This is a genomic window from Cupriavidus sp. FW305-3-2-15-C-LB2, assembly GCF_058787575.1.
Map to the genome: position 1 here is coordinate 1 of NZ_JBYSZW010000023.1, position 56,997 is coordinate 56,997.

Annotated in this window: 51 protein-coding genes and 1 pseudogene (1 of these 52 only partly in view); 38 read left to right on the forward strand and 14 right to left on the reverse strand. The window is 60.4% G+C overall.

Annotated elements, in window-relative coordinates; translation table 11 throughout:
* The first annotated feature begins 175 nt into the window (after positions 1-175).
* The 6 genes from flhB to AC3WRR_RS17910 all read left to right on the forward strand — a co-directional run bounded on the left by flhB (position 176) and on the right by AC3WRR_RS17910 (position 7,794).
* Positions 176-1,318, forward strand: a complete 1,143-nt coding sequence (gene flhB, locus AC3WRR_RS17885) for a flagellar biosynthesis protein FlhB (RefSeq protein WP_011616441.1) — start codon at positions 176-178, stop codon at positions 1,316-1,318.
* Entirely contained in the window at positions 1,315-3,396 is a 2,082-nt protein-coding gene (gene flhA / locus AC3WRR_RS17890) for a flagellar biosynthesis protein FlhA (RefSeq protein ID WP_492297615.1), read from the forward strand. Before flhB ends, flhA begins: the two co-directional genes overlap by 4 nt.
* Positions 3,397-3,406: 10 nt before the next feature.
* Complete coding sequence (flhF, locus tag AC3WRR_RS17895) at positions 3,407-5,737, forward strand: flagellar biosynthesis GTPase FlhF (protein ID WP_454751358.1); 2,331 nt, start codon at positions 3,407-3,409, stop codon at positions 5,735-5,737.
* 11 nt (positions 5,738-5,748) lie between these two features.
* Positions 5,749-6,543 (forward strand): MinD/ParA family ATP-binding protein, encoded by a 795-nt coding sequence (locus tag AC3WRR_RS17900; RefSeq protein WP_454751381.1) that lies wholly within the window; start codon positions 5,749-5,751, stop codon positions 6,541-6,543.
* Positions 6,544-6,640: 97 nt separating this feature from the next.
* Positions 6,641-7,357 (forward strand): RNA polymerase sigma factor FliA, encoded by a 717-nt coding sequence (locus AC3WRR_RS17905; RefSeq protein WP_010812673.1) that lies wholly within the window; start codon positions 6,641-6,643, stop codon positions 7,355-7,357.
* Positions 7,357-7,794, forward strand: coding sequence for a flagellar protein FlhE (locus AC3WRR_RS17910; RefSeq protein WP_492297617.1), 438 nt, complete (start codon positions 7,357-7,359; stop codon positions 7,792-7,794). The genes AC3WRR_RS17905 and AC3WRR_RS17910 overlap by 1 nt, the downstream gene beginning before the upstream one ends.
* A gap of 68 nt (positions 7,795-7,862) precedes the next feature.
* Here the strand turns inward: AC3WRR_RS17910 and AC3WRR_RS17915 are convergent.
* The 3 genes and pseudogenes from AC3WRR_RS17915 to flgA all read right to left on the reverse strand — a co-directional run bounded on the left by AC3WRR_RS17915 (position 7,863) and on the right by flgA (position 9,590).
* A pseudogene (locus AC3WRR_RS17915) lies at positions 7,863-8,323 on the reverse strand (flagellar protein FlgN).
* 5 nt (positions 8,324-8,328) lie between these two features.
* Entirely contained in the window at positions 8,329-8,637 is a 309-nt protein-coding gene (flgM, locus tag AC3WRR_RS17920; RefSeq protein ID WP_010812670.1) for a flagellar biosynthesis anti-sigma factor FlgM, read from the reverse strand.
* Positions 8,638-8,798: 161 nt separating this feature from the next.
* Positions 8,799-9,590, reverse strand: a complete 792-nt coding sequence (flgA, locus tag AC3WRR_RS17925; protein ID WP_011616445.1) for a flagellar basal body P-ring formation chaperone FlgA — start codon at positions 9,588-9,590, stop codon at positions 8,799-8,801.
* Positions 9,591-9,835: 245 nt separating this feature from the next.
* Between flgA and flgB the strand changes: the two genes are divergently transcribed.
* The 12 genes from flgB (at position 9,836) to AC3WRR_RS17985 (ending at position 22,991) form a co-directional block, all read left to right on the forward strand.
* On the forward strand, positions 9,836-10,243 hold the full coding sequence (gene flgB / locus AC3WRR_RS17930) for a flagellar basal body rod protein FlgB (RefSeq protein ID WP_010812668.1): 408 nt from the start codon (positions 9,836-9,838) through the stop codon (positions 10,241-10,243).
* A 24-nt stretch (positions 10,244-10,267) separates the two neighbouring features.
* The gene (gene flgC / locus AC3WRR_RS17935; RefSeq protein WP_010812667.1) at positions 10,268-10,675 is read left to right on the forward strand and encodes a flagellar basal body rod protein FlgC; all 408 of its coding nucleotides are present in this window, start codon (positions 10,268-10,270) and stop codon (positions 10,673-10,675) included.
* 55 nt (positions 10,676-10,730) lie between these two features.
* Positions 10,731-11,396, forward strand: a complete 666-nt coding sequence (gene flgD, locus AC3WRR_RS17940; RefSeq protein WP_010812666.1) for a flagellar hook assembly protein FlgD — start codon at positions 10,731-10,733, stop codon at positions 11,394-11,396.
* Between the two features lie 65 nt (positions 11,397-11,461).
* Positions 11,462-12,688, forward strand: coding sequence for a flagellar hook protein FlgE (flgE, locus tag AC3WRR_RS17945; protein WP_010812665.1), 1,227 nt, complete (start codon positions 11,462-11,464; stop codon positions 12,686-12,688).
* A gap of 26 nt (positions 12,689-12,714) precedes the next feature.
* Positions 12,715-13,458, forward strand: coding sequence for a flagellar basal body rod protein FlgF (locus tag AC3WRR_RS17950; RefSeq protein ID WP_010812664.1), 744 nt, complete (start codon positions 12,715-12,717; stop codon positions 13,456-13,458).
* A gap of 54 nt (positions 13,459-13,512) precedes the next feature.
* Entirely contained in the window at positions 13,513-14,298 is a 786-nt protein-coding gene (flgG, locus tag AC3WRR_RS17955) for a flagellar basal-body rod protein FlgG (RefSeq protein ID WP_010812663.1), read from the forward strand.
* Between the two features lie 11 nt (positions 14,299-14,309).
* Positions 14,310-15,008 carry a flagellar basal body L-ring protein FlgH gene (gene flgH / locus AC3WRR_RS17960; RefSeq protein WP_492297620.1) on the forward strand — a complete coding sequence of 233 codons (699 nt, stop codon included), beginning with the start codon at positions 14,310-14,312 and terminating at the stop codon, positions 15,006-15,008.
* Positions 14,992-16,161, forward strand: a complete 1,170-nt coding sequence (locus AC3WRR_RS17965; RefSeq protein WP_492297622.1) for a flagellar basal body P-ring protein FlgI — start codon at positions 14,992-14,994, stop codon at positions 16,159-16,161. The genes flgH and AC3WRR_RS17965 overlap by 17 nt, the downstream gene beginning before the upstream one ends.
* A 2-nt stretch (positions 16,162-16,163) precedes the next feature.
* The gene (gene flgJ / locus AC3WRR_RS17970; RefSeq protein ID WP_492297624.1) at positions 16,164-17,207 is read left to right on the forward strand and encodes a flagellar assembly peptidoglycan hydrolase FlgJ; all 1,044 of its coding nucleotides are present in this window, start codon (positions 16,164-16,166) and stop codon (positions 17,205-17,207) included.
* Positions 17,208-17,343: 136 nt separating this feature from the next.
* Positions 17,344-19,263, forward strand: coding sequence for a flagellar hook-associated protein FlgK (flgK, locus tag AC3WRR_RS17975; protein ID WP_011616450.1), 1,920 nt, complete (start codon positions 17,344-17,346; stop codon positions 19,261-19,263).
* Between the two features lie 46 nt (positions 19,264-19,309).
* Positions 19,310-20,539 (forward strand): flagellar hook-associated protein FlgL, encoded by a 1,230-nt coding sequence (flgL, locus tag AC3WRR_RS17980; RefSeq protein ID WP_454751355.1) that lies wholly within the window; start codon positions 19,310-19,312, stop codon positions 20,537-20,539.
* Positions 20,540-22,298: 1,759 nt separating this feature from the next.
* The gene (locus AC3WRR_RS17985; protein ID WP_492297626.1) at positions 22,299-22,991 is read left to right on the forward strand and encodes a DUF429 domain-containing protein; all 693 of its coding nucleotides are present in this window, start codon (positions 22,299-22,301) and stop codon (positions 22,989-22,991) included.
* A 127-nt stretch (positions 22,992-23,118) separates the two neighbouring features.
* On the opposite strand, the gene AC3WRR_RS17990 is transcribed toward AC3WRR_RS17985, so the two are convergent.
* Positions 23,119-23,319 (reverse strand): hypothetical protein, encoded by a 201-nt coding sequence (locus tag AC3WRR_RS17990; RefSeq protein WP_492297628.1) that lies wholly within the window; start codon positions 23,317-23,319, stop codon positions 23,119-23,121.
* 113 nt (positions 23,320-23,432) lie between these two features.
* On the opposite strand from AC3WRR_RS17990, the gene AC3WRR_RS17995 reads away from it, so the two are divergent.
* Positions 23,433-24,722 (forward strand): J domain-containing protein, encoded by a 1,290-nt coding sequence (locus tag AC3WRR_RS17995; protein ID WP_492297629.1) that lies wholly within the window; start codon positions 23,433-23,435, stop codon positions 24,720-24,722.
* A gap of 168 nt (positions 24,723-24,890) precedes the next feature.
* Positions 24,891-25,829: a hypothetical protein gene (locus tag AC3WRR_RS18000; protein ID WP_492297631.1), complete on the forward strand. Its 939-nt coding sequence runs from the start codon at positions 24,891-24,893 to the stop codon at positions 25,827-25,829.
* Between the two features lie 13 nt (positions 25,830-25,842).
* Here AC3WRR_RS18000 and AC3WRR_RS18005 read toward each other — a convergent pair whose 3' ends face one another.
* Genes AC3WRR_RS18005 through AC3WRR_RS18015 form a run of 3 tightly spaced genes read right to left on the reverse strand, consistent with a single transcriptional unit; the run spans position 25,843 to position 29,227 of the window.
* Positions 25,843-27,789 carry a helix-hairpin-helix domain-containing protein gene (locus AC3WRR_RS18005; protein WP_492297632.1) on the reverse strand — a complete coding sequence of 649 codons (1,947 nt, stop codon included), beginning with the start codon at positions 27,787-27,789 and terminating at the stop codon, positions 25,843-25,845.
* Positions 27,789-28,553, reverse strand: coding sequence for a PP2C family serine/threonine-protein phosphatase (locus AC3WRR_RS18010; protein WP_492297634.1), 765 nt, complete (start codon positions 28,551-28,553; stop codon positions 27,789-27,791). Before AC3WRR_RS18010 ends, AC3WRR_RS18005 begins: the two co-directional genes overlap by 1 nt.
* Positions 28,553-29,227 carry a vWA domain-containing protein gene (locus AC3WRR_RS18015; RefSeq protein WP_492297636.1) on the reverse strand — a complete coding sequence of 225 codons (675 nt, stop codon included), beginning with the start codon at positions 29,225-29,227 and terminating at the stop codon, positions 28,553-28,555. The genes AC3WRR_RS18010 and AC3WRR_RS18015 overlap by 1 nt, the downstream gene beginning before the upstream one ends.
* A 316-nt stretch (positions 29,228-29,543) precedes the next feature.
* On the opposite strand from AC3WRR_RS18015, the gene AC3WRR_RS18020 reads away from it, so the two are divergent.
* The 3 genes from AC3WRR_RS18020 to AC3WRR_RS18030 all read left to right on the forward strand — a co-directional run bounded on the left by AC3WRR_RS18020 (position 29,544) and on the right by AC3WRR_RS18030 (position 32,513).
* Positions 29,544-30,263: a hypothetical protein gene (locus AC3WRR_RS18020; protein ID WP_492297638.1), complete on the forward strand. Its 720-nt coding sequence runs from the start codon at positions 29,544-29,546 to the stop codon at positions 30,261-30,263.
* 24 nt (positions 30,264-30,287) lie between these two features.
* Positions 30,288-30,872, forward strand: coding sequence for a hypothetical protein (locus tag AC3WRR_RS18025; RefSeq protein WP_492297640.1), 585 nt, complete (start codon positions 30,288-30,290; stop codon positions 30,870-30,872).
* Positions 30,873-31,175: 303 nt separating this feature from the next.
* Positions 31,176-32,513 carry a PDDEXK-like family protein gene (locus AC3WRR_RS18030; RefSeq protein WP_492297642.1) on the forward strand — a complete coding sequence of 446 codons (1,338 nt, stop codon included), beginning with the start codon at positions 31,176-31,178 and terminating at the stop codon, positions 32,511-32,513.
* Between the two features lie 145 nt (positions 32,514-32,658).
* On the opposite strand, the gene AC3WRR_RS18035 is transcribed toward AC3WRR_RS18030, so the two are convergent.
* Positions 32,659-32,865: an H-NS family nucleoid-associated regulatory protein gene (locus AC3WRR_RS18035; RefSeq protein WP_492297644.1), complete on the reverse strand. Its 207-nt coding sequence runs from the start codon at positions 32,863-32,865 to the stop codon at positions 32,659-32,661.
* 352 nt (positions 32,866-33,217) lie between these two features.
* On the opposite strand from AC3WRR_RS18035, the gene AC3WRR_RS18040 reads away from it, so the two are divergent.
* The 4 genes from AC3WRR_RS18040 to AC3WRR_RS18055 all read left to right on the forward strand — a co-directional run bounded on the left by AC3WRR_RS18040 (position 33,218) and on the right by AC3WRR_RS18055 (position 36,962).
* A complete protein-coding gene (locus AC3WRR_RS18040) occupies positions 33,218-34,204 on the forward strand; it encodes an ATP-binding protein (protein ID WP_492297647.1) in 987 nt (328 codons plus the stop codon).
* 824 nt (positions 34,205-35,028) lie between these two features.
* Positions 35,029-35,307 (forward strand): YHYH domain-containing protein, encoded by a 279-nt coding sequence (locus AC3WRR_RS18045; protein WP_492297649.1) that lies wholly within the window; start codon positions 35,029-35,031, stop codon positions 35,305-35,307.
* A 437-nt stretch (positions 35,308-35,744) separates the two neighbouring features.
* On the forward strand, positions 35,745-36,194 hold the full coding sequence (locus AC3WRR_RS18050) for a hypothetical protein (protein ID WP_492297651.1): 450 nt from the start codon (positions 35,745-35,747) through the stop codon (positions 36,192-36,194).
* Positions 36,195-36,605: 411 nt separating this feature from the next.
* A complete protein-coding gene (locus AC3WRR_RS18055) occupies positions 36,606-36,962 on the forward strand; it encodes a hypothetical protein (protein WP_492297653.1) in 357 nt (118 codons plus the stop codon).
* 1,807 nt (positions 36,963-38,769) lie between these two features.
* On the opposite strand, the gene AC3WRR_RS18060 is transcribed toward AC3WRR_RS18055, so the two are convergent.
* From AC3WRR_RS18060 to AC3WRR_RS18080, 5 genes are all read right to left on the reverse strand, one after another.
* Entirely contained in the window at positions 38,770-39,279 is a 510-nt protein-coding gene (locus AC3WRR_RS18060; protein WP_492297655.1) for a GAF domain-containing protein, read from the reverse strand.
* A gap of 53 nt (positions 39,280-39,332) precedes the next feature.
* On the reverse strand, positions 39,333-39,926 hold the full coding sequence (locus tag AC3WRR_RS18065; RefSeq protein ID WP_492297657.1) for a hypothetical protein: 594 nt from the start codon (positions 39,924-39,926) through the stop codon (positions 39,333-39,335).
* 117 nt (positions 39,927-40,043) lie between these two features.
* Positions 40,044-40,598, reverse strand: coding sequence for an OsmC family protein (locus tag AC3WRR_RS18070; RefSeq protein WP_492297659.1), 555 nt, complete (start codon positions 40,596-40,598; stop codon positions 40,044-40,046).
* 48 nt (positions 40,599-40,646) lie between these two features.
* Entirely contained in the window at positions 40,647-41,417 is a 771-nt protein-coding gene (locus tag AC3WRR_RS18075) for a glucose 1-dehydrogenase (RefSeq protein ID WP_492297661.1), read from the reverse strand.
* 6 nt (positions 41,418-41,423) lie between these two features.
* A complete protein-coding gene (locus AC3WRR_RS18080; protein WP_492297662.1) occupies positions 41,424-42,695 on the reverse strand; it encodes a hypothetical protein in 1,272 nt (423 codons plus the stop codon).
* A 230-nt stretch (positions 42,696-42,925) separates the two neighbouring features.
* Here AC3WRR_RS18080 and AC3WRR_RS18085 point away from each other — a divergent pair, with 230 nt between their 5' ends.
* From AC3WRR_RS18085 to AC3WRR_RS18130, 10 genes are all read left to right on the forward strand, one after another.
* The gene (locus AC3WRR_RS18085; protein WP_492297664.1) at positions 42,926-44,461 is read left to right on the forward strand and encodes a sigma 54-interacting transcriptional regulator; all 1,536 of its coding nucleotides are present in this window, start codon (positions 42,926-42,928) and stop codon (positions 44,459-44,461) included.
* A gap of 154 nt (positions 44,462-44,615) precedes the next feature.
* Complete coding sequence (locus AC3WRR_RS18090; RefSeq protein WP_492297666.1) at positions 44,616-46,034, forward strand: FAD-binding oxidoreductase; 1,419 nt, start codon at positions 44,616-44,618, stop codon at positions 46,032-46,034.
* On the forward strand, positions 46,031-46,924 hold the full coding sequence (dapA, locus tag AC3WRR_RS18095) for a 4-hydroxy-tetrahydrodipicolinate synthase (protein WP_492297668.1): 894 nt from the start codon (positions 46,031-46,033) through the stop codon (positions 46,922-46,924). Before AC3WRR_RS18090 ends, dapA begins: the two co-directional genes overlap by 4 nt.
* A gap of 45 nt (positions 46,925-46,969) precedes the next feature.
* A complete protein-coding gene (locus tag AC3WRR_RS18100; protein ID WP_492297670.1) occupies positions 46,970-47,554 on the forward strand; it encodes a TRAP transporter small permease in 585 nt (194 codons plus the stop codon).
* On the forward strand, positions 47,548-48,831 hold the full coding sequence (locus AC3WRR_RS18105; RefSeq protein ID WP_492297672.1) for a TRAP transporter large permease: 1,284 nt from the start codon (positions 47,548-47,550) through the stop codon (positions 48,829-48,831). The genes AC3WRR_RS18100 and AC3WRR_RS18105 overlap by 7 nt, the downstream gene beginning before the upstream one ends.
* Before the next feature lie 47 nt (positions 48,832-48,878).
* Positions 48,879-49,907: a TRAP transporter substrate-binding protein gene (locus tag AC3WRR_RS18110; RefSeq protein ID WP_492297674.1), complete on the forward strand. Its 1,029-nt coding sequence runs from the start codon at positions 48,879-48,881 to the stop codon at positions 49,905-49,907.
* A 19-nt stretch (positions 49,908-49,926) separates the two neighbouring features.
* Complete coding sequence (locus AC3WRR_RS18115; RefSeq protein ID WP_492297676.1) at positions 49,927-50,937, forward strand: Ldh family oxidoreductase; 1,011 nt, start codon at positions 49,927-49,929, stop codon at positions 50,935-50,937.
* Positions 50,938-50,949: 12 nt separating this feature from the next.
* Entirely contained in the window at positions 50,950-52,176 is a 1,227-nt protein-coding gene (locus AC3WRR_RS18120; protein ID WP_492297678.1) for an iron-containing alcohol dehydrogenase, read from the forward strand.
* 40 nt (positions 52,177-52,216) lie between these two features.
* Entirely contained in the window at positions 52,217-53,686 is a 1,470-nt protein-coding gene (locus AC3WRR_RS18125) for an NAD-dependent succinate-semialdehyde dehydrogenase (protein ID WP_492297680.1), read from the forward strand.
* A 101-nt stretch (positions 53,687-53,787) separates the two neighbouring features.
* On the forward strand, positions 53,788-54,414 hold the full coding sequence (locus AC3WRR_RS18130) for a hypothetical protein (RefSeq protein ID WP_492297682.1): 627 nt from the start codon (positions 53,788-53,790) through the stop codon (positions 54,412-54,414).
* A 244-nt stretch (positions 54,415-54,658) separates the two neighbouring features.
* Here AC3WRR_RS18130 and AC3WRR_RS18135 read toward each other — a convergent pair whose 3' ends face one another.
* The gene (locus AC3WRR_RS18135) at positions 54,659-55,960 is read right to left on the reverse strand and encodes a trans-sulfuration enzyme family protein (protein ID WP_492297684.1); all 1,302 of its coding nucleotides are present in this window, start codon (positions 55,958-55,960) and stop codon (positions 54,659-54,661) included.
* Between the two features lie 401 nt (positions 55,961-56,361).
* Here AC3WRR_RS18135 and AC3WRR_RS18140 point away from each other — a divergent pair, with 401 nt between their 5' ends.
* Positions 56,362-56,997, forward strand: partial view of a dihydrodipicolinate synthase family protein gene (locus AC3WRR_RS18140; RefSeq protein ID WP_492297686.1) — the 5' portion only. The gene runs 279 nt beyond the window's last position; the window shows 636 of its 915 coding nt (coding positions 1-636); it begins with the start codon at positions 56,362-56,364; its stop codon lies off the right edge, out of view.

Genomic DNA, 56,997 nt, shown 5'->3' on the forward strand with positions numbered 1-56,997 from the left:
CCCGCCCCCCCATCCACGCCTAAAGTCCTCCCAATCAGGCGCCGTTAACGCCACCAGGCCCCTGATTTCCCAAACAACACCCAATTCCCCCGCCTTTTCCCATGAATGGGAAGGCTGTCCCGCTTCGATAATCCCTGCTGACGAATAGCGGCCTGCCGCTTCGCACGGAGCATGGATGTCCGAAGAAAGCGACCTCGAGAAAACCGAACCCGCCTCACCCCGGCGCCTGGAAAAGGCGCGCGAGGAGGGGCAGGTAGTGCGTTCGCGCGAGCTCGCCACCTTCGTCATGCTGATCGCCGGCGTGACCGGCCTGTGGACGCTGGGCGGCCATCTGGGCCGCAGCCTGAACCAGGTGATGCAGGGGGCGCTGCGCTTCGAGCCGGCAACGGCGTTCGATACCTCGCGCATGCTGTCGCGCTTTGCCATGATGGTGTGGGACAGCCTGCTGGCCTTCCTGCCGCTGCTGTTCCTGTTCGGCGTTGCCGCGCTGGCGGCGCCGTTGCTGCTGGGGGGCTGGGTGTTCTCGGGCAAGTCCTTCGCGCCGCAGTTCTCGCGCCTGTCGCCGCTGGCGGGGCTGGGCCGGATGTTCTCCGCGCATTCGCTGGTGGAGCTGCTCAAGGCCGTGGCCAAGTCGCTGCTGGTTGGCAGCGTGGGCGCCTGGGTGCTGTGGCGGCGCCTGCCCGAGGCCATCGCGCTGATGAATGCGCCGGTGCAGGAAGCGCTGCTGCACATGGTCGACCTGGTCATGTATTGCTGCCTGGTGGTGTCGCTGTCGCTGCTGGTGGTGGCGGCCATCGACGTGCCGTGGCAGTACTGGGAGTTCTTCAAGAAGCTGCGCATGACCAAGGAAGAGGTCAAGCAGGAATTCAAGGAAAGCGAGGGCGACCCGCATATCAAGGGCCGCATCCGCCAGCAGCAGCGCGCCATGGCGCGCCGCCGCATGATGACCGAGGTGCCCAAGGCCGACGTGGTGGTGACCAACCCCACCCACTTTGCCGTGGCGCTGCGCTATGAGGAAGGGCGCATGGGCGCGCCGCGCGTGGTGGCCAAGGGCACCGGCGATATTGCCGCCCGCATCCGCGAGCTGGCTGCAGAGCACCGCGTGCCGCTGATGTCGGCCCCGCCGCTGGCGCGTGCGCTGCACCGCCACGTGGAGCTGGGCCAGGAAATCCCCGCCGGACTGTATACCGCCGTGGCCGAAGTGCTGGCCTGGGTCTATCAACTGAAGCACTGGCATTACTCGCAGGGCCCGCAGCCGCAGGCACCCGCGGACCTGCCGGTGCCCGATGAACTCGCCGTACCGGAAATGCGCGAATGAACGCTCTGAGCAACCTGTTCAACCTGCCCGGCCTGCGCTCCGCCGGCCAGCTCAAGGCCATGACCGGGCCGCTGCTGATCATCATGATCCTGGGGATGATGATCCTGCCGCTGCCGGCCTTCGTGCTGGACCTGCTGTTCACCTTCAATATCGCGCTGGCGATCATGGTGCTGCTGGTCAGCATGTACACGCAGAAGCCGCTGGACTTTGCCGCCTTCCCGGCGGTGCTGCTGTTCACCACGCTGCTGCGCCTGTCGCTGAACGTGGCCTCCACGCGCGTGGTGCTGCTCGAAGGCCATACCGGCCCGGACGCCGCGGGCAAGGTGGTGGAGGCCTTCGGCCACTTCCTGGTAGGAGGCAACTTCGCGGTCGGCATCGTGGTGTTCGCGATCCTGGTGGTGATCAACTTCATGGTGATCACCAAGGGTGCGGGGCGTATCGCCGAAGTCGGCGCGCGCTTCATGCTGGATTCGATGCCCGGCAAGCAGATGTCGATCGATGCCGACCTGAACGCCGGCCTGATCGACGAGGCCGCCGCCAAGAAGCGCCGCGCCGAAGTGGCGCAGGAATCCGACTTCTACGGCGCGATGGACGGCGCCAGCAAATTCGTGCGCGGCGATGCCGTGGCGGGCCTGCTGATCATGTTCATCAACGTTGCCGCCGGCATGGTGGTGGGCATGGTGCAGCACGACCTGGACTTCGGCACCGCCGTGCACAACTACACGCTGCTGACCATCGGCGACGGCCTGGTGGCGCAGATCCCGGCGCTGGTGATCTCCACGGCCGCCGGCGTGATCGTGTCGCGCGTGTCGAACGAGCAGGACGTGGGCGAGCAGCTCACCGGCCAGCTCTTTGCCAACCCGCGCGTGCTGTACCTGACCGCGGGCATCATCGGCCTGATGGGCATCATCCCGGGCATGCCGCATTTTGCTTTCCTGCTGCTGGCGGGTGTGCTGGTGTGGATGGGCCGTTATATGTCGCGCCGCGCCGCCACGCAGGAGCAAGTCAAGCAGCGCGAGGAGCGCACCCCGGCGGTGGCGCAGGAATCCACTGAAGCCAGCTGGGACGACGTCACGCTGGTCGACCCGCTCGGCATGGAAGTGGGCTACCGCCTGATCACGCTGGTGGACCGCGCGCAGGACGGCGAGCTGCTGGGCCGCATCAAGAGCATCCGCAAGAAGGTGGCGCAGGAGATCGGTTTCCTGGTGCCGGTGGTGCATATCCGCGACAACCTGGAGCTCAAGCCCAACGCCTACCGCATCACGCTCAAGGGCGTGGAGATCGGCCGCGGCGAAGCCATGCCGGGGCAGTGGATGGCGATCAACCCCGGGCAGGTCAGCGGCACGCTGCCGGGCGCGGCCACGCGCGATCCCGCCTTCGGCCTGCCGGCGGTGTGGATCGACGCGGGCATCAAGGAGCAGGCGCAATCCTACGGTTATACCGTGGTCGATGCCAGCACCGTGGTGGCCACGCACCTGAACCACCTGATCCACATGCACGCCGCCGAGCTGCTGGGCCGCCAGGAAGTGCAGGCGCTGCTGGACCGCATCGCCAAGGACTCGCCCAAGCTGACCGAAGACCTGGTGCCGAAGGCCATTTCGCTGACCGCGCTGCAGAAGATCCTGCAGAACCTGCTGGACGAAGGCGTTCCCATCCGCGACATGCGCACCATCCTGGATGTGGTGGCCGAGCATGCGCCCAGGATCAGCGACCCGAACGAGCTGACCGCGATGGTGCGCGTGGCGCTGGGCCGCGCGATCACGCAGCAGCTGTTCCCGAACAACGCCGACCTGCAGGTGATCGGCCTGGATGCCGGCCTGGAGCGCGTGCTGTCGCAGGCGCTGACCAATGGCGGCGGGATCGAGCCGGGCCTGGCCGATGCGTTGCTGCAGCAGACCCAGGGCGCGGTCACGCGCCAGGAGCAGCTGGGCATGGACCCGGTGCTGCTGGTGCCGTCGCAGCTGCGCCCGCTGATGGCGCGCTTCCTGCGGCGCACCATGCCGCAGCTGAGGGTGCTGTCGCATGCCGAGGTGCCGGACAACCGCAATATCCGCATCACCGCCATGATCGGCGCGTGAGGAGTCATAGATGAGCGTAGCCAAGTTTGTCGCGGCCAACGGCCGCGAAGCCATGCGCCAGGTGCGCGAAGCCATGGGCCCGGACGCCGTGGTGCTGTCCAACCGCACCGTCGAGGGCGGCGTGGAGATCGTCGCCATGCGCGATGCGGATCTGGGCAGCGTGCAGGCCACGGCGCAGGTCTACGTGCCGCCCGCGCCGGTGGCCGAGCCCACCGCCATCGGCGACCTGCGCGGTGAGCTGCAATCGATGCGCGCAATGCTGGAGCGCCAGCTGGCCGGGATCAGCCCTGCCCAAAGCGCGGTTCCAAGCGCGGCAGCGCACGGCGTGGCCGCCAGCGACCCGCTGCGCGAATCCCTGTTTGAATGGATGGTCGGCGCCGGCTTCTCCGGGCAGCTGGCGCGCACGCTGCTGGCGCGGCTGCCGCTGGGCTACGACCGCCCCGCGGCCATGGGCTGGATCCGCACCGAACTGGCCAGCAAGCTGCCGGTGCTGGGCGATGAGGACAGCCTGTTCGCGCAAGGCGGCGTGCTGGCGCTGGTGGGTCCCACCGGCGTAGGCAAGACCACCACCACGGCCAAGCTGGCGGCGCGCTTCGTGCTGCGCCACGGCGCCGACAAGCTGGCGCTGCTGACCACCGACAGCTTCCGTATCGGCGCGCACGAACAGCTGCGCATCTACGGCGACATCCTGGGCGTGCCGGTGCATGCGGTAAAGGATGCCGCCGACCTGCGCTTCGCGCTGGCGGCGATGAAGGACAAGCACCTGGTGATCATCGACACCGTCGGCATGAGCCAGCGCGACCGCAGCCTGTCGGAACAGATCGCGATGCTGGCCGGCGTGCCGGCGCCGGTGCAGCGCGTGCTGCTGCTCAACGGCGCCAGCCACGGCGATACCCTCAATGAAGTGGTGCATGCCTACCGTCATGACGCCGCGCCGGATGGGGGCGGCATCGACGGCTGCATCATCAGCAAGCTGGATGAGGCCACCCACCTGGGCTCGGTGCTGGACGTGGTGATCCGCCACCGCCTGCCGGTGTTCTACGCCTCCACCGGCCAGCGCGTGCCCGAGCACCTTGAGCTGGCCAACAGCACCGCGCTGGTGGAGCGCGCCTTCCTGACGCCGCGCCGCGGTTCGGTATTTGCCGATGCGGACGCCGCACGCCGGCGCAGCGCCGGCACCGATGACGAGGCCCCCGCGCGTGGCGGTGCCGACGAGGTGCTGCGCTCGCTGACCGACAGCGCCGACGCGCTGAGCCAGTGCGTGGCGGAACTCAATGGCGCGGGCCTGGGTCTGGACCTGGCGCGCTCGCTGTGGCAACAGCGCAGCGCCGGCGCCCCGGCCCTGCGCGCGATGTCGCAGCAGGTGCGCGAAGCGGTCTGCCGCGACGTGACCCGCCAGTGCGAGCAGTACGTGCTGGCCAGCGCCGCCACGCTGCAAGTGGCCGTGCCCGGCCGCCGCACGCCGCAGCCGATGCAGCACACGCTGTGGCTCGCCGACCGCGACGGCATGCCGCTGGCCGCCACCGTGACCCCGACCGGCCGTGCCGGCCAGCCGTTGGGCGAGGCCGAGTCCGATGCCGCCAGCCTGCGCGCCGCCATGAGCGCCGCGCGCAAGGTGGTCAACCTGATCGATGCCGTACCGACCGCCGCCACGCTGGCACGCTGGCAGCAGGCCGGCGAGCGCTGGGTGGCCAGCGCGCGCAAGACCGCGCGCGTGGTCAGCGCCGGCGCCGCCTGGAAGCTCGATGCGCTGGCCGACACGCTGACCTTCCACGCCGTGGGCGAGGACACCGTGCGCGAGCGTGAAGCCGTGCGCTGGCTGGCCAGCGCCGAAGTGCGCGTGCCGGACAGCCCGGTGCGCGGCAAGGGCACGCCCGAAGGCGGCATCGATGCCTGCCTGGTGGTGGCCCGCCTGGCCGACCGCGCCACCGGCGAACTGCTGGATACCCGTTACCTGCTGTGCGACCCGGCGCTGGCGCAAGATGCCGCGCAGGTGGCGCGCTGGGCCTTGTGGACCGACGCAGCCGATGCGCGCCTGCGCACGCTGCGCCACGCCATCGACCACTTCGCCCAGGACGCCGAAAGCGGCCACGCCGCCGGCGCCGCGCTGGCCGCACTGCAGCTGGGCCTGTCGGTGCTGCGCCTGGAACACGCGCCGACCGCGGCCGCGCCCGCCTTCCTCGCGCGCCTGGCTGGCCGCACGGTGCGCCAGGGCGTGCCGGTGCCGGGCACGGTGCTCAATGAAGGCATGGGCCGCATGCTGGCATTGCTCGACGTGCTGGAAAACTATCCGGGCCGCGGCACCGCCGTGCCCGCTGAAGCGATGGAGGTGTTGCAGTGAGCGCCCTCGCCATGGACCAGGCCGAGAGCCTGCGCCGGATGCTGGCGCCGCGCACGACGCGCCGTATCGCCGTGGTCGCCAGCGAACGCGGTGCCGGCGCCACCACCGTGGCGCTGGGCTTGTCGCACGCGCTGGCCATGCAGGGCGAACGCGTGCTGCTGGTCGACGAAGACGCCGCCGCGGCGTGCGCCACGCGGCTGTCCGGCGCCAGGCCCGCCGGCACCCTGGCCGATGTCAGCGCAGGCCGCCTGTCGCTGGAAGCTGCTGCAGGCACCGGTCCCGGTGGCGTGCTGGCGGTGCTGCCGGCTGGCCGGCCTGTGCCGGGCTGCGCCTTGCCGGCTGCTGCCGCGAGCGGTTTTCGCAGCGTGCTGGTGGATGCCGGCGTCGATGCCGACGGCGCGCTGTCGCCGCTCGCGGGCGGCGCGCACAACGTGCTGATCGTGATGCGGCCTGAACTGGCGTCGATCACCGCCGCCTACGCCTGCATCAAGCGCCTGCACCACCTGTATGCCTGGCGCCAGTTCCACCTGATCGTCAACATGGCGGCGAGCGAGGCTACGGTGCAGGCGATCCTGCGCAACCTCGCGCGCACGGCCAGCCAGTACCTGGGCGTTGAGGCGTTGTGCGCGGGCTGGCTGCCATCCGACCCGCTGGTGGCGCGCGGCGTGCAACTGGGGCGCTGCGTGGTCGAGGCGTTTCCGGCGGCGCCGGCCACCACCGCGCTGCGCCGCACCGCCGGCAGCATCGGTGCCTGGCCGCTGCGCGCGGACACGTCCGCGCCCGCGCCCGCAGCCGCAATGGCCTGAGCCTGCCAGCCATGCCATCCAACCGAACCAGACCCTGAGCCAGCCCCCGCCGCACGTTGCGGCGGTCCAGCAATCCAGCATTCACGAGAATTGCACCATGTACACGATCCAGGGAAAGCTCGAACAGGCCGATGTGGTCAAGGCGCATGCACAGCTGGTGCGCCGCATCGCCCTGCAACTGGCCGCCAGGCTGCCTGCCAGCGTGCAGATCGACGACCTGATCCAGGCCGGCATGATCGGCCTGCTGGATGCCGCCAAGCGTTATGAAGACACCCACGGCGCGCGCTTCGAGACCTACGCCAGCCAGCGCATCCGCGGCGCCATGCTTGACGAGGTGCGCGCCAACGACTGGCAGTCGCGCAGCCTGCGCCAGTTCACCCGGCGCATCGAGCGCACGCAGCGCGGGCTGGAGCAGAAGCTCGGGCGCGCGCCGCTCGACTCCGAAGTGGCCGAGGCCATGGAGATGGCGCTGGACGAATACCAGCTGCTGCTCAATGAGGTCTATGGCTGCCAGCTGCTGCACTACGAGGATTTCGAGCGCTCCGGCGAAGAAGACTTCCTGGACCGGCACCTTGGCGGCAGCGATGACGGCAACCCGCTGACCGTGCTGATGGAAAGCGGCATGCGCGAGGCGCTGATCCGCGCCATCGACCGGCTGCCGGAGCGCGAGAAGCTGGTGCTGTCGCTGTGCTATGACCAGGAGCTGAACCTGCGCGAGATCGGCGCGGTGCTCGATGTGACCGAGTCGCGCGTGTGCCAGATCCGCGGCCAGGCGATCACGCGGCTGCGCAACCAGCTGCGCGGCTTGCTGTGATGCAGGCGCTGGGCCGCGCCGCGCGCGGCGCTTGCTGGCTGCTGGCTGCCGCATCGGCCTGCGCCTGGGCCGCCATCGAGGGCGGCACCCGCCACGCCTGGACCGGATCGGTCAACGGGCCGGCACTCCACGGCCGCGGACAGCGCGCGGTGTCGCCGCCGATCCTGCCCACCGGCGTCTTGCCGCAGTCAGAAGGGGTCATCACGTCGGTGCGCTGGCGCTACAGCTTCGCCAAGACCCCACCGCTGGAACTGCAAGCCTATCTCTGCAATGCCCAGCGCTGCGTGCTGCTGCCGCAGGCGGAAGGCAAGACCGATGCGTTCTTCGGGGATGATGCCACCAAGGGCTTTGTGTTTGCGTTCCGGGTGCCGGGGCATGGCAGCCTGGTGCCGGTGCTGCAGGGGCGCAGCAATGAGGTGGTGGTGGGGTTTAGGTAGGAGTGAATGTTCCGTTCTTTCGTCACTTCTGAATAAGTGACGAAAGAACGGAACATCTGGCGATCGCCTCAACCCGCCGCCAGACTCACCCCACCAGCCCCGGCAGCCGCCTTCCCATCCTTCCCATACAACCCCGCATCCCCGCCGCCATGCTGGCGCAGCGCCTGGATGGCTTCGCGGGTGAAGTCGAGGTGGGCGTTGACGACGGCGCCGTTCAGGGCGTTGCCGTGGGGCGCGGGGGGGGCGGGAAGATCAGCTGGCGCCTGGCGTCGGCCACGGCCGGGTCGACCTGGCGGCCGAGCAGCTGGCCTTCGGGGCCGGCGCGCAGGCCAAGCGCGCCCATCTGGGCTTCGCGGGCCTTGAGCTGGCGGGACAGGGCCTGGCCCAGTTCAACCTTGCGCGTCAGCAGTCCGCTCAGGGACTGGAAGTCGCCCCGCTTGAGGGCGTCGCGCTCTTCGGCGAGGAGTTGGCCGAAGGCCTGGATGCCTTCGGTTTCGCGCTGCAGGGACTGGATCAGGCTCTGGTTCATTTGGGCTAGCGGGGTTCGGCCTGGCCAAGCTCGCGCAGGGTCGCGAGCAGGCCGTCGGCAATCTTGCCCGGGTCGATCCTGATCCGGCCCTCGGCGATGGCCTGGCGGATCTCTTCGACCTTGGCGGTGTCGATATCGTCGTCCGTGGGCTGCGTCAGGCGGGCGCTGATGTCGCGCACCTGGGCGGCCAGCGGGCTGACGCTCAGGCCGGCGGACGGCGCCGCGGCGCTGGCCGGCGCGGCCTGGGGCCGGGCGGCGGCAGCGTCCGCGGGGGCGTCGGCGGGCCGGGACGAGGCGGTGTGGTTGATCTTCACGGGGCGTTCCTTGCTGGTTTCCTATGGCATTACGGTAGCGCCGGCGAATTCTTTAGGGCGCTCGCCCCGATTTCGCCGCGCAGCGATGTCGGCGGCATTTTCGCATGCCGCCCGCCACGGGTTTGCAGTCTTTTGGCCACGATCAAGGCACTTTCGGCGGGCTACTGCAGCACCACGGTGTCGCCGCTGCGCACCAGCCCGTTGACCACCTGGCCGCTGCGCAGGCGCACCTGCACGGTGTTGCCAGTGGCGGCATCGGCCAGCACCTTGCCTTCGCTGGTGATCTGGAAGGCATCGCCTTCCACGGCCACGGTGACGGTCTGGCCCTGGCGCACGGCGATGGCCTTGCGCAGCAGGTCAGACCGTATCGGCGAGCCGGCGGCAATACGGTTGGCGGTGACCGCGCCGGCAAGCTGCGCCGGGTCGGTGATCACCGCGCGCGGCAGCGTGCCCAGGTCGCCCTGGCGGACTTCGATATCGGCCTGGCCGACCGGCTCGCCCGGGCCCAGCGCGCGCGCGGCGACGTAGTAATCGGTCAGCACCGACACGCGCGCCTGCATGTAGCGCACCCACGGCCGCTCGCCGCCGCAGCGCACGCCGACGGAGACGCGGCCCCAAGGCGACGTGCCGGCGGGCAGGAACGGGTCGGGCGCAAGGCAATCCGGCGCGCGCCCACCCGAAGGCGGCGCCACCTGCACGCTGACCTTGCCCGGCAGGCCGGCGGTCTGCTGCAGCAGGAAGCGTTCCACGGCAACGCGCGCGGGGTCTTCGGCAAAGGGGCTGGCAGCGGGGTTGGCAGCATAGGCAGCCTGCTGCTGGCCGTGCGCGGCCGCCGCCTGCATGGCGACGGGCATGACCTGCGCCGGCGCGGCACCGGCGGCGGCGGGCCCAAGCAGGCAGGCCGCCAGCAGGGCTTGCGCCAGGCTGCGGGCGTTGCGGCGATTCTGTTTCATCTGGACTTCCCGGCAAGATCGGCACGGCATGCACGGCATGCCTGGCGCACCGCCCCGTGACTGGCCGCGCGCCCCGTTTACATCTGTCATCGGGGTCCCATTGTAGGCAGCCCCTCGCGCGAGGGCGGGCCGAAATGCATGGATTTCCCGTCCTTATTCATCCGATTGGCGTGACAGGTCGCCGCCTAAGATGGCAACCCTGAAGAAGGTCGTTCGCTCCGTTCACGTGAGCAGGGAGATGCCAGATGATTGACAGACTCGACGCGGCACTACGTTTCCAGCAGGAAGCGCTGAGCCTGCGCAACCAGCGGCAGTCGGTGATTGCCTCCAACATCGCGCACGCGGACACGCCCGGCTACAAGGCGCGCGATTTTGATTTCTCCAGCACGCTGGCCCAAAGCGTCGAACGCGGCCATCGCAATGAGGGCATGTCGCTGTCCACCACCTCGGTGCGCCATCTGCCCGCGCAGGCCCCGGGGCGCGAGGAATTCGACCTGGCTTACCGCATCCCGCTGCAGTCCAGCGTCGACGGCAACACCGTGGAAATGGATGCCGAGCGCGTGGCCTTCGCCGACAACGCCGTGCACTTCGAGTCCGGCCTGACGGTGATGAATTCAAAGATCAAGACCATGCTGGCCGCCATCCAGCAATAGATCGAGCAGTAAGGGAGAGAGCGCATGCCGGCAATGAACATCTTCGACGTCGCGGGCTCGGCCATGGCCGCGCAGTCGCAGCGCATGAACGTGACCGCTTCCAACCTGGCCAACGCCGACAGCGTGGTCAGCCCCGACGGCCAGGCCTATCGCGCCAAGCAGGTCGTGTTCGGCATGGCGCCCACGCCGGGGCAGACGGACATCGGCGGCGTGCAGGTGCGAGGCGTGTCGGAAGACCCGTCGCCGCCGCGCATGGTGCACAACCCCACGCACCCCATGGCCAATGCCCAGGGCTACGTGGTGATGCCCAACGTCAACCCGGTGGAGGAGATGGTCAACATGATCTCGGCCTCGCGCTCCTACCAGGCCAACGTGGAAGTGCTCAATACCGCCAAGAACATGATGCTCAAGACGCTGACGATCGGCCAGTGACAAGCCTCGGCCTGTATCGGCAACGCCTCCACCAGCACGCACACAACGAACCGACATGACAACCACCTCCGCGGTAGGCAGCAACACCCAGGGCATCAACGACGCCCTCAAGAGCGGCAGCGCCAGCGCGTCCGAGCTGCAGAACAACTTCCTGACCATGCTCGTCACGCAGATGAACAACCAGGACCCGCTCAACCCGATGGACAACGCGCAGCTGACCTCGCAGCTGGCGCAGATCAGCACGGTCAGCGGCATGCAGACCATGAACGCGACGCTGTCGCAGTTGCTGTCGCAGGTCAGCGCCAGCCGCGCCATGGACTCCGCGGCGCTGATCGGCCATACCGTGATGGTGCCGGGCAAGCAGGTGTCGGTGGCAGGCGGCGTGCCGGGCAAGTTTGGCCTGGACCTGCCGTCGACCGCGGATGCGGTCACCGTCGACGTGCTCGACAAGGACGGCAACGTGGTGCGCACCATCGACATGAAGGGGCAGACCGCGGGCGTGCACAACGTCGCATGGGACGGCAAGAACAACGCCGGCGCGGCCGTGGCCGACGGCGACTACACCTTCAAGGTGACCGCCACCGCCAACGGCACCTCGGTGCAGCCGGTGGCGCTGGTCTACGGCAAGGTCCAGAGCATCAGCGGCGACGCCAGCGGCGTGCTGGTGGACCTGGGCGACGGACAGACCGCGAACGTCGACGACGTACGCCGCATTCTCTGAAACGCAGGTGCCGGCAGCGCACAGGCGCCGGCCGGCTTCAACGACCAAGCAAAAAGGAAGCAATCATGGGTTTCGGTCAAGGGGTAAGCGGCCTGAACGCCGCCGCGTCCAATCTGGACGTGATTGGCAACAACATCGCCAACGCCAACACGGTTGGCTACAAGCAATCGGCAGCGCAGTTTGCCGATGTCTACGCAGGCACCAAGATCGGCCTGGGCGTGCGCGTGAACTCGGTGGTGCAGTCGTTCAACCAGGGCAATATCGAAGCCTCAGGGCGCTCGCTGGATGTGGCTATCACCAACGGCAACGGCTTCTTCCGCCTGACCAGCCCGGAAGGCGCGGTCTACTACTCGCGCAACGGCCAGTTCCAGCGCCAGGAAGACGGCCGCATCACCAATATGCAGGGCCTGCAGGTGACCGGCTATCCGGCGGGCGTGGCCGGCGGCGCGGGCGTGCAGCCGCAGCCGCTGGTGATCAGCAACGCGCAGATGGAGCCCCGCGCTACCAGCAACATCACCGCCAAGTTCCAGCTTGACTCACGCGCCACCGTGCCGACGCAGGCCTTCGCCAGCGCGGCCGGCTCGCCGCCGACCAGCAATATGTTCAACTACAGCACGGCGATCAACGTCTATGACTCGCTGGGCAACAAGCAGCAGCTGATGGCGTACTTCGCCAAGTCGGCGGGCGCCCCGACCGTCGCCGGTGGCACCGACTGGCGCATGTATGTGACCGACGTCAACGGCAATGCCGTCGGCGGCGCACCGGTCACACTCGCGTTCGACAACGCCGGCGCACTGCAATCGCCGGCGGCCGGCGCCATCACCCTGAGCCAGCCGGCCGCCAATGGCGCGCAGGCTATGGCGATGAAGCTGGACCTGACCGGCACCACCCAGTTCGGCGCCGACAACGACGTCAAGCAGCTCAGCCAGAACGGCTACACCTCGGGCAGCCTGCTGGGCTTCTCGGTCAATGGCGACGGCACCATCACCGGCAACTATTCCAACGAGCAGACCAAGCCGCTCGGCCAGATCGTGATGGCCGCATTCGGCAACGTCGAAGGCCTGAAGCCGGAGGGCGACAACGTGTGGTCGGCCACCGGCGCCTCCGGCCAGGCGCTGGTCGGCGTGGCCGGTGGCAGCATGGGCACGCTGCGCTCCAATGCGGTGGAAGCTTCCAACGTGGACCTGTCCGGCCAGCTGGTCAACCTGATCGTTGCGCAGCGCAACTACCAGGCCAATGCGCAGACCATCAAGGCGCAGGACACGGTCATGCAGACCCTGGTCAACCTGTGATCGCCACGCTGAGCTGAGCCGCCGCCATGGACCGCATGATCTACACCGCCCTGTCGGGCGCCAAGCAGATACTCGACCAGCAAGCGGCGGTATCGAACAACCTCGCCAACGTCTCCACGCCGGCCTTCCGCGCGCAGGTCAACCTGTACCGCGCGGTGCCGGTGGTGGGGCCGGAGGCGGGCACGCGCGCGTTTGCGCTGGCCTCGACCCCCGGTGCCGACATGCGCGCCGGCCCGCTGACCTACACCGGCCGCACGCTGGATGTGGCGCTGCAAGGCAATGGCTGGCTGGTGGTGCAGGCACCGGACGGCACTGAGGCCTACACCCGCGCCGGCGCGCTGCAGGTGGCGCAGGACGGCCAGGTGCAGACCATCTCCGGCCTGCCGGTGATGGGCGATGGCGGTCCGCTGGCGGTGCCGCCGGGCTCGCAGGTGACCATCGGCACCGACGGCACCATCACCGCGCGCGGCCCCGGCGAAGCCTCTGCCGGCCTGGCGCAGGTGGGCCGGCTGCGCGTGGTCAACCCGCCCAACGACGCCATCGCGCGCGGCGATGACGGCCTGTTCCGCCTGCGTCCCGGCGCGCAGCCGCTGGAGGCCGATCCCACCGTGCGCGTGATCTCGGGCGCGCTGGAAGGCAGCAACGTCAACCCGACCGAAGCCATGGTCGAGATGATCGCCAATGCCCGCCGCTTCGAGATGCAGATGAAGATGATCCAGGGCGCCGACGGCAACGAGCAGCGCGCCAACCAGCTGCTCTCGACCAACTGACCTGAATGACTGACCGGCACGGCGCACCGTGCCAGCACCAACGCAAGGACCACCATGATCCGCTCTCTCTGGATTGCCAAGACCGGCCTCGATGCGCAGCAGACGCAGATGGACGTGATCTCGAACAACCTGGCCAACGTGTCGACCAACGGCTTCAAGCGCGGCCGCGCGGTGTTCGAGGAACTGATGTACCAGACCATCCGCCAGCCCGGCGCGCTGTCGTCGGACCAGACCACGCTGCCGTCGGGCATGCAGCTGGGCACCGGCGTGCGCCCCGTGGCCACCGAGCGCATCCACACCCAGGGCAACCCGCAGCAGACTGGCAATGCCAAGGACGTGGCCATCCTGGGACAGGGCTTCTTCCAGGTGGCGCTGCCCGACGGCACCACCGCCTACACCCGCGACGGCTCGTTCCAGGTGGACCAGAACGGCCAGCTGGTGACCTCCAGCGGCTTCGTGATCCAGCCCGCCATCACCATCCCGGCCAATACGCTGTCGATGACCATTGCGCGCGATGGCACCGTGTCGGTGACGCAGCCCGGCTCCAGCGCCAACGTGCAGGTGGGGCAGCTGCAGCTGGCCACTTTCATGAACCCGGCCGGCCTGGAAAGCATGGGCGAGAACCTGTACGTGCAGACCGATGCCTCGGGCGCGCCCAACACCACCGTGCCGGGCCTGAACGGCGCTGGCGTGGTGCAGCAGAACTACGTGGAAGCGTCCAACGTGAACGTGGTGGAAGAGCTGGTCAGCATGATCCAGACCCAGCGCGCGTATGAGATCAACAGCAAGGCCGTGCAGGCATCCGACCAGATGCTGCAGCGCCTGTCGCAACTGGGTTGACTGGTGTGAGCATGGCCACCTTGCTTTCCCGCCTGGGCGCGCATGCGCTGGTTTGCCTGGCCGGCGTGGCAATGCTGGCCAGCGGCGGCTGCGCGCTGATGCCGCGCGAGCCGCTGGTGCAACTGCCCACCACCGCGCGCGCAGAGCCGCGGCCGATGGGGCCGGCTTCGGGCTCGATCTACCAGTCGTCCTACGCCGGCAACCCGCTGTTCGAGGACCGGCGTCCGCGCAATGTGGGCGACATCCTGACGATCCTGATCACCGAGAACGTCAACGCCAGCAAGAATTCCGGCACCAATACCAGCCGCACCGGCAACACCGCGCTGGCGTTCGATGCCATGCCGCGCGCGCTCAGCGGCCTGTTCAACAGCAGCAGCAACGCCAGCATCAACGGCGCCAACACCATGAAGGCCAGCGGCGGCGCCAGCGCGGCCAATACCTTCAACGGCACCATCACCGTGACCGTGCTGGAGGTGCTCACCAACGGCAACCTGGTGGTCTCCGGCGAAAAGCAGATGGCCATCAACCAGGGTGCCGAGTTCATCCGCTTCTCCGGCGTGGTCAATCCGCGCACGATCACCGGCGACAACGCCGTGCTGTCGACGCAGGTCGCCGATGCGCGCATCGAATACACCGCCAAGGGTATGATCGACGAAGCGCAGAACATGGGCTGGCTGCAGCGCTTCTTCCTCAATGTTTCACCGTTCTGACCGCGCCATGTCTGCTCCGATGCTCGCCCGTTTCCTGTCCCGCCTGCTGCGCCTGAGCGTGATCAGCCTGGCGCTGGGCGTGGCCTTTGGCGCCTTTGCCAGCGTCGCCAAGGCCGAGCGTCTGAAGAACCTGGCCACGTTCCAGGGCGTGCGCGAGAACCCGCTGGTGGGCTACGGCCTGGTGGTCGGCCTGGACAACACCGGCGACCAGACCATGCAGACGCCGTTCACCACGCAGAGCCTGACCAACATGCTCTCGCAGCTGGGGATCACGCTGCCGGCCGGCAAGAACATGCAGCTCAAGAACGTGGCGGCGGTGATGGTGACCGCCTCGCTGCCTGCGTTCGCGCAGCCCGGCAGCCAGCTGGACATCGTGGTGTCGTCGATGGGCAATGCCAAGAGCCTGCGCGGCGGCACGCTGCTGATGACGCCGCTCAAGGGTGCCGATGGCCAGGTCTATGCCATCGCCCAGGGCAATATGCTGGTGGGTGGCGCGGGCGCGTCGGCCAACGGCAGCAAGGTGCAGATCAACCAGCTGGCGGTGGGGCGCATCGCCAATGGCGCGATCGTTGAGCGCGCGGTGGCGCCGTTCCAGCCGGATGGCGGCGTGCTCAACCTGGAACTGAAGGACACCGATTTCGGCACCGCCGAGCGCGTGGTGGAAGCCATCAACCGCTCCATGGGCGGCGGCGTTGCCGCGGCGCTGGACGGGCGCGTGGTGCAGGTGCGAGCGCCGGCCTCGGCGGCCGCGCGCGTGGGCTTCCTGGCCCGCATCGAGAACATCGACGTGATCCCGGCCAAGGCCGCGGCCAAGGTGATCCTGAACGCCCGCACCGGTTCCATTGTGATGAACCAGGCGGTCACGGTGGAAGACTGCGCGGTGGCGCACGGCAACCTGTCGGTGGTGATCAACACGCAACCGGTGATCAGCCAGCCCGCGCCATTTAGCGAAGGGCGGACGGTGGTGGCGCCGGTGTCGCAGATCGACATGAGGCAGCAGGGCGGCTCGCTGCAGATCGTCAAGGCGGGCGCATCGCTGGCCGCCGTGGTCAAGGGGCTGAACGCGCTGGGCGCAACCCCGGCCGACCTGCAGACCATCCTGGAAGCCATGCGCGCGGCCGGGGCGCTGCGTGCCGAGCTGGAAGTGATCTGACCATGAACACGGCACGACCCCCGCAGGCGGCGGAGCTGACGCAGCGCTTTGCGCTGGACACGCAGGGCTTCGAGGCGCTCAAGCACAGCGCGCGCGGCGGCGCCGACGCCAATACGCTGCAAGCCGTCGCCAGGCAGTTCGAGGCGGTGTTCACGCAGATGGTGCTCAAGAGCATGCGCGATGCCACCCCGCAGGACGGCCTCTTCGACAACGAGCAGAGCAAGCTCTATATGTCGATGATGGACCAGCAGCTTGCGCAGCAGATGTCGTCGCGCGGGATCGGCCTGGCCGATGTGATGGTGCGCCAGCTGGCGCGCGCCACCGGCACGCCGATGCCGGCCGGCATGAGCGCCATGAGCCCGGCCGAGTCAGGCAAGGCGGCCGATGCCGAGATGGCAAGACTGCTCGACAGCCGCGGCGCCGGGGCGATCCCGGCCGACGCCGGCGAGCAGGCCGACCTGCCGGCGATCGGCACCATCGTGCCGGGGCCGAACTGGAATCCCACTGCCGGCCTGCGCCAGTACCAGCCGCAGTGGTACGCGGACCGTGGCCAGGGCGAGGACAGGCTGGGACGGTTGCCGGACGACGCGCCGTCCCACGTCAGCGCCTTTGTCGCCCGCATGGCCGGGCCCGCGGAAGCGGCCGCGCGCGCCAGCGGCGTGCCGGCGCGGCTGATCGTAGGCCAGGCCGCGCTGGAATCCGGCTGGGGCCAGCGCGAGATCACGCACGCCGACGGCTCCACCACCTTCAACGTCTTCGGCATCAAGGCCGGGGCCAGCTGGAAGGGGCGCGTGGCCGAGATCACCACCACGGAATATGTCGACGGGCAGCCGCAGAAGGTGCGGGCGAAGTTTCGCGCCTATGGCTCGTATGACGAGGCCTGTGCCGACTATGCCCGCCTGCTGACGAACAACCCGCGCTACGCGGGCGTGGTCAGCGCGGCGTCGGCTGAAGAGGCGGCGCATGGCTTGCAGCGCGCGGGCTATGCCACCGATCCGGCGTACGGGCACAAGCTGGTGAAGATCATGAAGAAGGTCGCAGCCTGAGGGCAGGGGGAAGCCAGCGGATCTGGCGAAGATCACTTCCACACCTAAAGTCCCGCCCCCACCCAGCCGATAACTTCCACATCCACCACCGCCGGCCCTCGCCGCGGTAGTCCCATCAATCCGGGGTCAGAGCACAATGTCTCTCTTCAGTATTGGTCTTTCCGGCCTGAACACCGCGCAGAACGCGCTGACGACGACCGGCCACAATTTTGCCAATTCGGCGACCGAAGGCTATTCGCGCCAGAACACCATCGTGGCCTCGGCCGGCGGCCAGTACACCAGCCAGGGTTTCTATGGCTTCGGCTCCAACACCACCACGGTGATCCGCGTCTATGACGAGTTCCTGACCGGCCAGCTGCGCGGCGCCACCTCGGCCAGCGCATCGCTGGCGGCGTACTCGGACCAGATCGCCCAGATCGACAACCTGCTCGCCGACCAGAAGGGCGGCCTGGCGCCGCTGATGCAGAAGTTCTTCGCGGCGGTGCAGGCCGTGGCCGACACCCCGGCCGATCCGGCAGCGCGCCAGGGCATGCTGTCGGCGGGGCAGGCGCTGGTGGGGCAGGTGCGCTCGGCCAGCAACTACTTCAAGCAGCTGCAATCGGGCGTCAATGAGCAGGTCGGCACCGCCGTCACGCAGGTCAACGCGTACACCAGGCAGATTGCCAACCTGAACCAGGAAATCACCCGCCTGAAGGCTGCCTCCGGCGGCCAGCCGCCCAACGATCTGCTGGACCAGCGTGACCAGGCCGTGGCCGAGCTGACCAGGCTGGTCGGCGCCAAGGTGGTGGTGCAGGACAGCGGCACCTACAACGTCTTCGTCGGCAACGGCCAGCCGCTGGTGATGGGCAATGACGCGTACGAGCTGAAGGCGGTAGCCTCGGCGGCCGATCCCAACCGCACCGTGGTGGCCTACACCCTGCCCAACGGCAACGTGTTCGAGAGCGAGCCGGGCGCGATCACCGGCGGTTCGCTGGGCGGCCTGCTGCAGTTCCGCACCGAATCCCTGGACGCGGCGCAGAACGCCATCGGCCGGCTGTCGCTGGCAATCGGCCAGAGCTTCAATGCGCAGCACAAGCTGGGCATCGACCTAAACGGCGCGATTGGCACCGACATGTTTGAACTGGGTAGCGCCACCTCGATCCCCAACGCCAACAACACCGTGAAGACCACGGTGGCAACGACCAGGATCGACAATGCCTCGGCCCTGACCACCAGCGACTACAAGCTGCAGTTCGACGGTACCAACTACACGCTGACGCGTCTCTCCGACAACCAGCAGGTGGTCACGCCGGTGCCCGCCGGCGGCGCCAGCTACCCGCTGCAGTTCAGCGCCGACGGTTTCACAGTCGAGATCAATGCGGCGATGGGCACCAACGATTCGTTCACGATCCAGCCCACGCGCAATGCCGCCACCGGCTTCGACATGGCGATCAGCGACCCGGCCAGGATCGCCGCGGCATCGCCGGCTCGCGCCGACGCGGCGGCGTCGAACAAGGGCAACGGCACGGTCAGCCTGGGCAAGGTCGCGCCCGGCTATTCGCTGCTGGCTGGCACGATCACCGCCAGGTTCGACGGAACCACCTATGTCTTCAGCGATGCCAACGGACCGCTCGCGACCCAGCCGGCGCCCGTGTCCAACGGCAGCAATACCGACTACACCCTCAACGGCCTGACCTTCAGCTTCGGCGGCACGCCCGCGACGGGCGACACCTTCACGCTGAGCAGCAACGCCGGCGCGGTCAAGGACAACGGCAACATGCTGGCGCTGGCGAAGCTGCAGAACGCCAAGACCATCGGTGGTGTGTCCAGCTTCAGCGAGGGCTATGCCCAGCTGGTCAACGACGTCGGCACGCGCGCCAAGTCGGTCAAGATCGCCTCGGCCTCGCAGGACAGCATCACCACCCAGATCAAGACCGCGCAGCAATCGGTGTCCGGCGTCAACATGGACGAGGAGACCGTGTCGATGCTGCGCTTCCAGCAGCTGTACCAGGCCAACGCCCGGGTGATCCAGACGGCCGGCACGCTGTTCGACACCATCATCGGCATCGGCAGGTAAGCGGCGGCACCCACAAGCGTCAGCAGAGTCAGAAGAGGTAACCAATATGCGCGTTGCAAGCTCCACCCTGTACCAGCAAGGCCTGGCTTCGATGAACTACCAGCAGGGCTCGCTGCTGCATATCCAGCAGCAGCTAGGCACCGGCCGCAGCATCCTGACGCCGTCCGACGACCCCGTCGGCGCCACCCGCGCGCTGGGCGTGAGCCAGGCACAGGCCGTCAACGGCCAGTACGCAACCTCGCGCAAGCAGGCCAATATCGCGCTGGCCGCGGAAGAAAACGCGCTGCAGTCCGTGACCACGGTCACGCAGAACATCCAGACGCTGCTGGTGCAGGCCGGCAACGGCACCATGAGCGATGCCGACCGCGGCTCGCTGGCCACGGCGCTGGAAGGCCTGTACAACCAGCTGGTGGGCCTGGCCAACTCCGACGACGGCAACGGCCAGTACCTGTTTGGCGGCACCCGCTCCGGCAGCGCGCCGTTCACGCAGAGCAAAGGTCCGGGCGCCTACATCGGCGACAACGGCCAGCAACTGCTGCAGGTCGATGTGGCGCGCCAGATGCCCGCCGGCAACACCGGGCGCGAAGTGTTCATGAGCGTGACCGGCGGCGCCGGCTATGTCGTCAAGGGCAATGCCAACAACACCGGCAGCGCCACGTTCGGCACGGTGTCGACCACGAACCCGAGCGATCCCGACTATGGGCTCTCGATGCAGGTCACGTTCGCGGCCAATGCCAGCGGCCAGATGGAATACACCATCACCAACCTGTCGGCAGGCACGACCCCCGCACCGGTCGTGAAGGGCCCCGCCGCCTACACGTCGCCAGCCCATATCGACGTCGGCGGCATCAGCTTCAACGTGACCGGCGATCCCAAGGACGGCGACACCATGACCATGGCTCCCGCCAGCGAGGCCGGCACCGACATGTTCGCCAATCTGCAGACCGTGATCGACACGCTGCGCCAGCCCACCCCCGACAGCAGTGATCGGGCGCATCTTGGCAACGTCATCTCCACCGCCACGCGCCAGTTCTCCAACTCGCTCGACAACGTGCTGACCGTGCGGGCATCGGTGGGTTCGCGCATGAACGAGCTCGATGCGTTGGATGATGTGGGGTCCAACCGTGACCTGACGTACTCGCAGACGCTGTCGGGACTGCAGGATCTGGATTACGCGAAGGCGATCACCGAGTATTACCAGCGGCAGACGGCGCTGCAGGGGGCGCAGCAGTCGTTTATGCAGATTCAGGGGATGAATTTGTTTAAGTATTTGTAAGGTGGGTGGGGCGGCGGCCTCAGGTGTGTTGTATACCTGCATTAGATACGCCGGAATCCTGCATCCGACGTCTCGATTGTAGGGGGGTGATTCTCCATGAAAGTCGCACGGAACAACGGTTCTGGCGTATCTAATGCAGTTGACACACCCCCCAGGCCGGCGCTAGATATACCCCCCAAAACGGGCTTCATTTTTCCCTCCAATCAGTGCTTCCTAGGCTTCACGCGGAGATGACTATGGGGGATGCCGGATAGAGCTTCTTCACCCTCTAAACTCCGCTCTGACTCGTATAAGTAGTACTTCTATACGGGTCATGAGCCAATCCCTTTCTTATCTGGATGCCTACGAACTAGCGGCAGTGTTGGGCGTTAGTCTTAGTACCGTTCTCCGCAGGCTTCGCACTCGCCCATGGCTGTTGCCAGCTCCGGCATATCTTGGGCCAAGGTACCCGACTCGTTGGCGGCGGGATGACGTCAATTGGTGGCTCCTCGAGATGGAAAGTCACGCTCCTTAAAAGCCTGTCTTCGCGGTGCCCCTTGGTCGACTGAGGGTATGGCTCAGCCTTGATGTAAGGAAGACCAGGCCCGAAGTCCTCAGCTACCGGAAGGCCTTCAATCGCTGTGGCCAACAGCGTGCCCGCCGACGGAAGGCGCCTTTGCCGGCCGAGAGACCGTCTTCCATGTTGGGGCGAGCCAATACCCTTGCAAACATCGAGAGACGGCCTAGACTTCAATCACGCGCCCGCACTGGCGCTGCACAGTTGCCGCCCACAAGCAGAACCACACTCTCGGCAACAAATTTCCCGACCCATTGCAGGCATAGCTCCACTGCGGAGTCCAACTCGCGTCGAAGCTCACCGCTAGGTTGCGGCGATGGTATCCCTTTGCACGGCGCCACCTTCGAATGCACATGAGGGCCCTGCCGTGGACTTGCATGCTCAAGCATTTCCTTGCGTCCAAGGGAAAGGCACACCTCATGCGCAAGAGGACAGCGAGTGTCGTCACCACCGAGCGGAAGGTGTGGTTGGTGTCCTGGCGAGTGCTCCAAACGGATTGCGGCACACGACACTTCGTCGGATATAGCGTTGAAGACCGCATGGGCCGAGTGAGTACGCCCATATCAACCTTTGACCTGAGTCTGCGCACCGGTGTCGCCACAAATGGCCGCGCTTACAAACTGCTTGGTCCGCCGGGCGTCGATGATGAGGCAATGTACGTGTGGAGGCACTACAAATGCATCTGGCGATTCAATCAGGTGACTGACGTCAGTGATGAGTACTTCGTGCCTGTGTCAGAGAGACGGCACACAAGTCATTGAGCCAAACATGTTCAGTGGCCACGAGAGCTGCTTCTGTCAATGTCACAGATACGCTATGGTTGGAGGACAATCGTGCGAAGGCCATTGGCATCAAACCTCGCGCTCAACGTGCAATGCGAGCTCCTGTCAGAATGGAGATTGCTCGAGATTTACAGTGGTGAGCTGCACCTAGTTGGCAGGTTTGGAAGTACTCGGCGATACTGGGCAACGGCGCCGCTTGTCCGCTTAGAGCTTTCCTCGAGAAGAGCTGTGGCGATTGACGGGCAAGAGTACGTGCTGGTCGGTGACCCAGGTTCGAAGGCCGCGGCTCAGTTCTTCATCACGCTTTGTGCTGCGTTTGATAGCCAGTTGGCGTCGACCAAGGACCTGACCGAGACAATGCTTTCACGTCAACGGTGGCCGATAGGCAAGCCAAATCTGTCCGCGCGAATGGGAGGAGCCATTGGAGACAAGCATATCAAACGCAGCGGCAGTAGCCGGCATTGACATCGGGGGCGCGAAGAAGGGATGCCACTTGGTTATCATCCGAGCCCGCGAAGTCGTCTGCGTAGCAAAAAGCAGCAACCCGGAAGACCTGTACCGCACCTGCCTTCGGCACGAGGTAAAAGCCGTGGGTGTCGACGCACCATGCCGATGGAGTTTGGATGGCGTCGGACGACTGGCGGAAAAAGAACTCGCCAAAGAGAAGATATTTTGCTTCTCGACTCCCACACTGGAGCGAGCGCTAGCAAGCACCAGCGGATTCTATGGTTGGATGTTCAGTGGCGAGAAGGTCTTCCAGACTTTAGCACCTACGTATCCTCTGCTGACGGAAAGGCGATACGCCGGAGGACCGGTCAGTTTCGAGACGTTTCCGCACGCCATCACGTGTTCCCTTCTGGGCAGGGAAGTCGCCTCGGCAAGACTTAAGCGCGTTCAGCGACGCAGGTTGCTGGAAGATGCGGGCATCGATACCAGTTCTATAACCTCTATCGATGCCGTGGATGCCGCGCTCTGTGCACTGACGGCACAGTTCTTACTCCTTGGGAAAACGCGAGCATATGGGGACGCCCATGGCGGATACATCTTTGTGCCCGACGCGGGGCGAATTCGCCTCGCTCGTAAAGTAGCCCCAACGGAATTAGGACTAACCTAGCGGCGGCTATCATTGGTACGGTCATCTACGAAGCCGTGCCATGGTTGCGGGCACTGTTCATCTGACCGCAGCACAGCCGACAGTGCGTGGTCGTGATTTTCACTTCCACGCACTGAAACCGGCGTTGCTACTTCAGCGGCTGAAGTAGCTTACCCGACCACTCAATGAGCTTGAAGGTAACGCCTTGTGTGGCTTGCTTGAAGACGCCCTCGTTCTCGTCAAAGGATGCGGCGATGATGCTCTGCAAACCAGACTCACCGGCGAGTTGCTTGAGGAGTGCGTGTTGGCTATCCACTGCCATGGAATGTTGGCCCGGTTCATCGAACATGAGAACGCCCGGGTGATTCCCTTCAAAGTCCTTGGTTGCCGATGTCTGATGCAGTGCGAGGAGATACAGTCTTCATTATTTGGGCTTCAGTTGCTTCCTAGAAGGCTCCCGGTATGGATGATTATTACGCTGTCCTTGGGGTAAAAGAGGATGCGAGTGACTCAGAAATCGAGAACGCATATCGCCTTGCCGCAGCAAGGCTACATCCAACACATGCCACGGGGGGCGCGACGCGACACGAATTCGCCGAACTGGCGAGGGCGTACTGGGTCTTGATTGATGATGCTGCACGTGGCTACTACGACGCGCATCGTCACGAGCTTGCGAACAGGAGTAGTGGAAATCCACGGTTATTGGAGTCGATAGACCCACATCGATTGTTTGTCGGAAGCATGACGTGCTATGCAATAGAGCTCCTCGGGCAGGGACAAGGTCGGCAAGCGGTCCAAGACACATTGCTATCGATGCTATGTCCGGAGTTCATCGTTCGAGCTATCGTAGCGACCCTTCCCGGCAGCGCACCGAACTCCTCAATCGCGACTAACACCGCGAACAATCCACCTGTGACGGGGATAACTGGCAGCCAAGGGGGCGCTCAGGCCAAGACCTCAAGACCTTCCACGCACGGAGGGCTTTATTCAGGAGCGGTCGTAGCTACTGCGGTTGTGGGACTAATCTCACTGCCGGTAATCTTTTCCTCGCAAAAGCAGGCGGCTGGCCCTAAGGCTATTGCTAGCCAGCAGTCGTCAGCCCCATCGGTGCAGGCTGAATCGAGAAAGGCAGAGAGGCAGGAGTATCCCGCGGCGTTCTCCGCGCTGTCTGCATTTCAGCATTTTGATTTCAACACTGGTGTGGGAACTCGTAGTTCGAGCTCGTTCAAGTTACCTCCCGGAGAAGCGCTGCCAACGATGAAGTTGGGGACATTTCGAACTGAGGTTGCGCTACGGCAGCCGCTACCGGGTAATGAGCGTGTCCTCTATCTCTTCAAGTCTGTGCCAATTCAGTCGGAGAAGTACGATTGCCATGCATGTGCCGTTGTGATGTCAGCCGTCGTAACATCCAAGTCAGCCGACGGCGTCGAGAAAGTCATATCGCCGATGCAAGACCTGGGTCTAATGGGTGCTTGGGGCAAATATGACGTGTCAAGCGTCGTCTTGGTTGAGGTAGGCAAGAATAGGCCAGGCTTGGCATTTCCTTATTCTTGGATGGCCCAGGGCTACAGTGGCAGCTCGGTTGAGATTTATAGCATTGAGGAGAAAGGATTGAAAAGTCTCGGGCGCTTCGACACAAATAGAGACAGCGGTGGAAGCGCTGCGTGCCAGGAGAATAAGCTTGCCTGTGAAAAATATGAGGTTTCACTTCAATTTATAAAGGATGCAAAAAGTACCTATTACCCCGGTTGAGCTAAAGGAATCGGGTATGAAGAGAGATGCCACCGGCGATACTTTGCCGACTCATAGCAGGTACGTCGCCCGGTACAGCGGAAAGAGCTATGTAGTGACGCGTGTGGCGGAAAACGAACAGGCGGTCAATAATGATGTGGGCGCGAGTCAAGCGCGGGACGAGCCACGATGAAAGCTTTATTGGCAATGCTACTCGGGTTTTTTCTAGCGTTGCCCTTCCAGGCCAACGCTCAGATGCAAGTCACCGCCGACCGTAATCTTCAGGTATGCCTGGCTGGAAAGTATCCGTCATTGTGTAATCATGACCTTCTTACACCAGAGCAACGAATTATTGTGCAGCAAGCCGAATTGGCTGCTAACCTTCATGTGTGCCAGCAGGGAAAATTCCCAAGCCTATGTAGGCATGACCTGTTGACACCAGAACAAAGCAGGAGCGTAGCCGACGCCGAACACCGTGCGAATCTGCAAGTGTGCATGAAAGGTCGTTATCCATCGTTATGCCGCCGAGAATTGCTCTCAGCAGAGGAACGCAAAGAGGTTGCCGAAGCTGAGCATCGTGCAAACTTTCAAACATGTATCGTAGGAAAGTACCCAGCGCTCTGCAGGCATCAAGACCTCACTGTTGAAGAGGCGCAAGCCGTTCGTGCGGCAGAGCATCGGGAAAATCAAAGAATATGCGCGAGGAACGGCAATTCAACTCTTTGCCGTAAAGAATGGCTTGCAGAGGACGCGGATATGCGAGCCGGGAGCCAACATCAGGGAGCAGCCGATACAACTGCCAATATGGTGCCGCGTGTACAATCGGGAACCGCCCCTCTTGTACAAAAAGAGGCCACTCCTGCGGTTCCATCGAGCGCGGGCGCGCCGCAGACTCCGCGTGCTGCCAAGAGGATGCCCCAGAGCCCGCCGCGCTGCAATCTCTTTTGGGTTGGGGAAGTCGGACCCGACGGAAGCTATGTTAGGCTGTCCGATTACAGCAAATGGAATCCCGTCACAAACGACGACAAAGCCAGAGTGGCTGGCTGGCTTCGTGGCCAGCCGCTTGAGAAGTGCATGGGTAAGCTGACGAACAAGGAAGCAGGGCAGACTATCAACGTCCAGGAGTGAGTCAGTCACTTCCTCAGGCTGCGGCTTTGTAATCTGCTTCTGCCTGGGCCATTTGAAGGGAGGCGGCAACAACGATATCATGCAGCATTGCGCGTCTCTGCTGTATGTGATTGCGGATTTGGGCTAACTGACTCGGGCCAGCTTGCATCCGCGTCTCGAGCTGGCTCTTCAATAGCGTGTAGCGCTTGTGAAGGGCCGCTATGTCAGCAGGGTCTAAACCTTGATTGGGGTTGAAGACAAATTTTGCTTCCAGGCCACGTCGCCAGTTGAGTAAGTCGCGAGTTAGGCGGTCCCCGAAGCCTCTGATGGCTCTAACTCTGTTCCAAGAAATATCTGCTGCAGACTCGACGCCGAATGAGGTCAGTGTTGCTTTGCGCGTCGGTCCGATGCCCGGAATGTCATGGTCGGCAATGAAGAAAGTGTCCAAATACTTTCTCAGCTGCAAGTCTTTGACACCTGACTGCAGCTTCTGCTTGTCGGCAGCCATCCGACTTGACAAGTCATCATACTCTTTGCGAGCGCTATGGAGCTCACCTAGCTTTGCCTGGAATTCTTGGTCAGTGGCAACGGCGTTCCATTGCTCCAAGGCGGTCGCATAGACCTGTTTTGCGGTGTCCAATGTTGCTTTAAGGTCCTGTATTTCCTGCGAACCTGAATTGCCGAGGAAGTACAAAAATGCAGCGACCAAAAGTGCTCCAAAAAAATATTTTGGTGCGGTGACTATGCATACCAGTAGCAGGAGGACCGCGCCCCAGCGACGCACTTTCCGCCAAGTCCTGGCAGCGCGCAAGCCGGGAGGTGGCGGATTCGCCTTGACGGCATGACTCGAGGGGATGACGGGAGGTGAGACGGAGCCCGGCGACTGAACTGCACGTATGTTGGCCCACACAGTCACAATGTTGAAGGCACCGGCTCCCCCAGATGTTGACGTTGTCGAGGCGACGCCAATCCCGATGAAAAAACTAACGCCGCTTTGACTCTCCGCAGCACACCACGGACAATTAGCTAATGCGCCGAAGTACTTGTGAGCCGCTTCTTGGCGGCACGTGCGCAACTGTGCCTTGAGGCTGTCGAGGGCGCTGACCCAGTTAGCAGCAGTCGGCCGGCCGTTTGGGCCTGCGCCCTTCTCTGTGAATGCCAGTTCGAACATTGCCGCCATCGCTGGAGGAAGGATTGCGGGAGTGACAGTATTGGGCGGAGCTGACATGCCTTTACTGCTGGACGACAGCCCAAACGCAAAGCGAAACTCAGCAATCGCCTTCTCCAGTGACATGTCCCCGCGGCCACTGTATCGGCCCGAGTATGGATGTCGGCCCATCAAGAGAAGATGGAAGACTAGCAGCGCTAATCCGAAATTGTCGTGATTTTCCGTCCTACGAATACCGCGAAAGCTGGATAATCCCTGCAATTCAGGTGGTGTAAAGTGAGGGACACCGACTTCACAAAAGAATGTGGAGTTGCCGTTCGGAACCTGGAAGGAGTCGCAGTCTATAAGGCGAACGATGCTATTCTTGCTAACGAAGACAAGATTCGGGTTGACGTCACCAATCACGCATTGGTAGCTATGGACCGTCTTGAAGGCGGAAGCAATATTGCGCGCCGTATTAACTAGGAATGACCAGTCTGCATTTGGAAAGCGCTGCTTCCGATGCGCGGGGCCATATAGATGGTGAACGGGGTCAGCTTGGGCTGCCTTTGGCATGAGAAAGCCACGAACCGGACCACTTGCTGACGGATGAAGCGTAGCTAGTGGCCACGTGGCGATTTCCTTTAGTCGCTCGTCGACGCGTCCAACCATCGCTCTCAGCTTCGCCTGCTTCTCGGGAGCAATCGGCTCGTGGTAGACCTTCGCAACCAAGTGCTGGCTGATGGAGGGAACCTCATGGACCGTTCCCTCACCGCCCCTTCCTAAGACGCGCCCCAGTGCAATGCGGCGGCCGTTGCTATCAAATAGCTCCATTACTCAGTTTGTCGAGTCGCGAGGACCAGTGTTTTGTCATCGTCGGTTCGCTCGTTGACTTGAGGGCTACAGAGGAACTGTACTAGTTGCGAACTGAGGCCATCGCACTCATCCAACGTTCGGGTCCGAAGGACGCGGAACATTGGTTCGAAGAACGGATGATGTGGCAGCTTTGTCTCGAACGACAAGGCGAGACGTTGAAGTCCATCGCTGAAGAGAGCCAACTCCTTCATTTGGCAGGTCACAGAGATGCTTTGCAGGCTTGAGCAGGCATCAGCGTCAGTGACAAAGTGAGTCATGTTGGCGTAGGGGCCTGCCTCTGGCCAGAACACTACTCCTTGTACTTCACCGGTTGATACAACTATTGCGCCGTCACCTATCTGGAAGAATGTTGCTATGTCGTCGCCAATGACAGCTCCCAGCAGGGTGCATGCGTAGTCGCGGGCCGCTGCCCCGCGGGACGCAGCGACAGCAGAGATGGCGGCCTGTACATCGGTGACCCACTTGGAGGGTGTGAATTCTAAGCCCAAGCAGCTTGCATCATCGCGCACGGACGCCTCGATACTCTCCATTGCCGTGGAGCATGCAAGGTCAGACCCCTCTTCGGCGAACGCTGCACTGCCGGCACCATCTGAGACTAAGCAGACTAGATACTTCTTGCCGTCATTGCCTTCTACGACATCGACAAAGCAAGTGTCCTGACATGGCGCCCCGCTCGAGGTGTGAGAAGTGCCGACGGCCGATGCACTAACAACTTTCCACATCACACCTCCGCCCAGCCGGAAGGAGGTGCAAGCGGAACTGCTGTGCCAGGCGTCGACTGCGAGACGGACTTCATCGAGTTAGAAAGCCATTGGAACAACTCTCTGAACTTCAGGCCCTGGAGCTTTATTGGGTCGCGCACGGAAATCTGCTTGAGAGTGTCCATATTCGCCCCTTCCACGCCTACAGCAAAGAAGGCAAAGGCCTTGGAGGCCTCGCCTTCTCGTACGAGAGCTGCAGCTGCTTGCCAGTCATCCGTCGGGGCGCCATCGGTAATGAGGAACACCCAAGGCCGGTAAAAAGAAATGCCGTTAGCGCGGTACTCTTCCTTCCTCTGCCGTAGCAACTCCAATCCTTGCTTGATGGCAGCGCCCATCGGCGTGTCACCAGAAGCTTGGAGCGTCGGCGGAAAGAAGCTCGGAGCAGTATGGAAGGCACTCTCCACTCTGGCTGGGCCGAAAGAGATTACGGCGACTTCAACACGCTTCATGGCAAGCGAGTCTGTGGCGAGCTCATCCTTGAAGCCCACGAGACCAGCATTCAACTCGCTAATAGGTTTGCCGTTCATCGAGTACGAAGTGTCGAGAAGCAGCAAGCATGGACAGCGAGGCTCAGGGTTGTCAGCAAAGCTATCAGTGCCAAAGGGTACTTGACTCGAAAACACGTTTTCTTCCATAGCCGCTGCTCCCGCCCGGTTTAGTTTGCTCAAATGATACCTGAGGGAATCCGCTTGGAAGGTCACCTGTTTGGAGGGGTTGAACAATATGGGAGACGTTGTCCGACCCACGGCTTTGAGCTCAATACGCCACAAACAGTCCTCAGAGGGCTGGGGGCGGGACACCGAGTCGAATGGCTCTCAGCAACCCGTCGCACTTCGCTCGATTGCCAACGCAGCAAGCATCTGGCATCCGACCCACCGTATCGGGCGGTGTCGTATGTAGCGCACTTTTGCTAAAGTATGCCCCTACATACCAACAAGCGGGAGGGTCGCAATGCGTTCAAACTTCTACTCACTTTCTACAATCGCGCTGGTCGCTCTGCTCGCTGCGTGCTCGAAGCCGACGGAAACAGTGATTCCATCCGACATGTCGACTTGGGAAAAGGAACTGATTCCAAAGGTTCAGAAGCTATCCGACGAGGAGAAAAAGCTGCTGATGGCCTATCTCATGCGCGCAAAGATGGGGGAAGTCTTTGGCGGGAAGGGAGTGCCTCTTGGTCAAACGGTCGGCCAGGCTCTCGACGAGCAAAAGAAGTGGCAGGAGGAGCAGGAGAAGAAGGCTGCGGAAGAGCGGGCTCTCAAAGAGAAGTTGGAGAAGGAACGTGCCGCGGCTGCTGCAGCTATGACTAAGGCTGTGACGGTGACTCTTTTGAGCAAGATTGAGCGTGAGAAGGATTACCATGCTAATCGGTTCAGCGACGAGCAAGTTTTCAAAATCGGCCTGAAGAATACTTCTGACAAGGAGTTGGTGGGTATTTCGGGTTCGCTCAATTTTATTGACGTCTTCGATAAAAAAGTCGGTTCGGTAACATTCGCGATATCCGAACGTCTAAAGCCTGGTCAGGAATACACGTGGACTGGGTCCCGACGGTACAACGAGTTTCTCGATGAACATCGGGCTGTGTGGAACCTCGAAGAGGGAAAGTACACCACCCGCTTCACACCAGAAAAGCTAGTCTTCGCCGATGGTACGAAGTTGACAGCTGAACACTGAGTTTTCTGCGCGTTAGCACACCCCATGCCGTCACCCAAACGAGCCAAAAAACATCCCCAGCCCGCTGAAGAGAGTCTGGAGGACTCGTTCCATCTCTTGCTTGGTCGCCTCGTTCATGCGATTGCTAGGCTCGATTTCTATGTGGGCCTACAACTACGCTATTGGGGGCATGAGGATGATTCGAAGATGAAGGCGCTTCTGAAGCCTAAAACTGCGAGACTCAATGACCGTCTGGAGGCTTTGGAGTCTCTGCTTATCACAGCATGGGCCAATGTTGGAGCCGAGGGGAAGTTGGCGTTAGAGGCCTGGTTCAAGCGCGCCCATGATGCAAGGGCATTTCGGAACGAGTATGCCCACGGTCGCTGGGCCGTACCAGGAAAATTCCTGCAGGCTGAGTCCGGAAGGCATTGTGACGCGACGCCCTTGCTGGTTTTCGTGCCGCTGGATTGGAACATGTCGCCGGACCGTCCAGACGAGTCAATCTCCATGACACTTGAGGAGTTTGCCGCTCAGGTCAGAGAAGCCGAATTGCTTGCTCGCAAGCACTTTGAGCTAACCACGACATACGGCGGACAAGCCTACACCGGGCACAGATTGAGCGACATCTAGGCACGGAGGCATGGCTAGCTATTAGTTTATGCAGAAACTTGATACTTTCGATGTGCTGAAATTTGATGCAGATATTTTGTGTCAGTGATTGGCCTGACTGTTCGGCTATTCGTCTGTAAGTAGCTAGCGGGTGGGGCGTGAAACGAAGAGGGCCCGTAATCGTTGCTTCACGCTTCAGAATTTTGTAAATCACTTTCATAGCAAAATTCGTCAGCGAACTTTACGAGAACGTATAGGCAATCGGTTTATATTCTCTCGTGATTGATGATAGAATTCTCCTCTTCTCAGCCCACAAGAAAAACCATGCCGGGTCAGCTGTCCAAAAACCAAAGAGAGCTCTTTCAGGAGTTTGTCAGTGATAGTGACTTTGGTCGTGCGAAGGAGTCGTTCAAGCGGACCAACGATATCTTTGACATCATCAGCCCTGGGGAGACGCAGCACTCAGAGATTCTGGCGTGGCTGTTCAATCCGCGTGAGGGGCACGGTCAAGGGGATGCCATCTTCAAGGACTTCTTGACCGCGGCGTGGCGGGAGAAGACAAAAGAAGGTAGTACCACTTCGAGGTTCTTTGACAACTGGGCTCCAGCTCGGATTGGCATGACGGGGTTCCAGTCCCTGATTATTCACCGCGAATTTCCGCTGAAATCTGGCCGCTTGGACTTGTTCATGGTGGACCCGGTAAATCGGATTGTGGTTATTGTGGAGAACAAGCAGGGCGCCAGGGTGGGGGATGACCAGCTACAAAAGTATTATAAAGATGTCAATTCCCTGTTGAAAGCCCAAGGGCTAACGGGCTATCACACAGCGTTTATTGTCCTGGACAAGAAGAAGCCGTCGGCGGAGGACCTCTTCGACGAAGAAGAAATGACGGCCAGGGTGAAAGTAGGTGCGTTGGATTACTGGGCTTACATCAACTACTCATGGCTGGAGGCAGGAGCGCAACGAGCTGATGCTCAGCAGAAGAAGGGAAATCAGTCTGCCAGTCTCGTTATCTCTTACTGCAATCGTCAGAGTGGATTCGAGTCGGATGAGGAGTATGAATTTGATACGCTCATGGCGAACCTTGCCAGCCGCTACCGGGAACTCAAGGAACCGTTTAGGGAAGCACTCAACACCGATGCGATTTGCGGGGAGGCACTTAGCCTAAAGACGCATTGGAGTCAGTTCCTTGTTTTCGTGCGAAGCCACGACGAACTCATCCAGAAATTGTTGCAGGTCAGGCCGTTGGCGTTTGTGAAGGCTGAGCTTCAGTCACGGATACCAAGCAGTAGTGTGGAAATCGTGGTCGCGCGTAAAAGGCTGCGCCTGTTTGATGAGGACTGGGAACGGTTCTGGCATCAAGTGCAAGATGCCCAAGGGAATGTCTTTTGGCCTTTCCGAGTTCAGGTCCGGGACATGCTAAATAGCTCGGATGACGCCCCCAGCTACAGGGTAACATTTGAGATGCGTCGCAATTTTATCAAGCCCGAGATGTTGGAGGATGTCGAGCAAGCGTTAGGCAAGCTGTATCCTGAGGTGAGAAATCACAGTGACGCCAACCTGCGCCGTCTTGGTCAAGCTGTCAATGTCCCTCCGGAGGAGCTGGCCTTTCGCATTCACGCCATGTATGACCGCGTCGCGCAGGAACTTCGAAACATCTGACATGGACCATCAAGCCGCCGGCGGCGGCTTGGGCTATACCAGAAAAGCTTTCTGACGAGCACCTCGAACTGACGACGAGATACGGTGAACAAACTCTACACCGGCCAAACTGACTGAACGACACCTAGGCAAGGAGGCGTGCCGCTCACTCGACCTTGAAATGCTCGACGGACTGGCCCGCATTTACCGCGCGCTGAAGCCAATCAGGTAGCTGGCCGTTGCCGTCCCATATGTGGCCTTGGGCGTCTCTATAGCGCACGCGCGCTACAACTTCCGCATTGATTGACGAGGGCAGTTCTAAGAAGCATCCGGCAGCGACCAAGTCCTCAAAGGAGATGCCGTTGCGGGCCATTTGCGACTTGACCCAAAGAATTGCGTCGGCGCGCTGCCGTAGCCGCTGTATCTCCAAGCCATCCGGGAGCGCGGGGAAGGGGGATTGAGCGGTGAATCCAGGTACTGATAAGCGATTCGTCATTGAGGATTAAGAATGGACGGTGCGCCTTGAGTTGGATGTGACAGTCCATCTTAGCGGGCTTCGGGAAAGTCTGTTGAGAGATTATGCCACCCGGTCTGCAGTCAGCACGCTCGGCCCCAAGCCTGCCATCACCTCGGATAGAATTCCAGTGTGAGACCTACTGTGCCATATCTATCACACTGTTCCCAAGTGCTAACTGCGAAGATGGCGCTTCCGCTTATCCTCAATCATGACAGTAAGTTTGCCTGTAACGCTGGACCGTGACCGACTTCCTCGATTGTTTGGCGAGCTTGATGCGACGCGTGACCATCCGGAGGTTTCTGTGGACTTCGCACCACTGCGATTCTCGATGCCAACGGGAATGCTTGCTCTAGGTTCGAAGCTCCGGGAGTGGGTCGCCTACCGAAAACAGAGGAACCTCTCCTCATATGCGTTGGGAATTAGCGACGCGAGGCAAGCTCATTCGTATCTGATGCACTTGGGCTTCTTCCACTTCATCGGCTTGGAGGCAGGGTTAGATGTCGGCGAAGCTAGAGGGTCCCGTAGTTACGTACCGATTACGCGCATAGTGCGTCCAGACATCGATATTGGGCGACAAGGCCTTGAAGATTGGTACACAGCCATTGAAGCGGAAGCCCGTCGTGTTGGGGGCGTCCTTGCCGGCTCCTTTGATGACTCACAGCCGCTTAGAACTTACACGTACTCCATTCGAGAGGTCATTCGAAATGTCTTCGAGCATTCCCAGGCCGCTGAGTGCTACATTTGCGGCCAGCGTTGGAACAACGGCCAAGTTGAGATAGCGATTCTCGATGAGGGCATTGGGATAGCCCGAACTCTTGCGGAGTCACATGGGGTCGCGACGGACGCGGACGCGCTGCAGCTAGCGGTTCGTCCGGGGGTCTCCCGAACAAGCAACTACGACAGAGCGCAGAACATTTACGATAACTCGGGATTCGGCTTGTATGTCATGAGCGAATTGGCGGCAAATTTTGGCTGGTTTGCTTTGGGAAGCGGAGATTCCTTACTATTTGGATATCAGCAGCAGCGCACAGTGAGCGACGCTTCGTTTCGAGGTACTTTCTTTGGCATGAAATTTCTAAGTACCCCCGCAAATATCCGTTCCGTGCTTGATGACATCATCGCTGCCGGTGAGGAAGATGCTCAACAAGCTGGCATCCGCGTTCGTGCATCGGGCCGGAGTCGAATCGTCCAGTGATGCGCGCAACGTGACGCCCCAGTCACTACGAAAGCCGGACCGGGCAGACCGTGCTGAGTAGGTTGCCCTGAACGCTGGCTGTTGAGACCTCGCGTCCAAGCTGAGGCAATTACGAAGACCATCAGAAATTGATTTCCAAGGTCGACTTGCTCGTGCTGGCGAGTCTAGCCTCCTGATTTATAGCTCGCACTGTTGGCTTGCTGCCTCTGACTATGGGCGGTTGCTATATGGTAGATGCAGAATATCCCCATCCACGGACTCGCATTCCGGCGAACTTCCTGACTACCCGATGCTGACGACATCGCCGCCGTCTTCAAGGTCACCCCCATCACCGTTCTTCGGCGACTAAAAACAAGGCACCATATGCTGCCGCCCCCAGTTCCCCTTGGGCCCAACTTCCCACTTCGTTGGCGCCAAATGGACGTCATTAGCTGGCTTCAAGAAATGGGCCGAGTTCTCCCGGCCCTTCCTGGCTAGGCGATAGCTTGTCGTTGTGCGCAAACTCGCGGCTGCAAATGTAGCTAGCTTCGAGGTTGCCTTACGGGAGCACATTCGTAAGTGGACACTGACTTCAACTCCTTCAGTACCCACGCAATGAGTCCCACGACACCTGCTATTGATTGCGGCCAAGCGGTTCGGCCAAGCGGTCGACGAGCAGGAGGCATGTGGTCGGCAGCCGCTTGGCTCGTCTGGGTTGGAAGAACAGTCGACGTCTTCCAATTCGACATAGACAACAAGTGCAAGCTGGCGAAGTCCGTGACGGTGGAGTTACCCTCGCGTTCGGTGAACCGCGTCACACAGAAGTAAAATACTAAGGAGGTCCGATGTCGGAATCTCCATTAAGGAGCTCACGCTCCCTCCGGGATAGTTGGCGGCCACTGCAACAGGTTGCATTCTTGCTGGTCTTTACTGTCCTCAGCAGTACTGCACGAGCGCATGGTGGTGGCCTGGACGTGAACGGCTGCCACACTAATCGCAAGACCGGGGAGTATCACTGCCATCGTGAGGGGCCGGTCACTCGGGCCGGCGTTACGGACTCGGCCCGTGCTCTGTCCAGCAGCCGCCTGCGGCCTTTGGTTTCGCAGGATAAGGTTCCTTCTTGACCGACTTGCTACACCGGGCCTCGTGGGGGCACGTACACCATCACTGCGAGCGGCCGCAAAAACTACGGTGGATGCTAGTCGCTGTCGCTGAGCAGCCAAGGTACTCCTTCGAGGCAACTAACAGCTTCGTGTCCTTTGTCGCCACGTGCCAACGCCTTGCATCTGTTTGCAAACGTCATATACTCCAGTCAAGCCATCCAGGGCGCCTCGCCGTTGCCGCCATAAGCAGAACTACATCCTGGCAACAATCTACCCACCGATTACATACGCCATATCGCGTTACAACGCACGTTAGTCACTAGCGTGGCCATCCGTAGTGTTCACGCTCACTTGATAACTACGGTTCCTCCGCACGTCTACGCAACGGGGGAATATTGCTGCGCGTAATTTGCGCCGCTAACGGTGGGGATGTGAAAATTGGATTGGTAGCAACGGCAATGCTTCGCATCACGGTTGAACTGCTACCGGGCGGCCGCGAGAGCGGCCAGAAGATTCTTGCGACTGGAGACATCGCTCGTGTTGCGGGCGGCCGGTTGGGTACCTACTCAATTGTTCTTCACGAAAAGCCCTTAGGGATGAGTGCCCGCGGCGAACTCGTCAAGTATCCGCGATATGGCGAATCCGTCTGGGACCTTGTCGCCAGGTGTGCCATCGTTGCGATGACCGGTCGCGAGGAGATGCCGCCCAGACCGACGCTGCCCGACGTTCCCATTCACCACACGAGCTCTCTCCCGTACGTTCGTTTAAGTGAGATTCCTCAGCTGGCCCGTGCACTTTTTGAGCGCAATCTCCAATCCTTGACTCGTACCTTGATTGCAGGTGTGGATGAGGCGGGTGAGTGCATACGCGCGAGTGTGTGGGAGGACTTTCTTGATGGTAAACGGTAGTGTGCAGCCCATCGACACGTCCGCTGATAAGGGCCGCGTTTCAAGTGGCGCCACGCTCCAGGGGATGCGAACTGCGAACTTGCATCTTCCGCGGAACGTCGTACACTCCAGTTACGCGCCCCAGTGGCGCCCCAACCGTTGCCGCCACAAGCAGAACTACATCCTGGCAACACTATCTCCCCAACCTTGTTTGCAAACGTGCTATCCGCCGAAACAAATCGGTAGCGCGTCGCGTCGCTAGCAACAACGCTGTACCTAGACGCATGAACGGCAGGTCTAATACATCCCTTGCCCACTTGCACTAGGGGTGGTGAACCGCTGCCGCCTGCGTCCTGCTACCAAAAGGAGCGATGTGGTTTTCGCCGCGAAGCAAACAAACCGAATGCCGCATTGTTGCGGCAGGGGGTACTCATGACAATTTGGTCGGTCGCTGGCGTCGATGAGCAGCCCGATATCACGCTGCAGCGCTGGAGAGTCTATGAAACGGAACGCGGCGAACACCATTTCGTCGGCTACTGCGTGGAGAATCACTCAGGCCGCGTGAGTTCCGCAGTCGTTTCCTTTGACGTCAAGTCAAGAGCGGGCATTACACGTAGCGGACGGCGATACGTTTTGTTGGGCGAACCCGGTTTCAACCAAGATGCCTTGCATGTGTGGAGCTTCTGGTCGACACGTAATGGCGTCAGCGAGACCAAGGATGTCAGCGGTGAGTACTGGGTACAAGCGGAAGAAGGTACGTCTGGTACTCAGCGCCGGCGTCGACGATGAGCGCCTCGGCGCTTCACGTCGAGTACTACGCTCGCCTACGACGCTTTGTCGAAGTTACTGAAGTCAGGAACGAATGTTATCGGTCTTCTCCCGACGAGATGTGCTCGGGAGTCGGGCGAGGGCACCGTTGCAGGGGGTCTCTATGCCTGTATGGATTTCGAAGCCGGAGGATACGGCTGGCGATTCGATACTAAAGGAATGGCGGGTGCTGCAGACTTACAGCGGGTCCAGGCATTTTGTTGGCATATGCACTCGTACCGGCCCTTACCGTGTCAGTCCTCCTGTCATGTCGTTCAATTCGGATACGCGGACAGGCGTGACGGAAAAGGGTCTGCGTTTTGTCCTGACAGGTCCTCCAGGTCGTGAGAATGGCCTGTGGCGGCTATTTTGGCTGGTGGCGACATGGGATAACAAAGTCCCTGCCGCGAAAGACGTGACAGGCGAGTATGTGTTGGATGTAGCGCCGCCCTATCGCTGAAGTGCGTACATCTTCCTTGCCATTGAGTTTTCATGAGCGCCTATTGACAACAAGGGACGTCACAGGAGTGTTTTCACAATGTCCGTGCCGGATTCTCTGAAGGCTTTCGAACAGGCGGCGGTGCGTGGGCGCAGAAGGATGGTCAAAGAGGGAGTGCTGTTGTCCCCTCGCGCTATGTCGAGCCGTTTAAAAGTCACCCTGCAGGACTTGGACGCGGCAGTTTCGGCTCGATGCATGTTCACAGTGGACGTGGGCGACAAAAAGTACTTCCCGGCATTTTATTTGTCAGCATAGGTGGACCGTCGCAAGCTTGAAGATGTTACGAAGCTCCTCGGTGACTTGCCGGGCTGGAGCAAATTTCAGTTTCTCACAATGCCTAAAGCGTCCCTGAGTTGTCTGACACCGCTAGAAGCGCTCAGGCGCGGAATGGTCGAGGAGGTGATGGACGCGGCCGAGGCGTTCTCAGGGCCGTAGATTCTGCGGAGATGTGGCGGTGGGCTAAAAAACATCCGCCGGCCCAAAGAATGGCGGGGTCGACATCCTCGTGCTACGGAGGTGCGCGAAACCAGAGCGCTCACCCTAACATCGTGCCCTGCGTGGCGAACATCTCATTTCCATTTGGCTCCCGGCGAAGAATAAACCTTGTCGCTACGTTAACGAAAAGAGTTTTGATTCAAGCGAAGGCTTTGGTAAGAGCCATAAGTCAGTGATATTAATAGGCTCATTGGTCGGCTATCGCCTTGTGCCAGAGTGTCGTTCAGGGACCCGACATTGAACCCGTCCCTTACTGCGAACTCAAGGTGTCCAAGTGCCAATTCACGCGAAAGCCGACTATTCAGCCACGGATGACCCGATGACTGCGCCGCGCAAGTCCCGTCCCTTCAGGTCGGACCGCAACGCCATGTGTTCGTGAGGGATGAAGCCGCATCTTAGTCGCAGGATGGCGCTCCCCGAGCGACGCTCTATCGCAGCCTACGTGCTGCGGAAGTTCATGGATGAGACGAGCAACAGCACTCGGCCTGCATAGTCACCCGGTACGGGAAGTCGGGCAAGAGTATTGCGCTGCCTTGCTGAACACGACCGCGTCGTCAATGCCGCCTCTCCGGAAGCGCGGTTTGGGCAGACCAGAAGAAGCTACCGCTGATGCGTGCCGGCGTGTCGCTTTTGCGGTTAAGCCGTTGACTCTGCTTATTTCGTGACCGCCCAATAGGAGGCAGCGTTCGTCTTGCGCTGCGGGGTACCGGCGCACGGCGCTCGATATGTGGCCGGCATAACCTGCGCTGTGCTACCGTGCGCTAGTACGGTAGAGGCGGGGACGTCTTCGCTGATTCACAATAGGCGCTCGGTACCCGTTAAATGGGTATGTCCGGAATCGTGCCATGCGACGCTCATAAAGACCGAGCACAGCAACTCCATACCTTTAGCGTCTTCAGCGTCGAAGCGACGAAGTTTGGGGCTATCAACATCCCATACACCGACCAAAGAGCCGCTGGACGAGAAGAGAGGGACCACAATTTCTGATTCGGATGCTGCGTCACACGCGATGTGGCCTGGAAACGCGTGGACATCTTCAACAAGCACAGTCTCGCGCGAAAGTGCCGCCGTCCCGCAGACACCGCTTCCAAGGGCGATGCGGACACAGGCTGGCTTTCCTTGAAAGGGGCCGACAACGAGTTCGGTGCCATCAAAGAAGTAGAAACCTGCCCAGTTCAGGTCTGGTAAGCCGTGATAGACGAGTGCAGAGAAATTCGCTGCATTCGCCACTAGGTCACTTTCAGCGGCCAACAGGCCTCGAGCTTGCTCCGCCAGTTCAAGATACAGGTCCGCTTTGGTGGTCATGATGGAGAGGGTACGTGGAATCTCAATATGTCGCTGCTTGCGCAATGATGCGGTTACGTGCCGATGCTTTCAGACAACGCTGCAGAAAGGTTGTCGTTGACTTGCGCGTATGTCATGAAGCCTCGGGCTATGTCATAGCGCATCCCCTCTTCCGTCTTCAAAACCAGCGCGGGGAATGCGCTGACGCCCAGGTTTGCGACCGTCGAGTGTTCGCTCAGAACCATACTTTGGGCATCGGCAGAATTCATAGACTTCACGAAGTCGCCGAAATCAACATCAAGCTCTTCGCACACCGGTCGGTAAGCGCTGTAGTCCACAAGGTCCTTCGCTTCGACATAGTAAGCCTGCTGAATTAACGCCATGGCGCGCATCTTTGCCCCGGGCTTATAGTGCTCGAGAACTAGCATCGCACGGGCGGGTACCTCTGAGTCCATGCGCAGGTCAGACCTATGGGGAGCGGAGATGTGCTCGAGATACCTCTCACCGAACGCTTGGCCCGAATAGGCGGTCACCCGCTTGTGGATGGCTAGCGGGTCGGGAATGAATCGAAAGAAGCTCGCAATAGTCGCATTCATTCCTACCATACGTCCGTTGAGCGCTTCGAAGCGAACAGATTTACGATACTCGCTAGCAATCTGGTTGACCACTGGTGAGAATCCGTAGCACCAACAACAGTACGCGTCGGAGACGTAAAACAGAGTAGGCTTCATGGGGAAAGCTGAAGGTGCGATGGGGCGGGGAGGTACCCCATCGCGTTAAGACTATTAGACGGCTTCGACCACTAGGGTGGGCACCATCCGAATCGCGCTTGCGAAGTTCGAGAAGTTCGGGGAGGTCCTCATGACCAGCTTGTGCAGAGCTTCCACTTTCTCTTGCGGAGCATTGGTCTTGATGTGAACGGTGTACTGGACTTCCTCATAACCCGGCTTCACGTTTTCATCCAGGCCCAGGAAGCCGCGCAGGTCCAACTGGCCCTTGGTTTGGATTTCCAGCGAGTCCAGACGAATGCCCATGGCTGCGGCATTGGCAACATAGCCGACGGACATGCAGGCGTTCAGCGCGGCCATCAGGACCTCCTGAGGGTTCGGGGCGCTATTCAGGCCCAGCAGTTCGGCCGGCTCGTCGGCAGCGATTTCGAAGTGGCGACGGTGGCTTTGACCACCCAGAGCGTACTCGGTAGCAGATGCTACGGTGCGCGTCTGGCCTTGCCAGCGGGTGTGAACTGCAAACTGAACGACGCCCTTGGCGGGGTCGTTCTTGACCGATTCGGCGAACGCTTGGAGTGCAGGAACATTGATACCGTTGATGTGTTCAGTCATGTTTCAGCCTATGGGTGACTATCAAAAAAATTAGAAGGAGATGTCTTGTCAGAGATGGCGTCCGCCGTCTACCTCGAGACACGCCCCTGTGATGAACGCAGCCTCGTCGGATGCCAGGTAAAGCGCAGCACTAGCGACGTCGTAGGGCTTGGCCAAGCGGCCGAGCGGAATGCTGGCGACGTACTTCGCCCGATTCATAGGGGTGTCCGCAAGTCCCATCAGCGCCGGAAGTTGCTCCGTCTCGCCCAGAGAAGGACTGATTGCGTTCACCCGAATGCGGTCTACTGCGAGTTCTGCAGCCATTGCCCTGGTTAGAGCGATGACTGCGCCTTTCGCGCCGTTGTACCAAGTTAGTCCAGGACGAGGACGCCTTGCACCGGATGAGGCGAGGTTGAGAATCGTCCCGGCACCCTGTCTCTTGAACACTGGTACGACCGACTTCGCGGTGAGATAGATGCTCTTGCAATTGACAGCGAAAATCCTGTCGAAGAGCGATTCGGGCACGTTGAGCATCGGCTGATTCGCATGGATGGCGGTAGCCGCATTGACGAGTATGTCGATACGGCCAAACGCATCCAAGGCCGTCTTTGCGGCAAGTGCGGCTCCAGACTGCACAGCCACATCAGCACATATGAACTTGGCATCGTCGTTTCCGATTCCGAGGCTGTGAATCAACTCCTCGCCTCGTGCTTGGTCAAGGTCTGCAACCACGGGGATTGCTCCTTCGGAGGCGAAGAGTCGAGCGATGCCCTCGCCATATCCGCCGTTCCCGCCGGTTATGAGTGCGACTTTGCCTTTGAGTCGGCCGATGCTCATCATGTGCCTTTAAGCGCGGTGCAGGTTGCGGGCGGCGGCGAAGGCGAAGCCATTTGCCATCAGCGCCTTGGCCGTGGCGTTCATGGAGTCCTGCTTGTCTGTATAGTTCAGCTCCAGCAGGGCCATCTCGCCGCTCTCGACGATTTCCTTCTTCGTCTTGAAGTAGGTGTGGTTGCTGGACGGCTGGGTGCGCAGGGCTTCGACTTCCGGCTCGCCGCCTTCGTGCTTGGCCGAAACGTTCTTGACGTCGCGTGCGATATCAATCAGTTCGTCGCGGCGCAGGTACGGCTGGCAAACGATGCTCGTGTAAGCGTTCGTGATGTGATGCTCGATGCGAACGCGGTCGGTCATGCCGAGCTCGTCGCGGATACGCGCGCAGGCACGGATGGTCTCGGCATTCACCGAGTTGCTCACGTTCAGGCCGACGACAGGCGTGAAACCATCGGGGCGCGTGAACATGCGCGCAACCATCAGCATGTAGAAGAAGGCCCACGGATTGTCGACGCCAGCGAACACCGAGATTTTGAACTCGATGTCCACGCCGATGCGCGACAGCCAGTGGCCCAGCATCATCGTGCCCGGCTCCAGCGTCAGGACTTGGGTGACACCATACTCCGTGTAATAGCGCAGGAATTCGTCAATCCACTTCAGCGGATATTGGTTCGGCTGACCGACGCCCCCGAAGTAGCCCAGGATGGTATCCGGGCCGCCGAGATGCACGTTCGAGCCATCCGCGCCGCGCGTGTCCAGCGTCTCGACATAGCTCGCGCCGACAATTTCCATTGCTGCCATCATCGCCAGCAGGTCGCCGTCATCCTCAGCCGACTCAGCCATGTTGCGGACGCGGATGAAGCGGCCCGGCATGATTTGGCGTTCGGCAATTGCGCGACGTGCTTGGTTAATCAGCCACGGAAAGTACTGGCAAGCGCTGATTTCGAGCGTGACGGGGTTCTCATCCTTCAGTTGCGTGTTGGCTGCGCTTGTGCCCAACGCATCCTTCTTGAAGTCGCTGATGCTCACGAAGGCGCCATCGTCGCGCATCTTCATTAGCCAATTCAGGTCCGCCACGTAGGGAGACTTCATTTCCTTGAGGCGGTCCATCAGATTCGGCAGCTGGCGTGCCTTGGCCGCTTTGGCATTGATTTCCGCCGGCGTACCGTACTTCGCCACCAGGGACAGAAGGTCCCCAACGAGCGGGTTCGAGGCATCGCTCAGGAAGCGATTGATAGCTTGGATGTCCTCATTCTTAATCTGAATCTGCTGACGCTGTGTATCGAGCACTGTAGGTCTCCTGGTTTGAGTGCGTTAGGCGAGAGCTCGCCCCGAACGACTTAAAGCAAGGACTTTGCCAGCTATAAAAGTTCATAAAAAACAGGGGCTTAGGACAAATCACAAAGAACTTCTTCAGTCGGCGTACACTTTTCTGTACGCTACGGCCGAGACGCAGGTCTTCCGATGTAAATTTTTGTGGACAGTCGCGGATGCGAATAGAACTAGGTACGGAAACACGTGTGGGAATCACCAAGGACGTGTTGGACGTTGTTGCGCAACACAATTGGCTCGTGCGAGCAGTGGAGGTTGTGTGGCACCAAATCTATCTGGACATACCAGCCCTCGAGTCCGAGGATTTTTCTCGTGTGACGGAGGAGTTGCTGGGTGTTTCGGGCGTGTGGTCTGTGCAGCAAATTGACTTGCTACCAGGCGAACGTCGACGCATGCACTTTGATGTCTTGCTGGGCGCCGTCGCGGACCCCGTTATCGCGGTGGACGGTTCGCTGCGCGTGGTTGCCGCAAATAACGCTGCCATCAAGACGTTCGGAATACCGGAGACCCGTATCAATGGCGATTGTGGGGTCAAGGAGTTGTTTGATGCAGATGCTAGCGGTCAACTACTTGCGAACCTCAAGAGCTTCACCGGAGGTGAAGTAAGCATCCTGGGTCGCCCCATGCTGATGGACATTCTTCCGTTGCCTGGAGGAGCGGACTCGAGTGAGGGGGGGCTCCATGGAGCCGTGCTGATTTTCCGCGCGCCAAGCAGTCTGGGGCAGGACCTCTATTCGATTTCCAAGCGTGAGGTAGAGGCAAGGACTTCCATCATTGGGGACTCGCCGGCCATGCGAAAGGTCGGCCAGCTGATTGAGCGGTTCGGCCGAATCTCGGCACCTCTCTTGATTACTGGGGAGACAGGGACGGGCAAGGAGCTCGTCGCGCGTGCTTGCCACCGTGCATCGCCCCGAGCCAGCAAGCCTTTCCTAGCGTTGAACTGCGCAGCGCTACCTGAGGCACTCGCAGAAAGTGAACTGTTCGGCTATGCCTCGGGCGCCTTCAGTGGTGCCCAACGGAACGGCAAGCCAGGCTTGTTCGAGCTAGCCGACGGCGGCACCGTTTTTCTCGATGAAATCGGTGAGATGTCGCCTTATCTGCAGGCCAAGTTGCTGCGCTTTCTTCAGGACGGAACGTTCCTTCGGATTGGCGGCAAGTCGGAGACGAAAGTGGACCTTCGGCTGCTCGCCGCAACGCATCGTGACTTGCGCGAAATGGTCAAGGCCGGCACCTTCCGTGAGGACCTTTATTATCGTTTGCACGTACTCACGATTGAGTTGCCGCCCCTGCGTGAGAGGAAAGAAGACGTGGCCTTGCTCGCCACTCACTTTGTGAGGCGAGCGGCCCAGCAGATTGGTGTAAACGTGGACGGCATCAGTGCTGATGCGATGGCTGCACTGGCGTCATATTCTTGGCCTGGCAATGCCCGACAGCTGGAAAACGCGTTGTTTCGCGCCGTGTCCCTGGCGGAGGGTGAGACGTTGGGTATTGATGACGTCCGACCTATCGTAGGCACGACAGACGAGGCCTCGACCCCGCAAACAGTTGCGCCTGCTAGCTCCGTGGACTCGGATGAAAGCTATGCTGAGGCGATGGAGCGCATGGAGCGGGACATGCTTTCCAAGCTCTACGTTGAATACCCTAGCTCCCGGAAGCTCGCCCAGCGCCTAGGGCTCTCGCACACCGCAGTAGCCAACAAATTAAAACGATACGGCATTGGCTAGGTGTAAAGGTATGTGGACGCCGCCGTCAAGGCACGTTGCCAACAAACCTTGTAGATTTTCCATAACCTATTGATTTATAAAGGTTTGACGGGCTGGCACGATAGCTGCGTACTCCTTCGTCGAATGGTCAAAACCAGAACGAAGGAGACAATCTGTGAGTCCACAGGACATCGCGGCCGAACTGAGCGCCGCCTTTGGTACAGCCCTTTGCTGCCTGGACGACGATGTAATCAGCGCGGCGAGTTCGGACCCTTGGCATATGCATGCCGGAGCGGCGGCCGCCGTGATGCGTCCCCGCACCGTCGAAGAAGTCGCCGCCATCGTGGCTTGGTGTCACAAACACGGTGTTTCGATAGTACCTCAAGGGGGCAACACCGGATTAGCCGGCGGCGCGACTCCTGACAGCAGCGGCAAGCAAGTCGTACTAAGCCTCTCCCGTCTGAACAAGATTCGTGAAGTCGACCCAGTCGACTACACAATCACTGCCGAGGCCGGTTGCGTACTCGAAAGTGTGCAGGAGGCTGCCAAGCAGGCCAATCGTGTATTCCCATTGAGCTTCGGAGCCGAAGGCTCATGCCAAATCGGCGGCGTGATTTCCACTAATGCTGGTGGCTCCAATACGCTGAGATACGGCAACGCGAGGGACCTCGTACTTGGGCTAGAGGTTGTGCTCGCAGACGGCAGGATTTGGCATGGCCTGCGCAAGCTACGGAAAGACAATACGGGCTACGACCTACGGCACCTATTCATGGGCGCAGAGGGTACGCTCGGAATCATCACCGCCGCAGTACTCAAGCTGTTTCCTGCGCCAAAGTCTCGTGAGACCGTCCTAGCCACTCTCAGCGACCTCTCATCGTCTGTCGAACTACTGGTGCTGGCAAGAGACCAGTTGGGCGAAACAATCAGCGCGTTCGAGTTGATGCCGCGACGTTTCGTTCAACTCGTGAATCAGCATTGCCCTGGCCAAGTCATGCCTCCATCGGCTGAGCAGGATTGGTTCGTGCTGTTGGAAATCGACGCAGCGGACGAGGGCTTGTATCTCAACCAACGGGTCGAGCGCTTTCTGGAAGTTGCTCTAGAGAAGGAACTCATTTGTGACGCAGCTATCGCGTCCAACATCGAGCAACGTAACAAGTTCTGGCAACTCCGAGAGAACGTGGCTGAAGCGCAGCTTCGCAACGGCGCGGTCATTTACACGGATGTTGCTGTGGCCGTCTCCCGTGTTCCGGAATTCATCGAGACGGCATCCGCAAGGCTGCGGGCCCTTGACCCGAAAATCGACATCAATGCATTCGGGCACGTGGGAGACGGAAACATCCATTTCAACATGCTGCAACCGACCGGCATTGAAAAGGGCCAGTTTCTAAGCCGTAAGCGAGAGTACGAGGCAATCATATTCAGCACGGTTAGGGACTTCAACGGAAGCATCAGCGCTGAGCATGGAATCGGTCAGTCGAAGACCGCTGCATTGGCCGCAAACAAGTCGACCATCGAAATCGACTTGATGAAGACCATTCGAGCGGCGTTGGCTAAGAACGTCTTTAATCCAAACAAGGTTATTTCGCTCGAATGAACAAGCTTGCTATCACTGGAAGCATTCCAGCAATTGTTACCCCATTTACGGTGAGTGGGGAAATCGACTACGACGCGCTAAACGACCTTCTGGAGTGGCACATCGCCGAAGGGTCGGACGCGATTGTTGTCTCCGGCACGACTGGGGAGTCGGCAACGATTACGGCAGCCGAGCAAGCCCGCGTCCTCGAGTTCGTCATTGAGCGAGTGGCAAAGCGTATCCCTATCATCGCCGGGACTGGTGCGAACTCGACCGCCGAAGCAATTGAGCTTGCCAATGACGCAAAGCTGTGCGGTGCAGACGCACATTTGTCCGTCGTGCCGTACTACAACAAGCCTTCCCAGGAAGGGATGTTCCGGCACTTCTCGGAAATCGCCGAGGCCGTTGACCTTCCCATGATTCTGTACAACGTACCGGGTCGAACGGTTGCTGACATGAGCAATGACACCGCAGTTCGACTTGCAGGAGTGCCGGGAATTGTCGGACTCAAGGACGCAACAGGCGACATTGAGCGCGGTGTCGATTTGCTGCGGCGTGTGCCTGAAGGCTTCGCAATCTATAGCGGCGATGACGGCACTGCGGCGGCTTTGATGTTGCTTGGGGCGCAAGGAACCATCTCGGTCACAGCGAATGTAGCACCCCGGTTGATGCACGAGATGTGTCAGGCGGCCGTGGCTGGAGAGGCAAAGAAGGCGAGCTCCCTGAACGCGAAGCTGTCCGCCCTGCACCACGCATTGTTCCTGGACCCGAATCCAGTCCCAACAAAATGGGCGCTGCACAGGATGGGATTTATGGTGAATTCTCTGCGGCTGCCTCTGACGCAGATGAGAGATGAATTCGTGCCCGTCATGAAATACGCAATGACTCAGGCAGAAATACAAGTGCAGTGATGAAAAACTGCCAAGCTTTTCTTTAGGCTGAATCAAGGAGACAGCATGAAAATCATAAAGGGGGCTATTAGCCTCGCTGAGTTCGCTATGGCGTTCTCACTGGGTACTATGGTTGTCCTGGTACTCAGTAACGTGATAATGCGATACGGATTTAACTCCGGAATCGCAGCATCCGAGGATATCGCCAGATTCCTATTTATCTGGATGACATTCATTGGGGCAATTCTGGGCGTTAAAGATAAGGCGCACCTTGGGATGGACGCCTTCATCAAGCTCCTGCCGCGAGGCGGGAAACTCGTTTGCTCAGTGCTGAGCCACCTTCTGATGCTCGGGACGATTTGCATGCTTCTCGTTGGAAGCTGGCAGCAGATGCGGCTCAATGAGTCCGTCATGGCAATGGGCGCAATCGAATATCCACTGTCGTGGATGTACGCCGCAGGATTCGTTGGCAGTGCAGGCTTGGGAACGTTCGTCCTCAGCAACCTGGTGAAGCTGTTCAGTGGGAAGGTCTCCGACGACGATTTGGTATCGGTCCAGGAAACCGAAGGTTTGTCGGACGTCGACCGCATCGCTGCGGAAGCGAGCAAGGCGGGCAAATCGCCGAACCTGAACGAAAAAGGGGCATGGTAATGACTATCGCAGTATTTCTTACATCACTGCTGGGTTCGATGGCGATAGGAATGCCAATTGCCTTCGCGCTCATCATTTGTGGCCTGGCCCTCATGGTTCAAAGCGGTGGAGTTGACGCCCAAATCGTTGCTGGCAACATGATTAACGGCTTGGACAATTTTATCTTCATCGCTATCCCGTTCTTCATGCTCGCCGGCGAGTTGATGAATGCGGGTGGGCTGTCCAAGCGCATCGTAAGCATGGTGATGGCCCTTATTGGCCACGTTCGTGGTGGCCTGGGATATGTGACGATTGTTGCAGCGATTGTGCTCGCGAGTCTGTCCGGTTCTGCCATCGCAGATACCGCAGCACTCTCGGCGATTCTGCTGCCGATGATGCGCAAGGCCGGCTATGACCCGGAACGTGCGGCGGGGCTGATTGCTTCCAGCGGAATCATCGCCCCGATGCTGCCCCCATCGATGGGACTCGTGATGCTTGGGGCGATTGGTGGTCTTTCAATCACCAAGCTCTTTCTTGCAGGTATCGTCCCGGCAATTCTAATGGGTGGGTCTCTTGTCGCCGTTTGGTGGTGGATGAGCCGGAAATCGTCGACTTCGTCCATAAAGCGTCAACCGATGTCGGAAGTTCTGAAGGCGCTCCGGGAAGGCGTGTGGGCGTTGCTGCTGCCAATTATTATCGTCGGAGGCATGAAGTTCGGCATCTTCACTCCTACTGAATCGGCAGTCGTTGCCGTTGCCTACGCGCTAATTGCTGGCCTCGTCATTTACCGAGAACTTACCGTAGAAAGCATCTATCGTTGCCTCGTTAATTCGGCGAAGACGACCGCAATCATCATGTTCGTCGTTGCGGCTGCATTCATTTCCTCATGGATGATTACGACGGCCGACCTCCCAGGCCAGCTCGGTGCCATGCTGCGTCCGTTCATGGACAGTCCGAAGATTCTGATGCTGCTTGTCGTTGTCCTGCTTGTGGTAGTTGGTATGGCTCTCGACTTCACGCCGATGATTCTTATCCTTATTCCGGTTCTACTGCCGGTCGTGAAGCAAGCAGGCATTGACCCTATCTATTTCGGTATTGTTTTCATCATGTGCAACGCCATTGGCATGATTACCTGGCCGGTGGGAACAGTCCTGAATGTTGTTAGCGGGGTTGGGAAGCTCTCGTTTGACGCTGTTTCGAAAGCGGTTCTCCCGTTCATGATTGTCGAAACCATTGTTGCGTTGCTGCTGGTCTTCTTCCCACAGTTGGTTCTCGCACCGCTTAACTTTCTTCACTAACGAATATTCCGTAGTAACTGCACCTCTGAAAAACTAAGGAGACTGTAATGAAGGTAAAAAACGCCATCGTGACCGTAGGAAAGGTGTTGGCTGCTGCTGTGGTGGTTTCGCTGTCTTTCGGCGCAGCTGCAGCAAACGTGCAGAGCCGGCAGTTGAAGTTTGGACACTTTTCGACGGAGGACACTCCTCTCGGGCTTGGCGCGTACAAGTTCGCGGAGTTGGTTTCGAAGAAGAGCGACGGAAAGATTCAGGTCAAGGTTTACAACTCCGGCCAACTCGGTAGCGAAGTGCAGCAACTTGGAGCGATGCAAAGTGGCTCGCAGGACTTCGCGATGATTTCGTCGTCTCCGCTTGTGTCAGTCGTGCGCGAGCTCCAGGTACTCGATTTTCCGGGACTTCTCGATAGTCCGGAGCTTGCTGACAAACTGCTCGATGGTCCTATCGGAAACCAGATGTTGACAAAGTTTCAAGAGAAGAACTTGGTCGGCTTGTCGTACTGGGAAAACGGGTTCCGTCAATTCACCAACAGCAAGCGTCGAATCAAGAAAGTAGAAGACTTTGCCGGACTCAAGGTTCGTGTGATTCAGAACCCCATCTACATCGACATGTTCAAGGAGTTGAAGACGAATCCGGTACCGATGTCGTTCACTCAGCTGTACACGGCGCTGGAGACCCGCACGGTCGATGGACAAGACAATGCCATGGCAACTTCCTATATGGCCCGGTTCAGTGAAGTACAGAAATACTTGACCCTGACCAGGCACATCTACAACCCCATGGTAGTCGTGGGCAGCAAGAAGCTGTGGGATTCGATGTCGGCAGACGAGCGAAAGATTCTGACGGACTCGCTTGCCGAAGCGCGTGACTATATGCGCAAAATCAATCGACAGAAGGAACAGTATTACATCGACGAAATGCGCAAGAGCGGAATGACTGTCGATGAGTTTCCGGCGGCCGAAGCGCAAAAGATGAAGGACATGATGAAGCCTGTCATCGCCAAATACACGAAGGAAGTTGGTGAACCCTTTGTGAAGCAGGTCTACACCGAAGTTGAACGCCTGAAGGCGGGTAAGTGACGAGAAGAAGGAACGTGTGATGCTTGTATCAATGGATGAGGCACGGGCGGCCGCAATGCTAGCGTTGGAGAGAACTGGCGTCTCTCGACCCTATGCGCAACTCCAGGTTGAACTGCTGCTCGAAGCCGACCTACGAGGGCGTGCTTCGCATGGCCTGATGCGTTTGCCGCGGGTGATTGAGCGGATTCGGAACGGCGTTGCTAACCCGAAGACCGAAGGGCTGCATCAATGGCGAGGCAACCTGCTAGAAGTTGACGGCGAGCACGGCCTCGGTCCCGTGGTCGCGGTTACGGCGCTTAACGCCTTGGAGGAACGTGCCCAAACGCAAGGAGTAGCGGTCGCGGCTATCAGGAACAACAACCACCTGGGGATGCTCGCTTGGTACGCGGAGCGAGTTGCTGCACGCGGACTCGTACTAATTGCAATGTGTACTAGCGAGGCGCTCGTACATCCGTGGCGAGGGCGAAAGGCGATGCTGGGGACAAATCCGGTGGCCATCGGCATTCCCACAGCAAAAGAGCCGTTCGTGCTGGATATGGCCACGAGCCTCGTTTCGATGGGCCAGATTCATGACCACGCGTTGCGCGGGCAATCCATTCCTCCCAATTGGGCACTTGATGCCGAAGGTGAGCCAACGACGGACGCTGCGGCTGCAAAGAATGGCTCAATCGCACCGTTTGGCGAGGCGAAGGGATACGCACTTGGCTTGGCGCTTGAAGTTCTCATCGCAACCCTGACGGCGTCAGCAATCGGGCGAGACGTGGTCGGAACGTTGGATTCGGACCGGTATTGCAACAAGGGCGATGTGTTCATTCTTATCGACCCACAAAGGCGGCCAGAGGCGCTCGAGTCGATGTCGCGCTATCTCGACGACGTTCGAAGCAGCGGTGCACCGGAGAATCCGGTGGCCGTACCTGGAGACCGAGCTCTTGCTTCGCGGCGTCGCAGGCTGAACGAGGGCGTCTCGCTCTCAGAGAATACGTGGCGAGCCATTTGTGAGTTCGCTGGTAACGATATTGCCCATTCATAACGTGGTGAAATCATGACGATTTTTGGTGTATCGCGCGCACCGCGGCTGGTACTCTTCGGCTCCGGACAACGCCATTCCCTCGCACGGGTCGTTAAGGAGTACGGTAGTCGCGCCTTTATTTGCTCTGACAGCCGCTTCCCGCAGGACCCGTTGCTTGCCCAGCTTGCAGCTGACCTGGAAGCCAGCGGCATTGCCGTTGGTCTCTATACCGATACGATTGCGGAGCTTCCACTCTCGTGTGTCGATGAGGCAACTGAAGTCGCGAAGCGGTTTGAGCCGGATGTCGTAATTGGCGTCGGGGGCGGAAGTTGCTTGGATATTGCCAAGCTAGTCGCTGTGCGACTTGCCCACCCTGGGGACCTTTCGGAGTACTACGGCGAATTCAAGGTCCCGGGACCCGTCGCGCCCCTGATTGCAATTCCGACGACCTCTGGAACGGGGTCGGAGGTGACGCCTGTAGCCGTTCTGGCAGACCCCGTTCGCGACGTGAAGATTGGCATCTCCAGCCCGCACCTGATTCCGCAGGTGGCAATATGCGACCCCGAGTTGACCGCGACTTGCCCTCGGGGCTTGACGGCTGTCGCGGGTGCCGATGCGATGACTCACGCCATCGAGGCCTTTACGGCTGTGCGGAAGTCGGTCACTCCGCAGATTGGACTCGAGCAAGTGTTTGTTGGGAAGAACGCCATCAGCGATATGCATGCCAAGGCAGCAATTAAATCGCTGGCTGAGAACCTGCGCGATGCTGTCAATGACGGCAAGAACACCAAGGCAAGAGAAGAGGTGATGTTTGGTGCGCTGCAGGCCGGTATGGCGTTTGGGATGGCTGGAACTGCGGCTGCCCACGCAATTCAGTATCCCGTCGGGGCCGCGACGCATACAGCTCACGGACTTGGGGTTGCTGCGCTAATGCCCTATGTCATGGAGTTCAACTTGCCGCATTGCGTTCCTGAGTTTGCAGAGATTGCGCGGCTCTTTGGCGTAGCCGCACCTGGCGATGAGGAAGCGACCCTGGCGCGCAAGGCCATTGACGCGGTCGCGAAGTTGTTCGCAGATATCGGGATTCCTAGGTCGCTTAAGGACCTCGGCCTCGAATCTGAGAAGACGGATTGGGTCGCTAGCCAGGCAATGCTCGCTGCGCGGCTCGTCAAGAATAATCCGAGGGAGCTGGATTCAGTACAGATGAAGCGTCTAGTGGAAGCGGCAGCTTACGGCACGCGAGAAGCTCTCCGCGATTAATCTTCACAAATTGTCTTAACGAGAAAGGATTATGACGAAAATGAATTCGTTCAATCTCCCGGGGGATACTCAATTTCCGGCGACCCCGACGGACCTGTTTATCGGCGGGCAATGGATTCCGGCCAAGTCGGGCAAGCGCATTGATGTCATCGACCCCTCAACGACAAAGGTCCTTGCGACGGTCGCGGATGCTTCCGTAGAGGAAGGCCTCGACGCAGTCGCCGCCGCCGCCGCTGTCGCGCCAGCGTGGGCAGCCACTGCACCGCGAGTGCGAGCCGAAATCCTGCGGAAGGCGTTCGAACTGATGAGCAGCCGAATTGAGGCTTTCGCTCGGTTGATTTCCATGGAAAATGGGAAGGCACTTCCGGACGCACGAGGTGAAGCAACTTACGCTGCCGAGTTCTTCCGTTGGTATGCCGAAGAGGCGGTTCGTGCGGTCGGTGATATGGCCATTGCGCCGGCCGGTACGAACCGCATGCTGGTCCAGTATCAACCGGTGGGCGTATCGCTGCTGATTACGCCGTGGAACTTCCCGGCCGCCATGGCGACCCGGAAAATCGGACCTGCGCTTGCTGCGGGCTGCACCTGTATTCTCAAGCCGGCTACAGAGACGCCTCTCACCGCCTACGCAATGGCTGCGCTACTGAAGGAAGCTGGCGTCCCTGACGGCGTGGTCAATGTGGTCACTTCGTCTCGGTCAGGTCCGCTGGCGAGCGCCATCCTGCATGACCCGCGCGTCCGGAAGCTGTCCTTCACTGGCTCGACTGAGGTTGGCCGGGTGCTGCTGAAAGAGGCTGCAGACCAGGTCATCAACTGCTCGATGGAACTGGGTGGCAATGCACCGTTCATCGTGCTGGAAGATGCCGACATTGAAGCCGCTGTTGATGGTGCAATGGTCGCAAAAATGCGTAACGGTGGTGAAGCGTGCACGGCGGCCAATCGCTTCTATGTGGCACGTGCTGTGCACGACGAGTTTGCGGCCGCTCTGGCAAAGCGTATGGCCAGCCTCCGCATGGGCGAAGGTTGCCTTGCCACGACGGAACTTGGCCCTCTGGTCAACGAGAAGAGCCGCACGAAGGTCGCCGAGCTCGTCGAGGAGGCGAAGTCGCGCGGCGGGAAGGTGATGACGGGCGGGAAGACACCGGACCAGGTCGGCTTCTTCTATCCCCCTACCGTTATCGCAAACGTCGACAAGGAATCGAGCGTTCTTCGGGAAGAGATTTTCGGACCGGTTGCTCCCCTCGTGGCGTTTGACAATGAGGACGAGGTCGTCGCGATGGCCAACGACACCGAATACGGCTTGGCTGCGTACGTCTACACGAAGGACCTCGCACGCGGCCTGCGAATCTCTGAGCGCCTGGAGTTCGGCATGATTGGTCTCAATCGTGGCCTCGTATCGGACCCTGCCGCTCCGTTCGGTGGCGTCAAGCAGAGTGGTATCGGCCGTGAAGGTGGCCATCATGGTCTGCTTGAGTTCATGGAAGCGAAGTACGTGGCGACCAGTTGGTAATCCCTTAGCGTGGTCCCCCCGACGCCATATGGGGGACTTCCTACTCTACCGACTCGGGCCGTACACCTCATCCCTGCAGGTGTTGGCCCGGCGCGCGCTCCATGAAGATTATGATTCGCGGCCATGCATACTGGCCCACAACAGTCCGCCAGCTTAGCCTCCCTTTCCCTGTAAGCTTTCGTGGCATAAAAAATCAGGCGTCGGTTCTGGTGGGTGGTTACTCCCGCTTCTTGCCACACGGCAAGGCAGTCGACATACCTGCGCTTTGTCCGTTTGGATTGCGAATTTCCCCTGGGGCTGTTTTGCAGTTCGACATGCCAGGGATGGAAGAGGCACTACATACACCGCAGACACCCGAGCGGGACAACTCGGACTGTATGGTTGCTCCATTCAGAGAGTCTGCACGTCATACTACGACCGCAAGGGACATCGCGACGTTCGTATTCAACGAGCCCCATCTCGCGTGGGCTATCAGTGACGCAGCGCAGCGGCTCGGTTGGAGAAAGCAAGACGTTTCCAGGAAGCTGTTCGCCGAGGGAAAGAGCTTTCGCGAGATAGTCTTCAGTCAACGTCTCAGCCGGTTCTTATGCGACCGCGCCGTTGTGCCGAAGATTGATAATCGGGTCGCGAAGATGTATGGATTTTCCGAGCGCTCTTCGTTCGAGGATGCAATATTCTCGCAATTCGGAGAGACTGCACTACTAGTAGGTTTCGCCTATGCTGAATAAGCGGCTAGCTTAGTGACACCATGGTGATTAGCCAGAATACGGCCATCAAGTGGCTGACTCCGCTAGCGCCCGGGCCATAGGCTCGCAGCCGCGTGAATTGCTATCGAGTCCGCAGACCGGATACGAGTCGAGGGATGGCCCGGTAGCTGGGAAAACACGTTCCCGTCCATCATGAAAACCAGCGTCCCAATTGGCCACTCCGATGTAGACGCTGGGGCAGGCGGGCGAATCAGTCTAGTGCATCTCAAATGCGCTCAAGCGCTTGCCCCAGGTCGTTAATCAGGTCTTCAGGAGCTTCGACGCCTACCGATAAGCGCACGCAGCCAGGACCGATGCCCAAGTCCGCCCGCTGTTCGGCTGTATAGGCAGCGTGTGACGTATTGAAGGGTAGGCTGACAAGGCTTTCAACTCCGCCCAGGCTAGTGGCCTGCCGAACGAGACGTAACCCGCCAAGCAATCTCAATGCGGCTTCGTCCGACCCCACTGAGAAGGTGACCATCCCACCCGTGACTTTGAGCAGCTTCGAAGCAAGGGCGAAGTCTGGATGGCTTGGTAAGCCTGGGTATCTGACCCCACGCACCTTGGGATGAGTCGAGAGAAATGTGGCTACTGCTAATGCTCCTTCAGAGTGGGCCTTCATACGCAGAGGCAGCGTTTTGAGGCCGCGTTCCAGTAGAAAACACGTATGGGGGTCGACACTGCCACCGAACGCCAAGAGTCGTGGCCAGATGGAGTTCATGAGGCTCCGTCCACCAATTGCAACGCCTGCAACCAAGTCACTGTGGCCATTGAGATATTTAGTACAGGAGTGCACTACAACGTCAGCTCCATGTTCAAGGGCATGCATAGCCATTGGAGTTGTGAAGGTTGCGTCCATCACAAGGCGCAGTTTGTGGCGCTGCGCAATTGCAGAAAGGGCTGGAACGTCCGCAACTTTGAGCAGCGGGTTGCTCATCGTCTCGAAGTAGAGGAGTTTCGTATCGGGACCAATGGCGGTTTCAATCTCTTGAAGATTACAGGGGTCTACATAGGAAACGGAAAACCCGAGTGCCGGTAGTTCCTTCTGGAGCAGATTGTATGTGCCGCCATATAGCTCATTGGATGCGACAACATGTGCCCCCTTATCCAGCAGCGAAATGACAGTCGCCGCTATTGCGGCCATCCCGCTAGAGAACACAATGGCCGATTCCGCTCTTTCGAGGGAGGCGAGCTTTTCCTGCACGGACCACTGACTCGGATTCCCGTAGCGGGTGTAAATGAAGCTGTCACGCGCATAGCCTTCGTCAATAGCTCGGTACTGCTCCTCCCCAAGAAGGAAGGTGCTAGTTTGGTAGATTGGCGTCCCCACGGCGCCAGTAAGAGGGTCATCATAAGTTCCGGCATGTACTGCAAGCGTGGCAGGCTGCCAAGTGGTTACATCTTCCCGAGAGTGTCCGACACGCATAGAGGGCCCATCGCGCTGGTCGCCCAAGGGGTCTCCAACACGAGTCACCGCTTGCACACTTGGAATCTCCGTCTCTGGAACCCTATTCAATTGCGATTTCATCGTTTTCGTACATTTGCTTGACTGCGTGGAGCGCTGTTCCTCCGAATGGCGGGAGCAGGGTGGCGAGTCGTCTGCTGAGGCGCCGTCATCCAGCGACGCACAGGTCCTATCGCAAGTTTTGTGCTCAGACATGAGGCTCCGTTCTGCGGCGAGGACGGCGCACCGACACCTCGTCCGTAAACCAGGCGTGACACTCGGCATACATGTGTAAACCAGAGTTGCCGCCTGATTGCGGTCGAAGCGCGACTTGATAGGTTCAAGTCCGCGCAAATACGGTCGCCTGGCAGTCGATGGATGGGTGGCACGAAGATAGCTATCTGTCGTTGGATTCGTCCGCTTCGCGGCTTTGCAGCCAAAGGCTGGCGTATGTTTGCCACCATCGAAAAGAGATACTCGGAGATATGCTGAACTTAAAAGAGCGAAAGGCCAGGATTTTTGGAAACCATGCACTTCTGGTTACGCCCTTGCTACCCGACGGAAGGATTGATGAACAATCTACACGCTCGCTTGTGAATTTCGTCGTTGACAACGGTGTGCATGGCATTCTGGCTTTGGGAAGCACTGGCGAAGTGTTTTGCCTAACCGATGAGGAACGACGAGTGTTTGCCGAAATCGTCGTCGACGAAGTTAGAGGGCGTGTTCCCGTCGGGATTGGTGTGAATGAATCATCCGCCGATGCAAGCGTGCAATTCGCGAAGCATGCGGAACGAACAGGCGCTGACTACATATTTACTACTGGACCGTATTACCACCCTCACGCCAGTGAGGGAATATATCGCCACATTAGACATATCGGGTGCTCAACGTCGTTGCCCCTAATGGTGTACGACGGCGGTGCTGGTATTGAACTTTCGCTTCCTCTATTAAAGCGTCTTGCCGACGACATTCCGACTCTTCATTGCGCCAAGCTCTTTCTTCCCTATCCCGGAAAGATTGCCCAGTATGAGGCTGCGACGGAAGGGAAGTTGCAGGCATGGGCTGGACATGACCAACTGAATTTTCTGATGCTTTGCTACGACGCCAAGGGGATGACGTCA

Excerpts from the sequence above, each read along its gene's own strand:
- flgL (WP_454751355.1), top strand. The coding sequence starts at position 19,310 with ATGCGCGTTGCAAGCTCCACCCTGTACCAGCAAGGCCTGGCTTCGATG.
- flgG (WP_010812663.1), top strand. The coding sequence starts at position 13,513 with ATGATCCGCTCTCTCTGGATTGCCAAGACCGGCCTCGATGCGCAGCAG.
- AC3WRR_RS18100 (WP_492297670.1), top strand. The coding sequence starts at position 46,970 with ATGAAAATCATAAAGGGGGCTATTAGCCTCGCTGAGTTCGCTATGGCG.
- AC3WRR_RS18060 (WP_492297655.1), bottom strand. The coding sequence starts at position 39,279 with ATGACCACCAAAGCGGACCTGTATCTTGAACTGGCGGAGCAAGCTCGA.
- AC3WRR_RS18135 (WP_492297684.1), bottom strand. The coding sequence starts at position 55,960 with ATGAAATCGCAATTGAATAGGGTTCCAGAGACGGAGATTCCAAGTGTG.
- AC3WRR_RS18120 (WP_492297678.1), top strand. The coding sequence starts at position 50,950 with ATGACGATTTTTGGTGTATCGCGCGCACCGCGGCTGGTACTCTTCGGC.
- AC3WRR_RS18075 (WP_492297661.1), bottom strand. The coding sequence starts at position 41,417 with ATGATGAGCATCGGCCGACTCAAAGGCAAAGTCGCACTCATAACCGGC.
- AC3WRR_RS18115 (WP_492297676.1), top strand. The coding sequence starts at position 49,927 with ATGCTTGTATCAATGGATGAGGCACGGGCGGCCGCAATGCTAGCGTTG.
- flhA (WP_492297615.1), top strand. The coding sequence starts at position 1,315 with ATGAACGCTCTGAGCAACCTGTTCAACCTGCCCGGCCTGCGCTCCGCC.
- AC3WRR_RS18045 (WP_492297649.1), top strand. The coding sequence starts at position 35,029 with ATGTCGGAATCTCCATTAAGGAGCTCACGCTCCCTCCGGGATAGTTGG.
- AC3WRR_RS17900 (WP_454751381.1), top strand. The coding sequence starts at position 5,749 with ATGGACCAGGCCGAGAGCCTGCGCCGGATGCTGGCGCCGCGCACGACG.
- flhB (WP_011616441.1), top strand. The coding sequence starts at position 176 with ATGTCCGAAGAAAGCGACCTCGAGAAAACCGAACCCGCCTCACCCCGG.
- AC3WRR_RS18025 (WP_492297640.1), top strand. The coding sequence starts at position 30,288 with ATGCCGTCACCCAAACGAGCCAAAAAACATCCCCAGCCCGCTGAAGAG.
- AC3WRR_RS17965 (WP_492297622.1), top strand. The coding sequence starts at position 14,992 with ATGTTTCACCGTTCTGACCGCGCCATGTCTGCTCCGATGCTCGCCCGT.
- AC3WRR_RS17905 (WP_010812673.1), top strand. The coding sequence starts at position 6,641 with ATGTACACGATCCAGGGAAAGCTCGAACAGGCCGATGTGGTCAAGGCG.
- flgH (WP_492297620.1), top strand. The coding sequence starts at position 14,310 with ATGGCCACCTTGCTTTCCCGCCTGGGCGCGCATGCGCTGGTTTGCCTG.
- AC3WRR_RS18030 (WP_492297642.1), top strand. The coding sequence starts at position 31,176 with ATGCCGGGTCAGCTGTCCAAAAACCAAAGAGAGCTCTTTCAGGAGTTT.
- AC3WRR_RS18055 (WP_492297653.1), top strand. The coding sequence starts at position 36,606 with ATGACAATTTGGTCGGTCGCTGGCGTCGATGAGCAGCCCGATATCACG.
- AC3WRR_RS18130 (WP_492297682.1), top strand. The coding sequence starts at position 53,788 with ATGAAGATTATGATTCGCGGCCATGCATACTGGCCCACAACAGTCCGC.
- AC3WRR_RS18040 (WP_492297647.1), top strand. The coding sequence starts at position 33,218 with ATGACAGTAAGTTTGCCTGTAACGCTGGACCGTGACCGACTTCCTCGA.
- AC3WRR_RS17910 (WP_492297617.1), top strand. The coding sequence starts at position 7,357 with ATGCAGGCGCTGGGCCGCGCCGCGCGCGGCGCTTGCTGGCTGCTGGCT.
- AC3WRR_RS18125 (WP_492297680.1), top strand. The coding sequence starts at position 52,217 with ATGAATTCGTTCAATCTCCCGGGGGATACTCAATTTCCGGCGACCCCG.
- AC3WRR_RS18105 (WP_492297672.1), top strand. The coding sequence starts at position 47,548 with ATGGTAATGACTATCGCAGTATTTCTTACATCACTGCTGGGTTCGATG.
- flgJ (WP_492297624.1), top strand. The coding sequence starts at position 16,164 with ATGAACACGGCACGACCCCCGCAGGCGGCGGAGCTGACGCAGCGCTTT.
- flhF (WP_454751358.1), top strand. The coding sequence starts at position 3,407 with ATGAGCGTAGCCAAGTTTGTCGCGGCCAACGGCCGCGAAGCCATGCGC.
- AC3WRR_RS18005 (WP_492297632.1), bottom strand. The coding sequence starts at position 27,789 with ATGGAGCTATTTGATAGCAACGGCCGCCGCATTGCACTGGGGCGCGTC.
- flgB (WP_010812668.1), top strand. The coding sequence starts at position 9,836 with ATGATTGACAGACTCGACGCGGCACTACGTTTCCAGCAGGAAGCGCTG.
- AC3WRR_RS18010 (WP_492297634.1), bottom strand. The coding sequence starts at position 28,553 with ATGTGGAAAGTTGTTAGTGCATCGGCCGTCGGCACTTCTCACACCTCG.
- flgD (WP_010812666.1), top strand. The coding sequence starts at position 10,731 with ATGACAACCACCTCCGCGGTAGGCAGCAACACCCAGGGCATCAACGAC.
- flgC (WP_010812667.1), top strand. The coding sequence starts at position 10,268 with ATGCCGGCAATGAACATCTTCGACGTCGCGGGCTCGGCCATGGCCGCG.
- flgK (WP_011616450.1), top strand. The coding sequence starts at position 17,344 with ATGTCTCTCTTCAGTATTGGTCTTTCCGGCCTGAACACCGCGCAGAAC.
- AC3WRR_RS18020 (WP_492297638.1), top strand. The coding sequence starts at position 29,544 with ATGCGTTCAAACTTCTACTCACTTTCTACAATCGCGCTGGTCGCTCTG.
- AC3WRR_RS18050 (WP_492297651.1), top strand. The coding sequence starts at position 35,745 with ATGCTTCGCATCACGGTTGAACTGCTACCGGGCGGCCGCGAGAGCGGC.
- AC3WRR_RS18070 (WP_492297659.1), bottom strand. The coding sequence starts at position 40,598 with ATGACTGAACACATCAACGGTATCAATGTTCCTGCACTCCAAGCGTTC.
- AC3WRR_RS18035 (WP_492297644.1), bottom strand. The coding sequence starts at position 32,865 with ATGGCCCGCAACGGCATCTCCTTTGAGGACTTGGTCGCTGCCGGATGC.
- AC3WRR_RS18000 (WP_492297631.1), top strand. The coding sequence starts at position 24,891 with ATGAAAGCTTTATTGGCAATGCTACTCGGGTTTTTTCTAGCGTTGCCC.
- AC3WRR_RS17990 (WP_492297628.1), bottom strand. The coding sequence starts at position 23,319 with ATGTTCGATGAACCGGGCCAACATTCCATGGCAGTGGATAGCCAACAC.
- flgA (WP_011616445.1), bottom strand. The coding sequence starts at position 9,590 with ATGAAACAGAATCGCCGCAACGCCCGCAGCCTGGCGCAAGCCCTGCTG.
- AC3WRR_RS18110 (WP_492297674.1), top strand. The coding sequence starts at position 48,879 with ATGAAGGTAAAAAACGCCATCGTGACCGTAGGAAAGGTGTTGGCTGCT.
- AC3WRR_RS17995 (WP_492297629.1), top strand. The coding sequence starts at position 23,433 with ATGGATGATTATTACGCTGTCCTTGGGGTAAAAGAGGATGCGAGTGAC.
- flgE (WP_010812665.1), top strand. The coding sequence starts at position 11,462 with ATGGGTTTCGGTCAAGGGGTAAGCGGCCTGAACGCCGCCGCGTCCAAT.
- dapA (WP_492297668.1), top strand. The coding sequence starts at position 46,031 with ATGAACAAGCTTGCTATCACTGGAAGCATTCCAGCAATTGTTACCCCA.
- AC3WRR_RS18015 (WP_492297636.1), bottom strand. The coding sequence starts at position 29,227 with ATGGAAGAAAACGTGTTTTCGAGTCAAGTACCCTTTGGCACTGATAGC.
- AC3WRR_RS17950 (WP_010812664.1), top strand. The coding sequence starts at position 12,715 with ATGGACCGCATGATCTACACCGCCCTGTCGGGCGCCAAGCAGATACTC.